Consider the following 55,748-nt stretch of genomic DNA (forward strand, 5'->3'; position numbering starts at 1 on the left):
ACCGGCAACGGCGCCTACGGCACCGTGCAATTCCGCGCCGGGCCCGCCATGTCGGCCGCCGACAGCTTCGAGATCACCTTCAAGGGCCGCGGCGGCCACGGCTCGGCGCCGCAGGCCACCATCGACCCCATCGCGATGGCGGCGCGCTTCGTCACCGACGTGCAGGCCGTCATCAGCCGCGAGAAGGACCCGCGCGAGTTCGGCGTCATCACCGTCGGCGCCTTCCAGGCCGGCACGGTGGGCAACATCATCCCGGACCAGGCCGTGCTGCGCGGCACCATCCGCTCCTACCTGCCCGAGGTGCGCGAGGTGCTGCTCGCCGGCCTGCGCCGCACGGCCCAGCACGTCGCTGCTGCGTCCGGCGCGCCGGAGCCCGAGATCACCATCACGCCGGGCGTCGGCGCGGTCATGAACGACGACGGCGTCATCCACCGCGTCGAGGCGGCCATCAAGGGCAGCCTGGGCGCCGACAAGGTGCTGGTGGCCAAGCCCGCCACCGCCAGCGAGGACTTCTCCGTCTACGCGCTGCTGGGCATCCCGTCGCTGTTCATGCACTTCGGCGTCTACCCGCCGGAGCGCGTCGAGGCGGCGGCCAGGCCCGGTGCCACGCCGCTGCCCTACAACCATTCGCCGCAGTTCGCGCCGGTGCCCGAGCCCAGCATCAAGACCGGCATCAAGATCACCAGCGCCACCGTGCTGGCCCTGCTGGGCAAGCCCTGACGCCCCCCGCGGCGCCATTGCTGACACGCACTGTCAGCCGCCGGGTTGCCGGCAGGCGGGCTGGCCGGGATGATGACCGGCCTCTCCAAACCGGGACACGCCATGCCCACAGCCGACGAACTGCGCCACGTGCTGATCCGCAACTTCCACGACGCCCCGCGCGAGCGCTTCGTGCGCGCGCCGTTGTACGACACCGAGACCGCCAGCCTCACCCGCGGCACCGCGGCGAAGAAGCTCGGTGCCAGCTTCGACATCGTCGCGCCGGGCCAGATGAGCTGCCCCTACCACCTGCACCATGCCGAGGAGGAGATGTTCGTCGTGCTGCAGGGTGAGGGCACGCTGCGCGTGGCCGGTGAGCGGGTGCCGATCAAGGCCGGCGACGTCATCACCATCCCGCCGGGGCCGGACTACCCGCACCACATCATCAACACCTCCGACGCGCCGCTGCACTACCTCAGCATCAGCACGATGGAGAAGCCCGAGGTCTGCGAGTACCCGGACTCGGGCAAGATCGGCGTGTTCAGCGAGGGTGTGCGGCTGCTGCAGCGGCGCGAGGCCGGGCTGGACTACTGGGAGGGGGAGCCTTGAGCACTCAAGGGCAGTCCCAGCCCAGCCGCACCAGGCCGCAGTGCCGGCAGACGAACTTGTAGAACGCGTTGTCGCCGGCCGGTTCGTAGTCGCGGATGGCGGCGCCCCACTGCTTCTCGGTCTTGCCGTAGTGCTGGCGCCAGTCGGCCTTGGTCGCGTCGCTGGCGTCCGCCACGTCGTCCTCCGACGCATCGCCATGGAATACGCAGGCGTCGTCGCAATGCACCAGCCACTCTTCCTGCTGCCAGGACGAGTAGCCCGGCGTGCGCAGGCTCACCTCGTCGATGACGTCCTGCGCGAGGCCGGCCTCGCGCAGCGGCTGTGCGTCCGAGAAGCTCGCGCCCAGCTTGCCCGCCGCCGAGCCGTCGGCAATGCACCAGGGGCACAGCTTCTCGTCCAGATCGCGAGTCGCGTAGACCGGCTGCACGTAGACGAAGTCGCGGGCCTGGCCGCAGCAGGCGCATTCGATGCGCCGCGGCTCGACGGCCCCGGTGGCCAGCGGGTCGGCGTGGTAGCGGAAATCGGGAAACAGGTTGTCCATCGGGGCTCCGGATCAGTAGTGCGGCGGCAGTTCGTCGCGCAGCGTGCGCGGCGCGCCGGGCTCGGCCGCCGTGCGGTCGCGCAGCTCGACGAGCTCGCGGATCAGCCGGTCGATCTGCGCCTGCTGGCGCACGACGACCTGGTTGAGCTGCTCGACGGTGTCCTCCGCGAAGCTGGCCTTGATCTCGAGGTCGGTGATGCGTTGTTCCAGGGTGTGCAGGTCGTCCATGCCCTGTATTGGGCCAGAACCCGGATCAAGGCAGCGCGTCCAGCGCCTCGGCCCATTTGGCGGCCACCTTGTCGTAGCCGCCACGCGTGGGGTGGATCTCGTTGGCCCAGTCGCCGGACGCGCCGCTGCTGCCGGCGTCCGCCAGCACCAGACCCGCAGCCTGGCTGTCGACGATCTGGATGGGGCCGGCATCGGGATGGCTGGCGGCCCGGTCGCCCGCCAGTGCCAGCAGCAGGTCGCCCAGCTTCGTCATCAGCAGCTCGCCGACGTCCAGCCAGACGGTATCCGGCACGCCGAAGGTCTGCAGCGCGGGCTGCAGCCAGGGGCCGAAGTTCAGGCCGGCCGACGCCGGGCGAGGGCGCAGCAGCGCGTAGTTGTGCATCAGCAGCGGCGTCTGCTTGTTGACGCCGCTGTCGCGCAGGTCCAGCAGGCCGGCGAAGACGGCGCGCAGGTAGGTCGTGAAGGTCTGCCAGCCGTCGTCGCTGAGGTAGCTGGCCGCATCGCTGGCCACGCCGCGCTCGGCGGGCGTCAGCAGCAGGCGCTGGTGGCGCGGCGCGGTGGGCGGCGCGCCGATGGCCTCGATGAGGTCGTTGCCGCCGCCCGAGACGAGGATGGCGCTCCAGGTCCAGGCGACGTTGCCGCACAGCAGGTTCACGAACTGCGGCGCGCGCACCGCGTCCGTCATGCGGCGCAGCACCGCGCCGGGCGCCGCGCAGTTCACCGCCACGGCCCCGCGCTCCAGCACCAGCTCGGCCAGCACGTTGGTGGTCAGGTAGGGCGGGATGGCGCCGATGGAGAACCACGAGTCGCCCTGCGCGAGGAAGCGCTGGCCATACAGGTCGAGCGGGAAGGGCGTGTCGCCCATTAGGTCGTAGGGGCTGATGAGCTTGACGGGGTGCGACATGGCGGCGGGTCTACGGGATGAGACCGGCAGTGGACTGCGGCCCCGGGCCGGCCGCAACCTCAAGACTGACTATCGCCGGTCGCCCGGCCTGTCGCCCTTGCCCGAGATCGACCCCATGCCCGACACCGAGCGCTGCACCGAGGGGTTGCCGTAGTAGTCCACCGAGCCGACGCCCGAGATGTGGGCGGTGAGGTCGTCCGTGACCCACAGCAGCACGCTGCCGATGCCGCTGACGCTGACGCGCGCCTTCTGCGCCTGCAGGCGATCGGCGACGACCTTGCCCTTGCCGGAGATCTGCAACGCCAGCTCGTCCACGCGCCCGCCCAGCTGGCCGTCGCCGGCACCGCTGATGCCGAAGGTGAGCTGGCGGGCCTGCAGCTGGTCCATGCGCACGTTGCCGGCCCCGCTGATGATCAGCTTGAGCTGGTCGGTGCGCAGCGGGCCGGGCACGCGCACGTCGCTGGCACCCGAGACGGACAGCTGGTGCAGCTGGCGCATCTCGACCTGCACGAACAGCTTGTCGCTGTGCCAGAACTTCCACCCACCGGCGGGGCGGATGACGAGCTGGTTGCCGCTGAGCTCGACCTCCACGTTCTTCTGCACGTCGGCGTCGCCCGCGATGAAGGCCTGGTCACGCTCGCCCTGCACGAGCACGACGCGCGCCACGCCGCCCAGCTCCAGGCGGTCGAAGGCACCGGGTGTGTAGAGCTTGCCGGGGCCGGCCGGCAATGCAGGCGGCGCGGGGAGGGCGGGCAGGGCCTGAGGTGCAGGCAACGCCGACGGGGCGGGCGCTGCGGGCGCGGCCGGGGCGGCGGTCTGGGACTGGGCTGAGCTCGCGAAGGTGAACATCGCCATGAGCAGCAAGCAGGTATTGCGGGCCGAGCGCCGGGCCGCTCCCAAGCCGGCCCGCCTGGGGCGATGTGCTTGCGGCTCGACGCCGCAAGCATCGCCGTCCCCTCGGGGGACCGACCGGACTCGTTCGCGTTCAGCGACACGAGGCTGGGCGAGGGGCACCAAGTTCATAACGATTGCTCCCTCAGCATCTTGGAGACCTCGCGGTTGGCGGTGATGCGCGTGCCGTCGCGCAGCTGCACGACGAGCTGGGAGTTCTCGTCCGGCGTCATGCTGTCGACGAAGTCCAGGTTGACGATGCAGCCGCGCTGCACGCGCAGGAAGCGCGTCGGGTCCAGCCGCGTCTCAAAGCTGGCGATGGGCAGGCGCACGAGGAAGCTGCGGCCCTTGCTGGTGATGGCGGTGTACTTGTTGTCGGAGCGCAGGCTCTCGATGTCGCCGACCTGCAGCGGGAAGATCTTGCCCTGGTCGCGCACCAGCAGCCGCGTCAGCGGCGCGTCGGCCGGCGTGCCCAGCGCCTGCGCCACCTCGGCGGTGCTGGGTGTGGCGTCGCGCAGCACGTGGGCCACGGCCTCGTCGAAGCGCTCGCGCGAGAAGGGTTTGAGCAGGTAGTCCACCGCGTGCAGCTCGAAGGCGGTCAGCGCGTGCTCGTCGTAGGCGGTCGTGAAGATGATGCGCGGCTGGTGGGCATCGTGCTGGAGCTCGCGCACGACCTGCAGGCCGGTCAGGCCGGGCATCTGGATGTCGGTCAGCACGAGGGCGGGCTTCAGCGCACGGATCTGCGCCAGCGCGTCCTCGCCATCCGCGCAGACGGCCACGAGCTGCAGGCCCGGCGTGGCCTTGACCCAGTCGGCCAGCGCCTCGGCGGCGAGGGGTTCGTCTTCGGCAATCAGGACGGTGGTCGTGCTCATGTCTGGGGAATAAACAAATCGACGCGGAACCCGGCGCCGGGGGCGGTGTGGATGCGCAGGCGGGCGCGGCCGTCGTAGTCGAGCGCGAAGCGCTTCCTCAGCGCGGCCAGGCCCACGCCGCGGCGCTGGCCGGGCTGGGGCTCCAGCGCCTCGGGCTCGCAGCCGGGGCCGTCGTCCTCGACGGCCAGGTCCAGCCCGTGGTTGAGCGCGTTGCGGCGCGCGCTGATGGTCACGCGGCCGCCGGCCTTGCGCGGTGCCACGGCATGCAGGATGGAGTTCTCGACCAGCGGCTGCAGCGTCAGCGGCGGCAGCTCGTCGGCCAGCACGCGCTCCTCCAGCTGCCAGTCCACGCGCAGCCGCGTGCCCAGCCGCAGCGCCTCCAGCGCGAGGTAGTCGCGCAGGAAATCGATCTCGTCGGACAACATGACGCGGTCCTCGGCACCGCGTTTGGTGTCGAGCACATAGCGCAGCATGGACGCGAACTTCAGCAGCGCGGCCTCGGCGCCGGCGGGGTCCTTGCGGGTCAGCGCGATCAGCGAATTCAGCGTGTTGAACAGGAAATGCGGGTTCAGCTTGCCGCTGATGGCGGACAGCTCGGCCTTGGCCAGCGCGCTCTCGGCCTGCGCCGCCGCCACCGCCGCCGAGCGCGCCGCGCGCGACTGCAGCACCGCCGTGAACGCCGTCGCGATGGTCGCGTAGACCACGAAGCCCCACACCGACCGCCACAGCAGGCCGGACACCAGCACGGCGCCGGCATGGTCCGCCCCGAACAGCCCCGCGTTGACGGCGAACTCGCCCGCCTGCCACAGCGCGGAGAACGCCACCGCCGCCAGGACATGCGCCATCGCCGTGGCCGAGGTTCCCGCGTCGCTGGCGTGCAGGCGGCGCGCCACCGGCCACACGACGGTGCCCAGCAGCATCGGCGCCCACAGCATCGTCGTCGCCTGGTAGACGGCCAGCCAGAACGGGTCCAGCCCGCGGTCGAACTCGCTGCCGGCCAGCACGAACAGGCACCAGGCCAGCGCGCAGCCGCCGGCGTACGCGCACCAGAGGCGGCGGTTGCTGTGGCGGGGGCTGATCGTGGTCATGGCTTCATCTTAGGGAGGCCCGGCGGCCCGCCGGCGGGCAGGGAGACGAAGTGCGGCCCTCGGGGTGCGGGATGCGGTCTCCGGGGTGTTGCTGACGGCCCCGGTCGGGGGTGGCCGGCATAATTCGTCCCCTTCCCCATCGAATTCGGACGAGCGTCATGGCCAGCGTCAACAAAGTCATCATCATCGGCAACGTCGGCAAAGACCCCGAGGTCCGCTACAACCCCAGCGGCGGCGCCTGGGTCACCCTCAGCCTGGCCACCACGCGCAACTGGAAGAATCGCGAGACCGGCGAGCGCCAGGAAGAGACCGAATGGCACCGCGTCGTCTTCAACGACCGCCTGGCCGAGATCGTCGGCGAGTACGTCAAGAAGGGCCGCCCGCTGTACGTCGAAGGCCGCCTGAAGACCCGCAAGTGGCAGGACAAGGAAGGTCGCGACACCTACACGACCGAGATCATTGCCCAGGAAATGCAGCTGCTGGGCGGCCGCGATGGCGGCGGTGACGAAGGCGGTGGCGGTGGTGGCTACGGCCGCAGTGCTGGCGGCGGTGGTGGCGGTGGCGGCTACAGCCGCGGTGGCGGTGACGGTGGTGGCGACGACTTCGGCGGCGGTGGCCGCCCGGCCGCCCGCCCGGCCGCGCCGCGCCCGGCGCCCCAGCGCGCCCCGGCTCCGGCGCCCAAGGCGTCGACGGGGTTCGACGACATGGATGACGATATTCCGTTCTAGAAAACACCTCTCTGTTGGTTGTCAACATCGGGCCCGCAGCCCAATAGCTGCGGGCCTTTTTCGTTTGCTTACATCGCCTGGCGTGCTTATTACCGAGGCCGGCTTTCGTCACCGCGGAAGGCGCAAGAATCAGAGCCGCTGCAGATTCGCATATTCGCCGGGTCCACTGGTCGCCGGCATCCACGCAAGCCGCGGCGGCTGGATAGCCTGGGGCCATAAACCGATCACTTCTCATAACTCCATGGCCAAGAATTCGCGCCACGACGAAAACCACCTCCGGCTGGCCAACCCGCCCTTCGATCTCCCCCGAGTCCAGCGACGCGGCCTGCTGGCGCTGGGTTCGTTGATGGCCCTCGATCTGGCAGGCTGCGGTGGTGGCGGCGGTGGTAGTGAAGGCAGCCCCCCCCCCAGCGCCGGCAGCACGCAAAACGGCGGCGTGGTCACCACGCTGGCCGGCTCGGGCCAAACTGGTAGCACCGACGGCGCAGGCGCTGCGGCCAAGTTCTATTTGCCATACGCCGTGGCTGCCGACGCCGGCGGCACGGTCTACGTGGCGGATTCGCAGAACAACCTGATCCGCAAGGTCACGCCGGCCGGGGTCGTCAGTACGCTGGCGGGCTCAGGCAGCGCCGGCAGCACCAACGGCACGGGCAATGCGGCGTCGTTCTCCAATCCATGCGGCGTGGCCGTGGCCCCGGACGGCACGGTCTATGTGGCAGATACAGCGAACCACATGATCCGCAAGATCACGCCGGCAGGGATCGTCACCACGCTGGCAGGATCGGGCAACCGCGGCAACGCCAATGGCGTGGGCTCCGCAGCTTCGTTCACGTTCCCCTATGCAGTCGCTGTGGACGCGAGCAACACGGTCTACGTGGGAGATACCAACAACTTCCTGATCCGCAAGATCACGTCGGACGGTGTCGTCACCACGCTGGCGGGATCGGGCATTGTGGGCTCCGCCAACGGCACGGGCACGGCAGCTTCGTTTGAGGTGGTACGAGGCATTGCCGTGGACGCCAGCGGCACGGTCTATGTCGCCGACTCAGGCAATTCGCTGATCCGCAAGATCACGCCGGCTGGGGTGGTCACGACACTGGCTGGCTCGGGCCAGGAAGGCTATGCCGACGGCACCGGCGCAGTAGCCTTGTTCAGCAACCCCGTCGGCATCTGCGTGCACTCCAGCGGCACGGTGTATGTCGCGGACCCCGCCATCAACGTGATTCGCAAGATCACGCCAGACGGTGCTGTCACCACGCTGGCGGGCAAGTTTGACCCGAGCAATCCGGGCGGCGGCAAAGCGAATGGCACAGGCACGACCGCGCTGTTCTGGGGGCCCAATGGCATTGCCGTGGACGGCAGCAACACGGTCTACGTAGCGGACACCTACAACGACCTGATCCGCAAGATTGTCTAGGGAGAGGTTGGCAGAACCTCTTGTCCGCGCACGGCCATCGGCACGTGCGGGAGCCGATCAAACCGAAAAGGCCCGCGGCAACCGCCGCGGGCCTTTTTCATTCACGGACGTGCACGAGGCTTGTCGACGGGGCCGACCTGCCGCGCCAGCGTTGTCCTGAATTCGTCCTGCGCCGCGCCCGACTCGAAGCAGCGCTTCGGGATCAGGCTGAACAGCAGGTCGGACTGGTACAGGACGAACACCTTGCCCGACTCCCGCCACCGGTACAGATTTCCCCAGGGCAGCAGGCCACTGCCGTTCTCGGTGCGGAACTGCAGGCCTGCCGTCTCGATCTCGACCGAGAACGGTTGATGAAGAGAGCGTTGCTGGGCGTAGAGGCGCCGCACCTTCCAGGGCAGGTACAGCCAATACCAGGCCGGGAAATAGGCGATCGCGAGCGGGCCGAACACCTCGGCCCAGGAAGCGTGCCCCCGCCACAGCGAACCCGCCATCGCCACGAGCGCCATCAGCGCCAGCAGGACGATCAACACGCCGAGCACGGCAAACGCCGGGCGTGGCTTGAGGCCGGCACGAATCGCTGACAGCTAGTCGTCTGAATCGATCTGGATCTGCATGTCCCCTCGCACCGTCGCACGCCCTGGTTTGCGCGCGATGGTAGGCGAGCGCTGCACGCGTCCATGCCCTCTAACCGCACCATCCCCAGGCCGCCAGCCCCAGCCCAGTGCCGTGTGTGCCGACCTTGCGCAGCCCCGCCGACGTGCGCCAACGCCCGTTGCGCTGTCACTCCCTATGAGCACCAGGCCTGTAACGTTGTGTGAAGAAGTTGGCACAAAACCCGCTTAGTCCTTCTCCGACAAGCCCCATCACAGCTTGCGAGAGGAGGAACCCATGCGTGCGAACTTTGCTTTTTCCACACTGACGGCCACCGCTCTGATCTGGGCGGCATCGGCATCGGCCGCGGTGCTCACGGCCACGCCCGCCACGCCGACGCTCAGTGGCGTGGCGGCAGCCGCTGCGCCCGCAGTCACGCCGCCCGTCACCACCACGGCGACGCTGGACAACAGCTACGGGTCGACGTCGACGACCCACATCGAGAAGGACGTCCAGGTCGCGCCCACCGCGACGAGTTCGGGCCTGGCCTACGTGTACGAGGTCACCACGGTGACGCAGACGCGTACCGACACCCTCGCGTCCCAGGACTACTACTCCTGGAACCAGGCGCTGACCGGCAACACCGCCGGCACGGAGTTCCTCACACTCTCCGTGACCCTGACTCCCTCGCAGTCGCTGGGCGCGATGCTGTCCCTCTACAGCACCGGCAGCTACGCGGCCGTCGCATCGCCCTTCGGCAGCAGCGTGCCGGCGCTGCCGTCGTACTACTTCCGCCTGGCAGGCGCCAGCGCCTGGACGCTGCTGGGCTCGACCAACACGACCAATGCCGCCACGGGCAGCTTCTATGGCGGCGAGTCGGCGCAGCTCGCGCTGACGGCGGGCGTGGCGACGAGCTTCGAGGTCGCCGTGCTGGCGGGCAGCAATGTCGACCTGTCCGACGTCGGCCTGAACCTGTGGAGCGACTACTACGACACGCACAAGGTGGCCGTCGACCTCGGCACCAGCACGACGAAGGCGCTGGTCGGCGCCGAGCTGCTGGCGCCCGTGCCCGAGCCGCAGACCTACGCGCTCATCCTCGCCGGCCTGCTGTTCGTGGGCCTGCGCCTGCGCAGCCGCCAATAGCCCGCGTCGGGCCAGGGTGTCGGCAGCGCCTGGCTAGGTCGACCTGACGACCAGTTCGGTCGGCATGATCTCGCTGGCGGCAGCGTTGCCGGCGATGAGGTCCAGCACCTTGCGCGCCAGCAGCACGCCGCCGTGGTGCCAGTCCTGGCGCACGCTGGTCAGCGGCGGCGCGAAGGTGTGCGCTGCTGGCGAGTCGTCGTAGCCGATGACCGAGACGGCCTCGGGCACCAGCAGGCCGGCGTCGGTGAAGGCACGCACGGCGCCCATGGCCAGCAGGTCACTGGCGGCGAACAGGCCGTCCGGCGCGGGGCCGCCGTCCGGCAGGTGCGCGAGGTGGGACTGCACGGCCGTGAAGCCCGCGCCGAAGGTGAAGGCGGCCGGCGTCAGCGACTGGGCCTTCAGCCCGGCCTTGCGCAGCGCCTTCAGGAAGCCCTGCTGCCGGTCGCGGATCTCGGCATGGCGCACGTCGCCCAGGAACAGCAGCCGGCGCCGGCCCAGCGCGATGAGCCGCTCGGCGGCGCAGGCGCCGCCATGGGCATTGTCGCCGCCGACGACCACGGCGTTGCCGCGCCCGTGCTCGGCGCCCCACACCACCATGGGCAGGCCCATCGCCGCGGCCGTCTTGACGGCCGAGCCGTTGGCGCCCTGGCCCAGCAGGATGACGCCGTCCGCGGACGCGGCCACGCCCTCGCCGGGGCTCTGCATGGCCGACAGCAGCACGCTGTAGCCGCGCGAGGTCAGCTCCTGCGTGATGCCGCCCAGCAGTTGCAGCGGGTAGGCGTCGGTCATCGGCCGGTCGTTGTCCGGCTGCATCTCCAGGATGACGGCGACCATGTGGCTGCGCCGCAGCCGCAGGTTGCGGGCGTGGTGGTTGAAGCGGTAGCCGGCTGCCTCGGCCAGCGTCTTGATGCGCTCGCGCGTGGCGGGCGTGACCGACGGGCTGTCGCGCAGCGCGCGTGAGACCGTGATGGCACTGACGCCCGCGAGCGCGGCGATCTGTTCCATCGTGACTGGCTTGGCGTCGCTCATCCCGTTCTCGTGCCCGTTCGTGCCGCTGCGCGTCGCGCAACCCGGCTTCTTCTCCTGACCCGGATTGTCGCCAAGCGGCGCGGGCCCGCCGGCGGCACGCACGTCATCGCAGACCCGCACCCGGCACTTCTGCAAACTAATGTCATCGATGTCATTTGCACACCACACGGGTAAATACTCAAATGACATCGATAACATTTGCCATCACAGTCCGCCCCATCGACAGTCTGGCGACGGCCGCGCCGGGCTCTCGGGATGCAAACAAACAACCGGAGACATTCGATGACCGACCCTCAAGCCGCCCAGGCTGCATCGCGCCGCGGCGACCGCCCCGTCCGCGCCTTCTTCCGCCCCCAGCTGATCGCGCTGGCCGCCGCCGCGCTGTGCGGTGCCGCCTTCGCCCAGGAGGCCGCCAAGCCCGCGCCCAAGCCGGCCGCGGAGTCGCCCGAAGTGAAGGAGCTCGAAGCCGTCGTCGTCACCGGCACGGCGCGCCGCGAAGGCGTGCGCAAGCTGGAAGCCGGCTTCTCGATCACGACCGCGACCGAAGAGCAGATCAAGCAGGCCGCGCCGACCAGCACGGCCGACATCCTGAAGACCGTGCCCGGCGTGTTCGTCGAGAGCACCGGCGGCCAGAGCAACGCCAACATCCGCGTGCGCGGCTTCCCGACGCCGGGCGACGGTCCCTACTCCACCTTCCAGCAGAACGGCGCGCCGCTGTACGCGCTGCCGGCGCTGAGCTTCCTGGAGCACTCGCAGCTCTTCCGCCTGGACGACACCATCGAGCGCATGGAAGTGCTGCGCGGCGGCCCCAGCCCCATCTTCGGCAGCGGCCAGCCCGGCGTGACGGTCAACTTCATCCAGAAGGACGGCCGCAGCCCCGAGGGCAGCCTGCGCGTGACCACCGGCACCGGCAATCTCAAGCGCGTGGACGGCGTCTACGCCGGCCCGCTGTCAGACAAGTGGACCGTGATGGTCGGCGGCTTCTGGCGCCAGAGCCAGGGCCTGCGCGACACGCAGTTCCCGGCCGACGACGGCGGCCAGCTCAGCCTGGTGCTCAACCGCAAGCTCGACGACGGCAACCTGCAGCTCTACGCCCGCGCGCTGAACGACCGCAACGCCTTCTACACGGCCATCCCGGTCGTCGGCAGCGCCGACGGCAAGAGCGTGTCCAGCTACCCCGGCTTCGACGCCAGCAAGGACTACTTCTACGGCAACGAGCTGCGCAACATCGTGCTGGAGACCGGCCGCGCGACGGGCCGCACGCTGGCCAATGGCAAGCCCGAGATCCTGCGCGACACCGTCACCAAGGACCTGGCCGAGGGCCGCGGCGCGACCGTGCAGACCTTCGGCGCCAACCTCGACACCAAGCTCGGCGACTGGACGCTGACCAACAAGCTCGGCCACACCGGCGGCGACGTGCCGACCTACGCGCTGTTCTCCGGCGCCAACCCGCAGACGCTGGGCAGCTACATCACCTCGCAGGTGACGGCCGCCAACGGCGACGCGGGCGTCGTTGCGGCGGCCGGCAAGGCGGCCACGACCGGCACGGCCACCTTCACGAACGGCGGCGGTGCCATCACCAACATGGCCACGCCAGTCATCGTCAACGGCATGTGGGTGGTGGACAAGACGCTGCGCTCGACGACCAACGAGACCCGCCTGTCCAAGGAGATCGCCCCGGGCAACAACCTGACCTTGGGCCTGTACCTGGCCGGCTACAGCTCGCACGACGTCTGGACACTGGGCCAGGCCCAGCTGATGACGGTGCAGTCGCACGCGCGCCTGATCGACGTGACGCTGGACAACGGCGTCAAGGCCTCGCGCAACGGCTACGTCACGCCGCCCTTCTCCTTCGACCTGGACGCCAGCTACAGCGGCGACACGCGCGCCTTCTTCGTCGCCGACGAGTGGCAGCTCACGAAGGAGCTGCGTGTCGACCTGGGCGCACGCCGCGAGACCCAGCACATCACCGGCACCATCGCCAACGTCAGCAACGGCGACCTGGATAACGACCCCACTACGCTCTACAACAACAACCTCGCCTACTACAACGGCACCCACACGCTGATCGACAGCAAGCTCAGCCGCAGCTCCTTCACCGGCGGCGCCAACTACGCCTTCAGCCGCGACCTGAGCGCCTTCGTGCGCGTGAACAAGGGCCACCGCATGCCCGACTTCGACGTGCTGCGCAGCCGCGGCGCCAACGAGACCAAGGACTCGGTCGAGGACATCACGCAGTACGAGATCGGCCTGAAGACCGCCACCAAGCTCTACAGCGCCTTCCTGACGGCCTACGCCAACCAGCTGACCAACTCGCAGACGCAGCAGTTCACCAACGCCGGCAACACCGTGCTGCGCCCGAACAGCGAGGCCAAGGGCGTGGAGTTCGAGCTGTCGCTTCGCCCGGGCGACTGGCTCAAGGGCTTCGAAATCGCCGCGACCGGCAACTTCCAGGACGCCAAGTACAAGGACTTCCAGCAGTACAGCGGCAACCGCGTCGAGCGCGCCCCGAAGTTCCAGGCCCGCCTGACCCCGAGCTGGCAGACCCAGACCGCCTACGGCCAACTGCGCACCTTCGCGACCTTCAGCCATGTCGGCGAGCGCTTCGCCGACCAGACCAACACGCTGAAGCTGCCGGCCTACCAGACCATCGACGCGGGCGCCGTGTTCGCGATGGACAACGGGCTGGAGATCCGCCTGACCGGCACCAACCTGACCAACAAGGTCGGGCTGACGGAAGGCAACTTCCGCGTGCCGGGCCAGGGCGTGGGTCAGGACGGCGTGTTCCTGGCTCGGCCGCTGTTCGGGCGGGCGTACGAGCTGAGCGTGGGCTTCCAGTTCTGACGCGCCAAGATGGCGACGCCTGAACTCAAAGCAGCCCTCGACATGACCACCACTTCCCTCTCCCTGTCGAGCGGCACGCTGCGCATCAGGCTCGCCATCATCCTCACCTACATGCTGTTCGGCGCGCTGCTGAACAGCGTCGGTGCGGTCAACCTGCTGGTCGTGCAGACGCTCGGCGTGCCCCGCGCCGAGGCCGCGCTGCTGGACGCGTGGAAGGACCTGCCCATCGCGGTCACGTCCTTCCTCGTCGCCTCGCTGCTGCCGCGCCTCGGCCTGAAGCGGTCCATGCTGCTGGCGCTGGCCGCCGTCGGCACGGCCTGCCTGGCCATGCCGGTGCTGTCGGCCTTCTGGGCCATCAAGCTGCTGTTCTGCACGCTGGGCGCGGGCTTCGCGCTGGTCAAGGTGTCGGCCTATTCCATGATCGGCCTGGTCACGCAGGACAAGGCCGGCCACGCGCGATTCACCAACCTGCTCGAAGGCCTGTTCATGGTCGGCGTGCTCGGCGGCTTCCTGCTGTTCAGCCAGGCGGCGCATGCCCAGGCGACGGGCTGGCTGCAGGTCTACCCGCTGCTCGCCGCCATCGCGGCCGGCGCCTTCGCGCTGCTGCTGTTCAGCCCGCTGGACGAAGGGCCCATCCGGTCGCCGGGCACGTCGCTGCGCGAGGACCTCGTCGCGATGGCGCCGCTGCTGAAGCTGGCGCTGGTCGTCGTCTTCCTGCTGTCGGCCTTCCTCTATGTGCTCATCGAGCAGGGCCTCTCGACCTGGCTGCCCAGCTTCAACAAGGAAGTGCTGCACCTGCCCACGGCCATGAGCGTGGGCCTCGCGGTCATCATGCCGGCGACGACCGCGCTCGGGCGGCTGACCAGCGCGGCGGTCATCGGCCGGCTGGGCTGGTTCGCCGTTGTCATCGCCTGCCTGGCCGGCATCGCGGCGCTGATCCTGGTCGCGCTGCCGATGGCCAGCCATGCCCACGCGCTGGGCGACGACATCGGCTGGCTCAACGCACCGCCCACCGCCTACCTGCTGCCACTGACCGGCCTGCTGCTGGCGCCCATCTACCCGGCCATCAACTCGGCCATGCTGAGCGCGCTGCCGCAGCGCCAGCACGCAGCGATGACCGGCCTCATCGTCGTCTTCTCGGCGCTCGGCGGCACGCTGGGCAGCTTCATCACGGGCCGCCTCTTCGTCGCGTTCGACGGCGCCACCGCCTTCGCCATGCTGCTCGTGCCCGTCACGGCGCTCGCCCTCTCCCTCGCCCGGCTGCGCCGGCAACTTGCGTCATGACCTCCTCGTTCCCGCGCCGCGACGCCCTCGCGCCCGCCGCGCCCAGCCGCGCCGCCGCACCCGCCTCGCAAGGCGTGGCCGCCACGCCCCATGAGCTCTACGGCGAGCTCTTCGTCGCCGTCCAGATGGCCCGCGTTCTCGGCGACGGCAAGAGCTTCGTCGACGCCCGCCCCAAGTCGCCGCCCGCGCTGATCCGCGCGCGCTTCGACGTGGAACGCCACGGTGCCGGCTTCTCGCTGGCGGACTTCGTGCGCACCCACTTCGTGCCGCCCGGCCATGCGAGCGCACCCATGCCGCAGGTGGACATCCGAGCGCACATCCGCCAGCTGTGGCCGCTGCTCGCCCGCGAGCAGCGCGCGGCCGTCGACGGCGAGAGCCTGCTGTCGCTGCCCCACCCCTACGTCGTGCCGGGCGGGCGCTTCCGCGAGCTGTACTACTGGGACAGCTACTTCACGATGCTGGGCCTCGTGGCCGATGGCCAGCGCGGCCTGGCCGAGGGCATGCTGGCCAACTTCGACCACCTGATCGCGGCCTACGGCTTCATCCCCAACAGCAGCCGCAGCTACATGCTGAGCCGCTCGCAGCCGCCGTTCTTCTTCAAGATGGTGGAGTTGCTGCAGGCCGCCGACCCGGCCGCCGGCTTTGCGGCCCACCTCGACGCGCTGAAGGCCGAGCACGCCTTCTGGATGGACGGCGAGGACGGTGTCGCGCCGGGTCACGCCCACCGCCGCGTGGTGCGCACGGCAGACGGCGCGCTGCTGAACCGCTACTGGGACGACCGCTGCACACCGCGCGAGGAAAGCTGGCGCGAGGACGTCGAGACCGCCGAGGCCAGCGGCCGGCCGCACGAGCAGGTCTGGCGCGACCTGCGGGCCGGCGCCGAGAGCGGCTGGGACTTCTCCGGCCGCTGGTGCGCCGACCCCACCGACATCGCCACCATCGAGACCACGGCGCTCGCGCCGGTGGACTTGAACGCGCTGCTCGCCGGGCTGGAGACCGCCATCGCGCTGGGCGCCGCCCGCACCGGCGACGCGGCGGCCGCGCAGGCCTACGAGGCGCGCGCGGCCACGCGACGCATGCTGCTGCAGACCCGCTTCTGGCAAACGGGCAATGGCGAGGGCTATTTCGCCGACCTGAACTGGCGCGATGCCGCCGACCCGCGACCGCTGACCGCCGCCGGCCTCGTTCCGCTGTACCTGGGCCTGGCCACGGCGGCCCAGGCCGACGCCATGGCCGAGCAGGTGCGCCGCCACCTGCTCGGCGCCAATGGCCTGCTGACAACGGCGCTCACCACCGGCCAGCAATGGGACGCCCCCAACGGCTGGGCGCCGCTGCAATGGATGGCCGCGCAGGGGCTGGCCTCGCAGGGCCATGCCGACCTGGCCCGCGACATCGCCGAGCGCTGGTGCGCCAGCGTGCACCGCGTCTTCCTGGCCACGGGGCGGCTGCTGGAAAAGTACGACGTCGCCCAGGACCGCCCGGGCGGCGGCGGCGAGTACGAGACGCAGGACGGCTTCGGCTGGACGAACGGCGTCTATGTGGCCTTCAAGGACGGGCTGCTGCGGCCAGCCACGCCCTGAGCGCCGGCTGGCTCGTCCCTGGAATCAGGGATGCCGCGCCCACGCCGTCACGCCGCGGCGCCAGCCGCGCTGCCGACAATCCCGCCATGAAGACCCTGCTGATCTACGACGACCTCGTGGCCCTCAACCGCGAGCAGCACCGGCAGCTGAAGCTGGCGCCGCCGGCCAAGCCGTTCGCGTTCGCGCGCGAGACCAACTCGGTGCCGCTGGCGTCCAGCGAGCTGTCGGCGGCGGCGCTGGACTTTCCCTGCGTCTTCGTCGAAGGCCCCGACGGCCACAGCGTCGTCGCGCTGGTGGGCCTGCGCGACCGCGAGAACCTGTTCGTGCAGCCTGACGGCAGCTGGGCGCGCGGCGCCTACCTGCCGGCGTTCTTCCGGCGCTACCCCTTCGTGCTGGCCGAGGCGGCGGGGGACGCCAACTTCACGGTCTGCCTGGACCGGGCCTGCCCGGGGCTCAACACCACGCACGGCGAGGCGCTGTTCGACGCCGAGGGCCAGGAAACGCCTTGGCTGGCAGAGATCGAGCGCTTCCTGCTCAGCTTCCGCCAGGAGATGGTGACCAGCCGTGACTTCGCCAACCAGTTGGCCGCGCTGGAGCTGCTGCAGGACGGCGTCATCGAGTACACGCTGGACGGCCAGACAACGGCGCTGCGCGGTTTCAAGACCATCAACGAAGAGCGGCTGCGCACGCTGGGCCCGGCCACGCGGCACGACCTGGCCATCAAGGGCTGGCTGGGCTGGGCCTACGCCCACCTGCTGTCCCTCCAGCAGGTGCAGCGCCTGGCCGCGCGGCTGGACGACCGGCGCGCGCTGGACACCGCCGAGCGCAACGCCGCCGCGTCAACGCACTGACAGGGCCGCCAGGCGCAGCTGGGCCTGCACCCGGGCCAGCAGCACTAGCGGGCGCAGCGGCAAGTTGAGGCAGTCGCGGGCGCCCAGCGCCAGGGCCTGTTCCTCGTCCGCCTCGCCGCCGCCGGCGACGAACAGCACGGGGATGGCACGCGTGGCGGCATCGTCCTGCAGCCGGCTCAGCAGGCCAAGGCCGGTCTGGTCGGCCACCGTCTCGCCCAGCAGGATGAGGCGCGGCGACCGCTCGCCGCGGGCCAGCCGCAGCAGCGCGGCGCCGGACTCGACCCGCCGCACCCGATAGTGCGCCTCGCGCAACAGGTCGGCTGCGCTGTCGGGCACGGCGCCGGCCAGCAGCACCAGCGGTGCCGCAGAGTTGTCGGGCAGGGGCAGGGAAGACATGCCGCCATCTTGGGCGAGCCCGTCACGGCTGGCGAGGGGGTCGCGAGGGGTTTCCGGCAAACCCGACAGCACCATACAAGAATCCCCTACACGCGACGGATGGCGCTGTTACACCTGATCCCGGACAGTGCACCCGCGGCCCAAAACAATCAGGAGGTGTGCCATGCGCGACAACGGCCCCGTGACCCAGCAGGAGTACGAGCTCAGCATCGACGCCCCGCTCGTATCGACCACCGACCTGCAAAGTCGCATCACCTACTGCAACCCGGCTTTCGTCGCCGCCAGCGGCTTCGAGCGCGATGAGTTGCTGGGCCAGCCGCACAACCTCATCCGCCACCCCGACATGCCTGCCGAGGCCTTCCGCGACATGTGGGCCACGCTGAAGGCCGGCGAGCCGTGGACGGCGCTGGTCAAGAACCGCCGCAAGGACGGCGGCTTCTACTGGGTGCGCGCCAACGTCACGCCGGTGCGCGATGCGACAGGCATCAGCGGCTACATGTCGGTGCGCACCAAGCCCGGCCGCGACGAGATCGCCGCTGCCGAGGCGCTGTACGCGCGAATGCGCGAGGAGTACCGCGCCGCCGGCGGCGGCAAGAACCCCAGCCTGCCCACACAGCTGCACAAGGGCGCGCTGCAGCGCCGCGGTCTGGCCGGCGTGGCGACCTGGTTCGCCCGCCGCGCCTCGCTGTGGGTGGAGGCTGGTGCGCTGCTGGCCGCCGGCGCGGCGGCGGGCGGCGTGGCGATGGCGGCCCAGGCCACGCTGGGTCTGAACCCCGTCGTGGCCGTGACGGTGGCCGCGCTCGTCACCACCGTGCCGCTTTTGGGCTGGCTGCGCAGCCGCCACAACGCCGGCCTCGTCGAGGCGGCGCTGGCCGCGGAGCGTCTGGCCTCCGGCGACCTGACGCAGGCGCTGTCCACGCGCCGCAGCGACGCGCAGGGCCGGCTGATGCGCGCGCTGGCGCAGCTGAACGTGAACCTGCAGGCCGTGGTGGGCGATGTGCGCCGCGAGGTGGACGGCGTCAACATCGCCTGCAGCGAGATCGCCGCCGGTGGCCGCGACCTGGGCGAGCGCACCGAGCAGCAGGCCGGCAACCTGCAGCAGGCCGCCGCTGCGCTGGAGGAGGTGGCGGCCACCGTGAAACACACGGCCGACGGCGCCTTCCAGGCCCGCGACCTGGCGCGCGACACCGCAGCCGCCGCACGCGCCACCGGCAGCACCAGCCTGGAAGCCAGCCACCGCATGGACGCCGTGCGCGAGGCGACCACGCGCATCAACGAGATCGTCGCCGTCATCGACAGCATCTCGTTCCAGACCAACATCCTGGCGCTGAACGCCGCGGTCGAGGCCGCCCGCGCCGGCGACGCGGGCCGCGGCTTCGCCGTCGTCGCGTCCGAGGTGCGCACGCTGGCCGGCCGCACGCGCGAGGCGGCGCAGGAGATCAAGCAGCTGGCCGAGGACTCCCGCAGCCGCGTCGAGGAGGGCGCACGCATCGTCGCCGACACCGGCCGCTCAGCCAAGCAAGCCGAGACCGCGGTGGACCAGATGAACGAGCTCATCGGCCGCATCAGCGTGGCCGTGCAGCAGCAGAGCGGCGGCATCGGCGAGGTCAACGGCAGCGTGGCCAGCATCGACGGCATCACGCAACAGAACTCGGCGCTGGTCGAACAGCTGTCGGCATCGGCCCTCTCGCTGGCGCAGCGCGCCGACCTGGTGACGCAGTCGGTGCGCGTGTTCCGGCTCGGCGGCGGCGCCCGCACCGCATGACCCCGGCCTCCCGGCTGACCTGGCGTTTCGCGCTGCTGCCCGCACTGGCGGCGGTGGCGCTGACGGCCATCATGCTGGGAGGCGGCCGGCGCCTGCTGCACGAGGAAATCACGCAGCGCGCGCTGGCCCGCAACCAGCAGCACGCCGACCTGCTGGCCCAGCAGCTGCAGCTGTCGCTGCGCGACGCCGTCGGCCAGGTGCGGCTGCTGGCCCGCTCGCCGCTGCTGCGACCCGGCGCATCGCTGCCACGCGTGCGCGCCGAGCTGGACGACCTCGTCGAGCGCTCGCCACGCTTCGTCTGGGTGGGCCTGGTCGCACCGGACGGGCGCGTGCTGGCCGGCAGCCACGGCTGGCTGGAGGGCCAGTCCATTGCGCAGCGGCCGGTGTTCCGCGATGGCCGCGACGGCATGCTGGGCGACGTGCACGAGGCCGTCGCGCTGACCCCGCTGCTGCCCCTGGCGCCGGGCAGCAGCCCCGAGCTGATCGACATCGGCGAGCCGGTGATCGACGACAACGGCAACGTGGTCGGTGTCGTCACCGCTCACCTGGGCCTGTCCTGGGTGCGCGAGCAGCTGGCGCTGAGCCTGGGCGCCGCCGAGACAGCCACAGCCGAAGGGCTGCAAGGCCTGGTGCTGACGACGCTGGGCGGGCGCAGCGTCGTGTCCGGTGCGGCCGTGCCGGCCGGCCTGCCGTCGGGCCTGGGCCCGCCTCGGACTTGGCGCGACGCCGACGGCCGACCCTGGCTGCTGGCGCAGTCCACGCTACGCGGCAGCGCCGGCGAGACACCACTGCTGCCCTGGCGCGCTGTCGTGCTGCAGAGCGAGGACAGCGCGCTGGCACCACTGCGTGGGCTGACGCTGTCCATGCTGGCCATCGGCATCGGTGCCGCGCTGCTGCTGGGCGGCGCCGGCTTCTGGGCCTCGCGGCGCCTGCTGACGCCATGGGACCCGCTGTTCGACGCCGTGCTGACCAGCCCGGCCGCCGACGGCGCCCAGGTGGCCGAGCGCGTGCAGGCCCTCGTCGCCCGCCGCGACCGGCCCACGCCCGCCGAGAGGCTGATGGGCTGGCTGGCACGCGACGCCGGGAACCTGCGTCGCGCACTGGACCACCTGCCCGTGGCCATCGCGCTGGCCGACCGCCAGTACCGCCTCGAATACCTGAACCCCGCCTTCACACGGCTGCTGGGCTGGACCGGCGAGACCACGCTCGGCCACCCCGTCGTCGAACCGTTGCTGGACACCGCCGGGCGCGAGGCCTGGGCGCGGCTGTTGCTGCAGCTGCAGGATGAGCCGGGCGAGTTCGTCGCGCGGCTGGACGCACTGACACCCGGCGGCGCGCGCGTGGCCGTGCAGATCCACCTGGTGCCCATGTACGACGCGCCAGGGCGCCCCGTCGGCGCGCTGGCCGTGCTGCACGACCTGCGCGGCGGCCGCAGCGACCGCCCGCACGGTGGCACGCCGGCACCGGCCGAGTCCACGCGCGACGAACTCGCCCGCCTCAGCCGCCACCTGCTCGACCAGGAGCGCCTGACCAGCCGCAAACTGGCCCACACGCTGCACGACGAGCTGGGCCAGACCATAGCCGCGCTGCGCCTGCACTGGGAGGCCTATCGCGGCGGCACCGGGCCGCGCGAGGATCTTGACGCGCGCATCGCCAGTCTCGTCGTGCTGGCCAACCGCCAGGTGCGCGGCGTGCTGGCCGAGCTGAGCCCACCGCTGCTGGGCGAGCTGGGCCTGGCCGCCGCACTGGACAACGAGGTGCGCCAGCACCGCAGCGGCCATGGCGACGACGGCATCGAGGCCCTCACCGAACTGCAGGTCAGCGACGCCGCCCAGCTGCAGCGCTGGCCAGCCGACGTCGAGTACGCCGCCTTCATGATCGCCCGCGAGGCCTTGTTGAACGCGTTGCGCCATGCCGGTGCGCGCGTCATCCGCCTCGGCCTGGACGGCGACGACGAATGGCTGGAGCTGACCATCGATGACGACGGCCGCGGCTTCTTGCCAGGCGATAGCCAAGTCGGCCTGGTCGGCATGCGCGAACGCGCGCTGGCCGTCGATGCCGAACTTCACATTGACGCCCAGCCGGGCCGTGGCACCATGGTTGCACTGACCTGGACGCCTGCTGGAGATGAGCCGCATTTATCTCATTGACGACCACGCCATCATGCGCGACGGCCTGCGCGTCGTGCTGGAGGCCGCCGGCCATGAAGTCGTTGGCGAGGCGGCCGGCCCCACGCCGGCGCTGGCCGACCTGGGTCGGCTGATGCCCGACGTCACGCTGCTGGACCTGCGCCTGGGCCAGCGCTCGGGCTTCGAGCTGCTGGACGAACTGCGCCGCCGCGACCTGAAGCTGCGCGTCATCGTGCTGACCATGTCCGACCAGCCCCGCCACGTCGCCGAGGCGCTGCGCCTGGGTGCCTGCGGCTACCTGCTCAAGGGTTCGGCCAGCTCCGAGGTGCTGCAGGCCGTGAAAACGGTGGCCGAAGGCGGCCGCTTCCTGAGCCCGCAGGCGGCCGAGTTCGCCGCCACGGCGCTGACCGAGGGCGACACGCGGCCGGGCGGCGAGACGCTGTCCCCCCGGGAGCGGCAGATCCTGCTGATGGTGGCCCAGGGCGCCACGAGCGGCGCCATCGGCGAGGCGCTGCACCTGAGCCCGAAGTCCGTGGACACCTACCGCAGCCGGCTGATGAAGAAGCTCGGCCTGAACGACATTGCCGCGCTGGTGAAGTGGGCGATCAGGGAGGGGCTGATCAGCCTGGATGAGGCGTGAGGGCTGATAGAGCCGACGGTCAGTTTCTGACCAATCGCTCGTAGGAAGGCATGTTGCTGGCGTTCTTCGTCGCCTCCCGGTAGGCGATCTCTAGCTTGTAGGCCACCTTGGTGTGCTTCAGAAGATCCATCTCAAGTGCGCCACCGTCGCTGGCGTCAGGGCTCGCTTCCAGCTCCGCAGCGAGAGTCGTGATCTGCCCCAAGCTGAGGGAGAGCTGTTGCCAGACGTGCGCGACGCAACTCACGCGACGCAGCTGTCATTCGCAACTCACCCTGTCGATTCGTCGCAAGCCATTCGCCCGCCCGCCGCTGCCACTGCACAGTGCGGCCCATCGCAGCAGCAACCGACCGGAGCCACTTCCATGAACGCAGCCTCTTTCCCCCTCTGGCCCTTCGCCATCCTCGCCGTCCTGCTGGCCCTGGGCTACCGCCAGTCGCGCAGCCGCATCGTGCAGCCCGCCACGCTGGTCAGGCTGGCAGCCGCGATGCTGGCGCTGTCGTTGTACGGCGTCATCGCGACGTTCGGGGCCGGTGTCGTGCCGATGCTGGCCTGGGCGGCAGGCTTCGCGGCGACGGCCCGGTTCGGTGCCCCGCTGCTCGCGCCGCGCGGCCTGGCGCGCGAGGGCGGCGCCGTGCGCATGCCCGGCAGCTGGGTGCCCATGAGCCTGATGATGGGCATCTTCGTGGCCAAGTTCGGCCTGGGCTTCGCCACCGGCGTGCACGCCGAGGTGCTGCACGAGGCCTGGTTCATCGCCGCGGCCTGCGCCGTGCTGGGCCTGCTCAGCGGCGCGTTCTCGGCCCGCGCCAAGGCCGTGCATCGCTTCGACAGCACCGTCGGCGCCGTCAGAGCGGCCGCCTGAGTCAGACAGCCTCAGAGACCGAGTCGTCGTCCTCGGTCTCTCGCACCGCCGGCCGCGCCAGCGGCCAGAGCGCCCGCAGCCGGGCGAGCGCGGCCTCCTCCTGTAACCCTTCAGCCAGCAAGCCCGCCAAGCGGGAGACGAACTCCCCCCGCGACATGCCCCGGTGCTCCATGGCGACATGCCCACGCGACGGGACGGCAATGTCGACGACCTCGATGCGCGCGCTGGCCCAGCGCTTCGTGACCGACAGGGCGAACGCGGGCGCGCTGCCCGCCGTGGCAGCCCGGGGCGAAGCGGTCCCTCGTCCAGCATGCAGCGGCGCGAACGCCGGCCCCACAGACAGGCTCCAGACCGCGCTGTGCTCGCGCTTGCGGAGGTGCGGCAGCAGCGCGCCGGTCAGGTGCTGCATGCCCAGGCGATGAGCCTCCAGCCTGCTGGGCGTCTCGTCGTCGCCCAACAGCGCCTGCATGCCGGGCAGGTACTTCACCGGGAAGGCGATAGCGATATCGACGAGCATGTTCAGCCCCGGGCAGACCGCGGCCACCTGCTCGGAGAAGGCGGCGACGCTCCACGGATCGGCCAGATCGATGTCGACGACGCGCAGGCCCTGCTGGAGCGAGGCGCCGGCCGGCAGGCCGAAAACGATGACCTCGTTGCCCAGCCGGCACAGCAGCTCGGCCAGCCCGCGCCCGATGCCGCCAGCACCGCCGGCGACCAGAATCGTGTTGCCCTGCATCCTCATGACGACCTCCTTCGCGAAGGCCCGCATTGAATCGGCTGGCCGGCAATCCGGGCAGCCAAATCCAGTCATGTGATTGCACGATCCACCCAGCCTGCGAAGCGCGCTGGCCGGCGCACCCGCCCGCTCCCGTGGCGATAGCCCAAAACCGCCAAGCTCTTGCACGATTCCGTCATTTCACGGGCCTGCCGCTTGAGCGAACGCGGCGCACCGGGTAGGGTCGCGCGATGGCATCACTCGACGAATTGCAGACCCTGATCAAGCGCCACGCCATCGTCGGCAGCAGCCGCAAGGAAGGCATGTTCGCGGTGGCGGCCGAGGCGCCCACCGAGATGCAGCACCACGTGATGGAGCCCACCTTCGTCGTCGTCGCGCAGGGCGCCAAACGCGCCATGCTGGGCGACGAGGTGTTCGAGTACCGCGGCGGCCAGTTCCTCGTCGTCGGTGTGGACCTGCCCATCGCCGGCGGTGTCATCGAGGCCAGCCCCGAACTGCCCTACCTCGCCGCCGGCATGACGCTGAAGACGGCCACCATCTCGTCGCTGCTGCTGGAGATGAACCCGGCGGACATGGCGGCGCCGGAACCCTCGGGCTTCGCCGTCAGCGACGCGCCGGAGGAGCTGCTCGACACCGTCGTGCGCATGCTGCGGCTGAAGGATTCGCCGCGCGACGCCGCCGTGCTGGGCCCGCTGGTGGAGCGCGAGCTGGTGTGGCGGCTGCTGCACGGCTCGCAGGGCGCGATGGTGCGGCAGATCGGCCTCGCAGACAGTCGGCTGTCGCAGATCGGCCGGGCCATCCGCTTCATCCGCGCCCACCATGCCGAGCCCATCTCCATCCCGATGCTGGCCGATATGGTGGCGATGAGCGAGTCGTCCTTCCACCGCCACTTCCGCGGCGCGACGACGATGAGCCCGCTGCAGTTCCAGAAGCTGATCCGGCTGCAGGAGGCGCGGGCACGCATCCTGTCCGACGCGGGCGACGTGGCCGCCATCGGCTACAGCGTCGGCTACGACAGCCCGTCGCAGTTCAGCCGCGAGTACAGCCGGCTGTTCGGCGCGCCGCCGGGGCGGGACAAGGCGAGGTTGGGGTTGCGGGCGACGGGGACGTGAGGCGGTGCGCGACTCGCGCCGGCGCTGTGACTGACTGGTAGCGCGGCCTCAAGCTGACAGCGGTCTTCCTTCTCTGTCGCAAGACGAGCAGCCTCCACCGCTCGACCATGACCGTAAGTGCCTGCTGGGTAGACTGCTTTCATGCTCCCAAGGCGAATCGAGAACTTCCTAAATGCCGGTGACGCCATAGTTGCAGAGACTTCAACGAGCGGCGCGGAATGGACTACCTTCGTTCAAATTCGTGGCTTGCCAAAGCCTGGAGTTCCTCGCGAGGCAAGACGCTATCTGAACTCGACTTGGTCGATGTGGGAGTACTGGGATTTTGAGTTTCGCCGCATCGTGCTGCGAACCGGTTGGCGAGACAACGAGGCGGACTATGACCTCTACACCGTTGACGATGCGCGCGTGGTCACCGTCGACGAGACAACGTTCAACACCGCACTGTCCAACTGGATAGCCGACGTCACTCAGCTACGGCACAACACGGAGTCGCCTTGCCCTTTGTAGCCGAGTCGCACCATTGGGCGCGTCCCCTGCGCAGCCCGGCCCGACGTGTACCCCAGTCCGCAACCGACATCGTCAACGGCAGCTCCACGGCGCGGCCGTTGACGAGCACGCCTTACTTCGAGAACCAACCAGCAACCCGCTGACGCAGCCGCTCGAAGAACCCGGCGCGCTCCACGTCGGCGAGTGCAACGATCGGAGCCTCGCCAACCTGCTTGCCGTTGGCCGTTGCGATGATCTTGCCGATCTGGGTGCCCTTGGCGATCGGGGCCGTCAGTTCGGGATTCAACGAGATCGAGGTCTGCACGGCGGCGGCCTGGCCCTTGGGCACCAGCAGCGTCCACGCCTGGGCCAGGCCCGCGGCCACTGTGGGTGCCACGCCGTAGGTCAGCTTGGCGTTCGTCAGCGCCGCGCCGGCCTGCGCGGGTGTGGCCTGCTCGAAGTTGCTGTAGCCCCAGTTGAACAGCACGCGGGTCTGGTCCGCCCGGGCCTGCATGCTGTCCGCGTTCATGATGACCGAGATCAGCCGCATGCCGTTGCGCTTGGCCGAGGCGGTCAGGCAGTAGCCAGCTTCCTCGGTGTGCCCGGTCTTGAGGCCGTCGACCGTGGGGTCGGTGTACAGCAGCGCGTTGCGGTTGCCCTGCTTGATGCCGTTGTAGGTGAACTCGCGCTCGGCGTAGATGGGGTAGTACTCGGCGCTGTTGCGGATGATGGCGGCCGCCAGCACGGCGAGGTCGCGGGCCGAGGCCTTGTTGTTGGGGTCGGGCAGCCCGGCCGCATTCGCGAACTGGGTCTTGCTCATGCCCAGCTTCTTGGCCTCGGCGTTCATCATCGCCACGAAGCCGGCTTCCGAGCCGCCCATGTGCTCGGCCAGGGCCTTGGAAGCGTCGTTGCCGCTGTCGACGACGACGCCGCGCAGCATGTCCATCACGGACGCCTGCGCGTTGAGGGGCACGAACATGCAGCTGTCGCCCTGCTTGCCGCCGCGGCACCAGGCGCTCAGGCTCATGGTCACCTGGTCGGTGGGCTTGAGCTTGCCGGCCTTGAGCGCCTGCTCCACCAGGTAGCTGGTCATCATCTTGGTCAGCGACGCGGGCGGCAGCGGCTCGTCAGCGTTGGACGAGGCCAGGATCTGCCCGGTGTCGAAGTCCATCAGCACCCAGGCCTTGTTGGCGAGCACCGGCACCGTGCGCCCGTTGGCGTCGGTGGTCACCTCGGGTTCGGCGGGCGCAGCGGCGGCCTTGTGCTTTTTGGCCGCGGCGTGCGGCTTGGCATGCGGCGCGGCGATGGCGGTCGCGGGCACCGCGACGAGGAGCGCGCCGGCCAGGGCGAAAGGAAGCAGCGGTGAGGGAGAGAAGCGGGAAATCATGGAGAGGTACTTGTTCAGGAAGGCAGTCGCCCGCCAGCATGTTAGAGCCGACGCTCAAAGAGGGCGTGAGCCCCTGCAACCGGTTGTTGGCATGCCGCTGACCGGTCACCGGTCGCGGCCCGTCGGCGTATCGCACCATTCGACGTCATGGCGCAGGAAGATGCGGGTGCAGGCCGCGGGCAGGGCCGGTGGCGGCGGCAGCGGGTCGCCAGCCGTCCACAGCCCCAGCCGCGCCAGCAGCGCCGGCATCTCGGCGTCGATGACCGGCAGCGGGTTGCCGTCGCCATAACCCGTGTGTCCCCGGTAGCCCAACGCCAGTTGGTAGGTGCCCTCCGCGCCGCGCCGGAACAGCTCCACCCGGTAGACGAACGGCGCCGTGGGCGTCGGCACGGCCACGACGACGGCGCCGCGCAGCGGCCCCTGCTCGATGAAGCGCGTCTCCTGGTTGTTGTTGCTGCCGGTCAGGTTGGAGAAGACCACGCGGAAGCGGTCCTGCGCCGCGTCGTGCTCGAACAGCACGGTCGAGATGCCGCAGCTGCCGTTGCCGCCATGCGCCGAGCAGGCCTTGATGCTGAGCAGCGGCCGGCCGGCGTGGTCATGCACGATGCGGCTGTCGAACAGCTCGTAGAGCAGTGGCCCCGCTGGCAGCGGCAAGCCCCGCTGGCGGTACGGCGCGAGAAACGGCGCATCGCCGCAGTCCGGCCGGTCGTCGTGGACGAAGCAGACCCGCACGGCGCCTTCGCGGTCACCGACGCCGCTGACGTCCAGGCCCTCCTCGTCCGGCTGCTTGGCGATGACCAGGGTCCACCGCGACGCGGTGTGGAACGGGGCCGTCAGGTCGAGGTGGGCCGCGATGCGGGCATGCATGCCGGCCGTGGCGGCGAGGTGGTCGAGCACGGCGCGGTCGATGTCCGCGTCGGACGCCAGCGCCGGGCCGGCAAGGCCGGCGGCCAGCCAGGCCAGCGCGGCGCGAAAGACAGTGGCGGTGGGCCTGACGGCAGCGTTCATGGGGAGTTTCGACGAGGCGGAAAGTCCGGGGCGTCCGGCGCGGCAGCCATGGTGACCGCAAAACCCGCCGCGACGACCGGAATCTCCGCTCACACGGCGGAAGCTTTCTTCACGCGCCGCCCAGCCGCTGCATCAGGCCCGACGGCTCGGCCGCCACCGCCCGGTCGTCCTGCACGTCCTTCAGCTCGACACCGCTCAGCTGGCGCGTTCGCGCCTCGCGCAGCAGCACATGCAGCTTGGCCGCGGCGGCGGCAGGTGCCAGCCCTTCGGGGCGGACGTTGGAGATGCAGTTGCGCTGCGCATCGAGCAGCCCCGGGTGCGGTGCCCAGCTGAAGTAGACGCCGAGGCTGTCCGGCGCGCTCAGGCCCGGCCGTTCGCCGATCAGCACGACGACGCAGCGGGCGTTCAGCAACGCGCCGATCTCGTCGCCGAGGGCCACGCGGGCCTGCGTCGCAACCACCGGTGGTGCCCAGCTCCAGCCGCCCTCAAGCAACAGCCGCTCGCGCAGCGCGGCGAACAGCGGCAAGGCCTGGCGTTGCAGCGCCAGCGCAGAGAGGCCGTCGGCGAGCACGAAGGCCAGGTCGACCACCGGTGACCGCAGCGCCGCCAGCCGCACGGCGCTGGCGTCGTCGATGCGGCGGCCAAGGTCGGGGCGCTGCAGGTAGGTGGGGCGGTCAGGCGCGCGGCTGTGGACGTGCACCGGTGCCTCGCCCAGAGCGCGCAGGCCGGCCAGCAACGCGTCCACGTCCAGCGGCGCGTGCACCGCGTCGCGCGCCTCGGCGTGGGCCTGCTGGAAGGCCAGGTGAGCGGCCGTCGGCACGCTGGCGCCGGCACGGCCCAGGCCGATGCGGGCGGCCGTGTAGCGGCGCAAGCTGGCCCAGGGCTGGTCGATGACAGGCGGCTTCACGAGGCCTCCAGCAGCGCGGCGAACCGCGCCGGCGGGCCGCCGTCTGCCAGCCGTGGCGCGTCGGCCGCGAACACGCCCATGCGCTGCAGCCAGGCCTCGAACTCGGGCGCCGGCCGCACGCCCAGCAGCCGGCGCATCGCCAGCGCGTCGTGGAAGCTGGTGCTCTGGTAGCCCAGCATGATGTCGTCAGAGCCGGGCACACCCATGATGTAGTTGCAGCCGGCCGCGCACAGCAGCGTCAGCAGGCTGTCGAGGTCGTCGACATCGGCCTCGGCATGGTTGGTGAAGCAGACGTCCACGCCCATCGGCAGGCCCAGCAGCTTGGCCGCGCAGTGGTCTTCCAGGCCCGCGCGCTGGATCTGCTTGCCGTCGAACAAATACTCCGGCCCGATGAAGCCGACGACGCTGTTGACCAGCAGCGGCTCGAAGCGCCGCGCGACGGCGTAGGCCCGGCATTCCAGCGTCTGCTGGTCGCAACCATGGTGGGCGCCGCTGGACAGTGCGCTGCCCTGGCCGGTCTCGAAGTACATGACCTGCCGCCCGCCGCGCTTCAGCGACAGCGCCGCCTGCTGCGCCTCCTCCAGCAGCGCCAGCGTGATGCCGAAACCGGTGTTGGCCGCCTCGGTGCCGGCGACGGACTGGAAGACCAGGTCCACCGGCGCACCACGGTGGACGGCCTCGAGGGTGGTCGTCACATGCGTCAACACGCAGCTCTGCGTCGGGATCTCGTGGCGCGTGATGACGGCGTCCAGCATCTGCAGCAGCCGCATGACCTGCGGCAGGTTGTCCGTCGCGGGATTGATGCCGATGACGGCATCGCCCGCGCCCATCAGCAGGCCGTCGAGCAGGCTGGCGGCAATGCCCGCCTCGTCGTCGGTCGGGTGGTTGGGCTGCAGCCGCGTGGCCAGCCGCCCGCGCTGGCCGACGGTGCTGCGAAACCGCGTGACGACCTCGCAGCGGCGTGCGATCAGCATCAGGTCCTGCAGGCGGCAGAGCTTGGTGACGGCCGCGGCCATCTCGGGCGTGAGGCCGGCAGCGATGTCGGCCGGCCGGACCGCGTCGGCCAGCAGCGCGTCGCGCAGGACGCCCACGGTCAGGTGCGAGATCGGCGCGAAGGCCGCGGTGTCATGCGTGTCGGCGATGAGCCGCGTGACCTCGTCGCGCTCGTAGGGCACGACCGCCTCGTTCAGGAACGCCTTCAACGGCAGGTCGGCCAGTGCCAGCTGCGCCGCGACGCGCTCGCGCGCGTTCGCGGCGGCCACGCCGGCCAGCTCATCCCCCGAGCGGCGCGGGCTGGCCTTGGCGAGCAGCGTGCGCAGGTCGGCGAACTGGTAGCGCTCGCCACCGAGGGTGTGGGTGAAGGCCATGCCGCGAGTGTGCGCAAAAGCGGCGGCAACTGCATGACAAGGCCGTGACGCACCGCGGACGTGCGGATTACCGGACTTCGGTCCATGGGATTGCCCGGTGCGGGTCGCGCTGCCGACCATCGCGCCTCCTCGCACTTCCACGGGTTCTCCCAGTTCGCATTGCATGACGGTTTTCCGAATGCCCGCCCTCACGAGGGGCCGGCTGGCCTGGACCTTGGGCCTGGCCATGTCCTCCGCCCAGGCGGCGCCCGCCACGCCCACCACCCGACTCGAGGCCCAACGCCTGGCCACCGACCGCACCGCCGTGCAGCAGCTCATCGGTGCCGTCAGCCTGGACGTGATGACCGAGGCCTCGGTCGACGCCTGTGCGGACATGGGCGCGCCGTCCGCTGACGCCGCCCACGCCGCGTGGATCGCCTGGCGTGAGCGCCACCAGATCGCGCCGCTGCGCGCCGTGCTTGCCGCCAGCAAGCGCCGCCAGGGCAGCGAAGCACCGGCGTGGAAACAGATCACCGAGCCCATGCGCCGCCGCGTGCTGGGCGAGGCCGACCCCGAGCCCGTCTGCGCGGGCCTCGCGCGCGACCTGCAGACGCCCGGAATGGACGTGACGGCGCTCTACCCGCAAGCCGGCGCGGTGGCCCGCGCGCTGGTGGCGCTGGAGATGGTGTCCAAACCCGACCTGCCGCCGCTGGTGCCCGGCCAGCCGCGCGGCCAGTTCGTGGCGCCCAGCCAGGTGTCGGCGCTGGCCAAGGCCTCGCGGCGCGAGGGTGAGGTGGTGTACGTGAAGGGCTGGGTGCAACGCTGGGGCAGCGAGCGCGACAAGTTCGAACTCGTGCACCGTGCCGAGGCCGGCCGGCGGCGGCGCGGGTCCATCCTGCTCGACTTCGATGCCGAGCCCTGGGCGGGGCGCGAGATCGTGCTGCGCGGCAAGACCTCGTCGCTCGGCGGCTCGACCCTGTCGCTCAACGACGCTGCGCTCGTGGCCGACGCATCCGCCCTCACGCCGTCGCCGCTGCCGCAGGCACCGCTGGAGCGCGAGGAGGTGCTGCTGCAACGCGTGACCACCGCGCCCGGCAAGGGACTGGCCGATAAGGACCTGGCCGCCATCGTCATCTACGGCTGGAGCAACTTCAACAACGGCACGACGTGGGAGGAGGACGTGCGCTTCCTGCTGCGCGACGGCAGCGTCTACCGCCGCACCGAGATGCCACCGGACCAGCTCAACGTCGCCGCCTCGCGCCAGCTGGAGCCGCAGCAATGGGGCCGCTGGCGCGCCGCCGGCAACGGCTACGAGATGCAGCCGCAGGACGACGACGGCCGCCCCGGCGCCTGGCAGGCCGAGAAGCACTACGCCGTCAGGCCCTGGCCCGCCGACACGAAGCTGGAAGGCAGCTTCAGCCGCGGCAGCTTCCACGGCAGCCTGGTGCTGGGCGGCATGTCGTTCAGGAACGGCATGCGCTTCATACGCGACGGCCGCTTCGAGCGCAGCAGCAGCAGCCTGGGCACCTCCGGCTCGATGGCCGCCACGCTCAACGGCACCATGATCAGCGGCTCGTCGCAGGCCGATGGCAGCGGCAGCAGCAGCACCGGCGGCGGCGTGGTGGGCGGGCCGCTCGGCACGGCGGGCGCGGTCAGCTCGCGCAAGGTCGACGACGGCGCCAGCCGCCGCGGGCGCTACCGCTTGAGCGGCTATGTGCTGACGCTGGACTTCGACGACGGCCACCAGGAGCGCCTGCTCAGCTTTCCCGTGCACGGCGATGCCGACACGGTCTACGTCGGCAGCGGCAGCCTCAGCCGCGACAAGTGATGTTTCGTTTCCCAGGAGTGTTCATGCCCCGATTCGCCTTGCGCGCCGCCGTCGCCGCGCTCGTCCTCGCCGCCGGCGCCGCCTCGGCCCAGGTCGCGCCGTCCCTGAGCCTGGCCGAGCAGATGCGCGGCATGCTCGGCACGCCGCCTGCCGGTGCGGCCACCGCCGGCGCCCCCGCGCCCATCCCGGCCTTCGGCGCCACGCCGGCCCCGCCGCTGACGGCAGGCGGCGCCCCGGTCATCGCCAGCGGCCCGGCCCAGGTGCACCAGTCCGCCGCTGAACTCGCGCAGCGCTTTCCGGCCGCCCATCGCACCGCGATGACCAAGGCCTTCGAGGAGTCCTTCGCCTTCTGGCAGAAGCTGGAGACGCAGCTGGGCCTCACGCCCAACGACGTCGGCGCGGCCACGGCCGCCTTCATCGCCGGCAACTACGCGGCCTTCATGCAGCAGCAGGTGCCGGACGCCGACTTCAAGGCGCTGGTCACGCAGATGCAGGGCCTGCTGGGCCGCAACGCCGCGTTCGCGCAGGGCAGCCCGGCGCTCAGGCGCCAGATGTACGAGCAGCTGGCGATGGTGGGCACCTTCATGGCCGTCTATCGCGAGCAACTCAAGCAGAAGCCCAGCCCCGGCGAGGAGGTGAACTTCCGCAACGCCGCCAAGGCCAACCTGGAAGCCGGCCTGGGCCTGGCCATCGAGCGCATCCAGATCGGGCCGCAGGGGCTGGTGGCGCGCTGAGCGGGCGCCCTACAGCGGTCCTACACCCAGGTCTGCGCCACGGCATCGCGCACCGCCGCCACGGCGGGCGCGGCCAGCGCCGCCGGGCTGCTGATCCAGCAGAACCACGTCGACGCCGACCAGCCCGGCCACACGCGCGCCTGACCGGCGGCCTCCAGCAGCGCGGCCTGGTCGCGCCGCATCATGCCGGCGCCCATGCCGGCGGCCACCATGCTGCGCACCGCCACCTCGGTGTCGGCCTGCAGGCCCACCGCCAACACCTGGCCGGCCTGGGCGAACAGGCGCTCCTGGTGGGCGCGCAGCCCGCAGTCCGGCGGCGTGGTCACCCAGGGCAGCGCCGCCAGGCTGGCGAGGTCGGCGGGCAGGCCGCCGTTCAGCAGCAGCCGCTGCGGCACGACCGGCACGATCTCGGCCGCCTGCAGGCGCTTCAGCTCCAGGCCTTCGATGGTCTCGTGCTCGTGCAGCACGCAGGCGCAGTCCAGCTCGCCGCGGCGCACGGCGGCAATCGCCCGCAGCGACACCAGCTGCTGCAGCTGCAACTGCACGCCCGGGTGGTGCTCGGCGAGGTGGACGAACACCTCGCCCAGCCGCAGTGCCACCGCATCGCTGACGGTGGCCATGCGCACCTGGCCCTGCACCTCGCCGCGGATCTGCGCGGCGGCAGCCTTCATGCCCTCGGCAGCAGTCAGCGTGCGGCGCGCCTCGGCCAGCAGCCGCTCGCCGGCGGGCGTGAGCGTCATGCCACGTGCGCTGCGCTCGAAGAGCTTCACGCCGAACTCGTCCTCCAGCGCCTTGAGCTGGGCGCTGACCGCGGGCGGGCTCGTGAACACACGCTCGGCGGCGCGCGTCAGGTTGCCCTCGGTGGCCACGGCGACAAAGGTCTTGAGCTGGTAGATCTCCATGGCCGGCATTCTGCGCACGGGCCGGAACAAGGGGGTGTGGATTTTCAGAACGGGGCGGTCGGCCGAAACGAATGGACCCCTGCGGGCGCAGCGCCGAGAGTGATGGCATCCGTTTCCGCCTGGAGTCCTCCATGACTGCCAACACCCGCACCGGCGCCATCACCGCCCTGCTGTTCGCCACCACCGCCTGGGGCAGCCTGTTCCTGATCGGCAAACCCGTCGTCGCCCAGCTCGACCCCGCCTGGTTCACGCTCCTGCGCTACGTGCTCGCCACGGCCCTGCTGGCCGTGCTCGTGCAGCTGATGGGCGACCAACCCTGGGCCAAGCTGCGCCGCCACGCGCTGCGCCACAGCCTCGTCGGCCTGGGCGGCTACGGGCTGTTCAGCATCCTCGTCTTCCACGGCCTGAGGCTGTCGCAGCCGTCGCACGGCTCCGTCATCATGGCCACCATGCCCTTCACGACGCTGGCCCTGCGCTGGGCGCTGGACGGGCAGCGCCCGCCGCTGCGGGCCGTCGCAGGCGCGGCACTCGCGCTCACGGGTGTCGCCACCGTGGCCAACCTCATCGGCCAGGCCGGCGAGGTCAACGCCCGCATGCTGCTGGGCGACGCCATCACGCTGGCCGGCACGCTGGGCTGGGTGCTCTACACCCGCGCCGCCGCGAAGCTGCCCGACCACAGCCCGCTGGAGTACACCGCGCTGACGGCCGTCGCCGCGCTGCCATGGCTGGCGCTGGGCACCGTCGTGGCGACGCTGGCCGGCGTCATCGACGCGCCTTCGCCCGACCTGCTGGCGGGCCTGAGCCCGAAGCTGGTCTACATCGCACTCGTGCCCACGGTCGCCGCGGCACTGGCCTTCAACGCCGGCGTGCGCAAGCTCGGTGCGCCGATGGGCACGCTGTTCCTGAACATGGTGCCGGTGTCGGTCATCGCCGTGCACGCGCTGATGGGCCACGCGCCGCAGGTCAACGAGATCGCCGGCGCGGCGCTGGTCGGCCTGGGCCTCGCGTTGACGGTATGGACGCCGAAGCCCGCGCCGGTTCGCGCCGCGGTGCAGCCCAGCACGGCGCCGCTGGGCGCCGCGCCCTGCGCACGCTGAGCCATCACCGGCCTGTCACGCCGGCTGGCTAGGCTGGCCGGCTGTCATGCCGCTGCCTGTCGTCGACCTTCCGCCCTGGGCCTGGGCCCTGTTCGCCGGGCTTGCCCTGCTCGCCACGGTCATCGCCTTGCAGGGCAAGCTGCTGTTCGGCCGCACCTGGCGCATCCGCCGCACCGACCCCGGCCCCGCCGCCGCACGGCGGACCACCGAGGCCGTCTGGTTGGCCCGCCCGGGAGGCGTGCGGCTGCAGGGCTGGTTGACAGTGCCGGTGAGCACGGCGCCGCGCCGGCTGCTGCTGTGGTTCGGCGGGCGCAACGAGCACGTCGCCTGGACGCCGGACCTTGCCGGCTGGCTGCCCGACGACTGCGCGCTGCTGGCCTTCAACTACCGCAGCCTCGGCGGCAGCGGCGGCTGGCCGTCCGAGGCTGCCTGCGTGGCCGACGCCGAGGCCTGCGCCGCCTGGGGCCTGGCGCGGCTGGGCCTGCCGACCGGCGCCCTGCACCTGGCCGGCCGCAGCCTCGGCACCGGCGTGGCCATGCAGCTGGCGGCGCGGCTGGCCGCGAGGGGCCAGGCGCCGGCCGGCGTCGCCCTGATCACGCCGTTCAAGAGCCTGCGCGCCGTGCTGGCCCGCAGCCCCGTGCTCGCGCCGCTGACGCCGCTGCTGCGCTCGCCGCTGGACTCCGTCGCCACCGCGCAGGCGCTGAACTGCGAGGTGCTGGTGCTGCTGGCCGAACGCGACCGCCAGGTGCCGCACGCGCATTCGCACACGCTCGTCCGGGCCCTGCAGACGGCCGGCTGCAACGTGACCGTGCAGCGACTCGCCGGCACCAACCACCGCAGCCTGGCGCGCACGCCGGCGGCGATGCAGAGGCTGGGCGGCTGGTTGCTGGAAGAATCCGCCGCACGATGAAGAAGACGCTGCAAACCCTCGCCGTGGCCGCCACCGTCGCGGCCACGCCCGCCGCCCACGCCGGCGACGGCCAGTTCCAGCTGCTGGTGCTGGCCATGCCCACCAAGTACCACTACGAGTACATCCCGGTGGCGCGCGAGAGCTTCGAGAAGCTCGCCAAGCTGCATGCCTTCGAGCTGACCTGGACGGCGCAGCCCAGTGCCTTCGAGGGCGACCTCAGCAAGTACGCGGCTGTCGTCCTGCTGAACAGCTCGGGCGAGGAGTTCAACGAGGCGCAGCGGAATGGCCTGGAGCGCTACATGAAGGCCGGCGGCAACGCCGTCGTCGTGCACCGCGCCATCATCGTGGCCAAGCCCGGCCAATGGCCCTGGTACGAGCAGCTCGTCGGCCGCAACTTCGTCATCCACCCGATGCTGCAGACGGCCGTCGTCACCAAGGCCGACGCGGGCCACCCCGCCACCTTCGGCCTGCCGGACCGCTGGATCTGGTCCGACGAGTGGTACGAGTTCAGCAACCCGCACGGCGTGCAGATCCACCCGGTGCTGAAGGTCGACGAGCGCACTTATGACCCCACGAAGATCTGGCCCGGCCAGGTCGCCACCGGCATGGGCGCCGACCACCCGGTGAGCTGGTGGCACGCCTACGAGAAGGGCCGCGTGTTCGTCACCGCACTGGGGCACAACGTCGAGATGTACCGCGACCGGCAGTACCTCGACCACCTGTGGGGCGGCATCTGGTGGGCGGCAACGGGGCGCGGCCAGCAGCCCAGGTGATCGGCGGGCGACACGGCCCGTCAACCTGCTGAGCGGTTGCAACCGCGAAGCGCCATGACGACGCCGCACCGGCACACTGTGCCGCCATGAACCGCACGCGCCGCCTGATGACCCTGCTGCCCCTCGCCGGCCTGCTGCCGGCCCTCGCCTCCGCCGCCCTCGCACCCGCCGTGCTGCCGCTCTGGCCCGAGGGCGTGCCCGCCGCCCGGCGCCCCGACGCACCGGCCGCACGCGGCGACCTCGGCCCCGAGCGGGTGGAGCCCGATGGCCGCATTGCCAACGTGTCGCAGCCGACGCTGACCGTCGTGCCGCCCGCCGTCGACCGCCCCAACGGCACGGCCGTCATCGTCTGCCCGGGTGGCGGCTACAGCTACCTGTCCAACGCGCGGGAAGGCCAGCAGTACGCCGCCTGGCTGAGCACGCTGGGCATCACCACCTTCATCCTGAAGAGCCGGCTGCAGGAATGGGGCCACCCCGCGCCGCTGCAGGACGTGCTGCGCGCCATCCGCCTCGTGCGCTCGCGCGCCGCCGAGTTCGGCGTGAAGCCTGACCGCATCGGCGTCCTCGGCAGCTCCGCCGGCGGCCACCTCGCGGCCAGTGCCAGCACGCTGTGGGACCACCCCGACGGCCGCACCGGCGCCGCGCTGGACGCGGTGAGCGCGCGGCCCGACTTCGCCGTCCTCGTCTACCCCGTCATCACGATGACCGACCCCGCCGCCCACGCCGGCTCGCGCAAGGCACTGCTGGGCACCTCGCCCGGCCCGGCGCTGCTGGCGCAGATGTCCGTGGAGCAGCAGGTCACCGCCGCCACGCCGCCCACGCTGCTGCTGCACACCCAGGGCGACAAGACGGTGCCGGTGCAGAACAGCCTGATGTACTTCGACGCCCTCACGCGCGCCGGCGTGCCGGCCGAGCTCTACGTGTTCGAGCAGGGCGGCCACGGCATCGGCATGCGCGACGGCCTGGGCAACGCCTCCGCCTGGCCGCACCGTGCCGAAGACTGGCTGCGCCAGCGCGGCCTGCTGACCCCGGCCGCCGCGCGATGAAGCGCCGCGAGCTGCTCGCCAGCGCCACCCTCGCCGGTGCGCTGCCCGCCTGGGCACAGCCCGCGGGCACGATGACGCTGCCCGAGATGGACCTGCACGACCCGTTCATCGTGACCGACACGGCCAGCAAGACCTACTGGCTGTTCACGAAGAACCACCCGTCGTTCAGCGGAGAGAAGGCCATCGGCGTGATGGCCTACCGCAGCGGTGACCTGAAGCACTGGAGCAAGCCCGAGCTGGTGTTCCAGCTGCCCGCCGGCTTCTGGGCCAATGACGGCTGCTGGGCGCCCGAGATGCACCGCTGGCGCGGCCGGTGGTACCTGTTCGTCACCGTGCACAACGAGAGCCTGCCGCTGGCCGAGCCCAGCCCGGTGCCCGGCCAGCGCACCTACCGCCGCAGCACCGTGCTGGCCGTGGCCGACCAGCTGGACGGCCCGTTCAAGCTGGTCCGCCACGGCGAACCGGTCGTGGACAAGGCGCTGATGACGCTGGACGGCACGCTCTACGTCGACCCGGCCGGCAAGCCATGGATGGTCTATTCGCAGGAATGGCTGCAACTCCGCGTCGGCGCCTTCGCCGCCGTGCAGCTGGACGACGAGCTGCGCGCCGTCGGCCCGCCCCGCCTGCTGTTCCGCGGCGACGCCTCACCCGCCGCCAAGCCGCAGCAAGGCCAGGGCGTCATCGTCACCGACGGCCCGCAGCTCTACCGCACGGCCGACGGCAGCCTGCACATGCTGTGGTCCAGCTGGGGCGACGACGGCTACTTCCAGACCATCTCGCACTCGCCCTCCGGCAACCTGTTCGGCCCGTGGGAGCACGGCCCCGTGTGGCTCGCCAAGGGTTCAGGCCACGGCATGCTGTTCCGCACGCTGGACGCCCGCTGGATGCTGGTGGTACATCGGCCGTTCAAGAATGCGCGGGGGAAGTTGTATGAGGTGAGGGAGCAGGCCGACGGGTTTGAGCTGGTACGCCAGCGAGTCGATCTCGATCTGGATGCAGCGCCCCTCCTCCGAGGGACGAGCTGAGCAAGATAAACAGCTCGGGCAGAGGAGTTCAACGAGGCCCAGCGCGCCAAGTCGTCAGGGGCCGACGCTGACCACCCGGTAATCTGGTGGCATTCATATGAGAAGGGCTGGCTGCCCACTAGCAACGTCGGCAATCATTCAACTCAGCACTCGAAGCCCCCGTAGCGCCAGGCGCAACTCTTCTTCAAGTGTCTGAAAGCTAGGCATTCGACGAAGTTTTTCTAACGAGACTGATTCACCGAGGGCGCTCAGCATCGGAGATACCCCGCGTCGCAAGCGTTTGGCCGATGGGCCTGTCAGGCGAAATGATTCGAGAAGCACGGCCTTCGGATCTGCCACCCCCTCAACAGCTCGCGGACTCAGAGGAAGCCTGAGGTCTCGGTCGTTCAACGTAGTTCCGAAGACCTTGCGTAAGGCCTCTCCGTCACAGATCGCCCACGCTTCTGTCTCCCGAACGGGTATCACTCCCACTCCACAACCATCTGCACCAAATTCTCGTGACAAAGCATCCAACGCGGGCCGCGCAAGACGCTCTCGCGCCGCATCCGCGTCCCCCGCACCATCGGTGTGAACAAACAGCACTTGCCATGCACCATGATGCCGACGCGCCGCGCCAATAATGCGAGCTTCTCGCGATTGACCATGAGCATCTTCTGGATGATCCAGTGCAACAACTTCGCCAATATCCACTGGCTGGGTAGCGCTGGCCAAACAGAGGTCGTCACACAGACGAAGTAGAAGAGGCCTTAGAAAGTGATAGTCCGTCGGCCCTTCTGCATAGAGGGCCAAGCCGAGATAAAACAAGTTCAACCCTCCTCGGTGACGGTTTCGAGAACCCTGACCACTTCAAGGTCCGAAACGTGTCCCTGCGGCGGAAACTCTTCAGCAAATAGCTTGCCCTGAAACTGGGCCTTGACCGGCCGCAGTCGAGTACGCCGGCGGGAATGGGTAGCCCCCTTTTCGACAATAGACGATGTATCTGCAAACAGGACCAAGCCGTCTATCACCTGATGGCTCTTATCAACCAGTGCAGATAAGACCACGGGCGAATGGCTATTCAATAGCAGTTGACACAGCGGGGCGGTTGCTGGTTGCTCATGGCCCACCAATTCCACGTCTTCCTTTGGAGTGGTGACCATGTCCTTCAGGCGTTGAACTAAAGGACGAATGCGCCCTGGATGCACGCCGTTCTCTGGTTCCTCGAAGCAAACCAGCCCGCGATGCCGCGGGTCGTGCAACAACGTCAACAGCGCCAGCACTCGCAGCGTACCGTCAGAAATCACCCGCGACGTGAATGGCAGGCCATCACGCATCGTCAACTCAATTCGATACTCCCGGCTCGCCTCATGAAGCGACGCATCTAGACGAGTCACGCCTGGGATCAAGTCGTTCAGTTCCGCCGCTATGTCGCTAAGCACACCTTGTGGCCGTTGAGGCGTGGCCGTTTCGGCCTTGAGTTGGGCAAGAACCGCGGCTAGGTTAGCTCCGTCAGCATCAAGCGTGTCAGACGCAGTTGCCGGCACAGGTCTACGCAATAGCGCAGGATCAAGCTGAAGCAAGCGCCAGTGCTTCATTTCCTCACGAAGTGCGAACAAGTGAGGAAATTCGGCATTCGTCACGCTGTACAGAACCGATGCTTCAGCGGCACTAGCGGGCCGAACGCGACCAGCTTTTCCATCTTGATGAATACTGAACGAGCGTCCCTCAGCCAAGTCTTCGGTGGTGAGCCATGGATTCTTGCGGGCATACCGCAAATGAACCCCTTTAAAACTCTTGGACGGCTCCAGCCTGTCCGCCCATCGATCATCCTTTTTCATGATCGGAGTCGCAGCCTCGTGAGCCACTTGGATGCGCTCCATGCCGCGCACTTCCCGACGCTCCAACGTCACCTCGTAACGCATGCGGGTATGCGACAAGGTGACTTCACTCCCCCAAGGATCTCGAACCATCGGGTCGACCAGCACTTCAGCAGCCAGCCGAATTTGCTTTACGCGCTCTCCTTTACTAGTTTGACGAAACAACTCTAGCGGCTCACCACGCATGCCTTTAAAGGCCTCGGCCACATCCTGCGTGGCAAGTCGAGACAGAAGCTGAATAGCGTCGAAAAAATTGCTTTTGCCTGCTGCGTTATTGCCGAGCACTACCGTGAAAGGTAAGAGGTCGATCGTCAGGTTTTCAAAGGACTTGAATCCATCAATTTCGAGACGGGTCAGCATGTTTTGTTCCTGCTCCTTCTGCTAGCGAGCAGCCGCTTCACTAGAGACTGCATTGTGTGCTCACCATGAAAAAAGCGAGCTGATCGCCGACCAACTCGCTTCGAATAGAACAGCAATAGATCGAACGAAAAAATCAAACGTCGATGTTGCCCGCCCTCAGCGCGTTCGTTTCGATGAAATCACGACGGGGCTCAACTTCATCCCCCATCAGCATCGTGAAGACCTTGTCCGCCTCGATGGCATCGTCGATCTGCACGCGCAGCAGGCGGCGGACGGTGGGGTCCATCGTCGTTTCCCACAGCTGCTCGGGGTTCATCTCGCCCAGGCCCTTGTAGCGCTGGCGGCCGACGCTGCCTTCGGCTTGCGTCATCAGCCAGGCCATGGCGGCGCGGAAGTCGTCGACCTTGCTTTCCTTGGCCTTCTCGCCTTCGCCCTTGCGCACGACGGCGCCCGGCTTGATGAGGCCCTGGAAGCTCAGGCCGGCGTCGGCCAGCACTTCGTAGTCGGCACCGTGCACGAAGTCGGCGGAGATGACGCTGGCGCGCACGTTGCCGTGGTGGGTGCGGGCGATCTTCAGGAAGAACTTGTCGGTGCGCGGGTCGGTCTCGACGGTGACCTCGGCGTTGTGCAGCGCGGCCTTCAGGGCGGCGGCGCTGGCTTCGGCGTCTTCACGCGCATCGACCTTCAGCGCCAGGCCATTGGCCAGCACGTGCAGGGCCTCGCCGTCCATCCAGTTGGACAGGCGCTCGATGACGCTCTGCGCGGTGACGTACTTGCGGGCCAGCGCGTCGAGCGCGTCGCCGCTGAGCGTGGTGCCGGCGCCGGTGTCGAGGTGCGCATCCTGCAGCGCGACCTTGAGCAGGAAGGCGTCGAACTCGTGGCCGTCCTTGAGGTACTGCTCGTGCTTGCCGACCTTGACCTTGTAGAGCGGCGGCTGCGCAATGTAGATGTGGCCGCGCTCGACGAGCTCGGGCATCTGGCGGTAGAAGAAGGTCAGCAGCAGCGTGCGGATGTGGGCGCCGTCCACGTCCGCGTCGGTCATGATGATGATGCGGTGGTAGCGGAGCTTGTCGGGGTTGAAGTCGTCGCTGCCGGCGCCGCGGCCGATGCCGGTGCCCAGGGCGGTGATCAGCGTGATGATTTCGTTGCTGGTCAGCAGCTTTTCATAACGCGCCTTCTCGACGTTCAGGATCTTGCCGCGCAGCGGCAGGATGGCCTGGAACTTGCGGTCGCGGCCCTGCTTGGCGGAGCCGCCGGCGGAGTCGCCCTCCACGATGTAGATCTCGCAGAGCGACGGGTCTTTTTCCTGGCAGTCGGCCAGCTTGCCGGGCAGGCCCAGGCCGTCGAGCACGCCCTTGCGGCGCGTCATTTCGCGGGCCTTGCGGGCGGCTTCGCGGGCGCGGGCGGCGTCGAGGATCTTGCCGCAGATGGTCTTGGCGTCGAGCGGGTTCTCGAGCAGGTAGTCGGTCAGCAGGCGGCTGACGATGTCTTCCACCGGCGCGCGCACTTCCGAGCTGACCAGCTTGTCCTTGGTCTGCGAGCTGAACTTGGGCTCGGGCACCTTCACGCTGACGACGCAGGCCAGGCCTTCGCGCATGTCGTCACCGGCGACTTCGACCTTGGCCTTCTTGGCCAGCTCGTTGTCGTCGATGTACTTGTTGATGACGCGGGTCATCGCGGCGCGCAGGCCGGTCAGGTGGGTGCCGCCGTCACGCTGCGGGATGTTGTTGGTGAAGCAGAGGACGTTCTCGTTGAAGCCGTCGTTCCACTGCATGGCCACTTCGACGCCGACGTTGGTGCCCTGGTCGCTGAGCTTGTCGCCCACTGCGTGGAAGATGTTGGGGTGCAGCGTCGTCTTGCCCTTGTTGATGAACTCGACGAAGCCCTTCACGCCGCCGGCGTAGGCGAAGTTGTCTTCCTTGTTGGTGCGCTCGTCGACGAGGCGGATCTTGACGCCGTTGTTCAGGAAGGACAGCTCGCGCAGGCGCTTGGCGAGGATGTCGTAGTGGTAGTCGTTGTTCTGCTGGAAGATTTCCGTGTCCGGCAGGAAGTGGACTTCGGTGCCACGCTTGTCGGTCTCGCCGATGACCTTCATCGGGCGGGTCTCGACGCCGTCGACCATGACGCTTTCGCCGTTCTGCGGGATGCCCTTGGCGAACTCCAGCAAGTGCACCTTGCCGTTCTGGCGCACCGTCAGGCGCAGGAACTTGGACAGGCCGTTCACGCAGGACACGCCCACGCCGTGCAGGCCGCCCGACACCTTGTACGAGTTCTGGTTGAACTTGCCGCCGGCGTGCAGCTCGGTCAGCGCGATCTCGGCGGCGGAGCGCTTGGGCTCGTGCTTGTCGTCCATCTTGACGCCGGTGGGGATGCCGCGGCCGTTGTCGATGACGGAGATGGAGTTGTCGGTGTGGATGGTGACGACGATGTCGTCGCAGTGGCCGGCGAGGGCCTCGTCGATGGAGTTGTCGACGACTTCGAAGACGAGGTGGTGCAGGCCGGTGCCGTCCGAGGTGTCACCGATGTACATGCCCGGGCGCTTGCGCACCGCCTCCAGGCCTTCCAGGATCTGGATGGAGCTGGCGTCGTAGGCGGCCGGCGCGGGAGCCGGTGCCGGGGTGTTTTCGGGGGTGGCGTTGTCGCTCATCGGGGACTTTCAGGAACTTCTTGAAACGGCAAGGCGGGCCGCGTGGGCCCGCCTGCTAGGCATGCGGTAGTCTGGGTGGCGTCAGATCCGCATCGGCATGACGACGTACTTGAAGCCGGTGGTGTCGGGGATGGTCAGCAGCGCGCTCGACGCGCTGTCGTTGAGGTCGATGCAGACCATGTCCTGGCTCATGTTGGACAGCGCGTCCATCAGATAGGTCACGTTGAAGCCGGTCTCGATCTTGTCGCCGCCGTAGTCGATCTCGATCTCTTCCTTGGCCTCTTCCTGCTCGGCGTTGCTGGACGCGATGCTCAGCAGGCCCGGCTCGAAGGTCAGGCGCACGGCCTTGAACTTCTCGCTGGTCAGGATGGCGGCGCGCTGCAGGCTGCTCAGCAGCGGCGCGCGGCCCAGCGTCAGGCGGAACTTGTGGTTCTTGGGGATGACGCGGTTGTAGTCAGGGAACTTGCCCTCGACCAGCTTGGTCACGAACTCCATGCCGCTGAAGCTGAACTTGGCCTGGTTGCCGGCGAAGCGCATCTCGATGGCGTCGTCATCCTTGCCGTCCTTCAGCAGGCGCTGCAGTTCCAGCACGGTCTTGCGCGGCAGGATGACTTCCTGCTTGGGGATGTCGACCTCCAGCTCGGCCTGGGCGAGCGCGAGGCGGTGGCCGTCCGTCGCGACGAGCGTCAGGTTCTTGCCTTCGGCGACAAACAGGATGCCGTTCAGGTAGTAGCGGATGTCGTGCACCGCCATCGCGAAGTGCACCTGGTTGATCAGGCCCTTGAGCGCCTTCTGCGGCACGCTGAAGGCGGGGCCGAAGTCGGCAGCTTCCTGCACGAGCGGGAAGTCGTCGGCCGGCAGCGTCTGCAGCGTGAAGCGGCTCTTGCCGCCCTGCAGCGTCATCTTGTTCTGGTTGCTCGTCAGGCTGACGGTCTGGTCGGCCGGCAGGGCGCGCAGGATGTCGATCAGCTTGCGCGCGCCGACGGTGGTGTTGAGGTTGCCGGCGTCGCCGTCGAACTGCACCGTGGTGCGCACCTGGATCTCGAGGTCGCTGGTCGTGAGCTCCACCTGGTTGCCGGTCTTGCGGATCAGCACGTTGGCCAGGATGGGCAGCGTGTGGCGCCGCTCGACGATGCCGGACACCGCTTGCAGCGCGCCGAGCACCTGGTCCTGGGGAGCTTTCAAAACGATCATGAGGGCCTCTTGGGGGGAATTTCAGTCGGGATCACACCCGAAAAACGCGCGCGCGCGTGAAGCTGCGATTGTCGCCCGGAAAGGGTGCAACCCCGATCCACGGGGGCGGGGTTGAAGCTACGGGACAACCCTGAAGCCCCTCGTCCAGTGAGTACCTTGGCCGGGACCGCGCAGTGGCCAGTGGCCACAGCGCTTCGGCAGGCACAGCGCTCGGCCCAAACTCCGAGTCATCCCTTCAGCGTCTGTTCGAGGACGTGCAGCTGCTGGTTCAGCTCGGTGTTCTTCTGGCGCTCGCCGCCGATCTTGCGCACCGCGTGCAGCACGGTCGTGTGGTCGCGGCCGCCGAAGAGTTCGCCGATCTCGGGCAGGCTCTTCTGCGTCAGCTCCTTGGCCAGGTACATCGCGATCTGGCGCGGCCGGGCGATGCTGGCCGGGCGCTTCTTGGAGTACATGTCGGCGACCTTGATCTTGTAGAAGTCGGCCACCGTCTTCTGGATGTTCTCCACACCGATCTGGCGGTTCTGGATGGACAGCAGGTCCTTCAGCGCCTCGCGGGCCAGCGTGATGCTGATTTCCTTGTGCGAGAACTTGGCGTAGGCCAGCACCTTGCGCAGCGCGCCTTCCAGCTCGCGCACGTTGGCGCGCACGTTCTTGGCGATGAAGAAGGCCACGTCCTCGGGCATCGGCGTGCCTTCGGCGTCGGCCTTCTTGATCAGGATGGCGACGCGCATCTCCAGCTCGGGCGGCTCGATGGCCACCGTCAGGCCGGCATCGAAGCGGCTGGTCAGGCGCTCGTCGATGTCCACCAGGCCCTTCGGATACGTGTCCGAGGTCATGATGATGTGCGCCTTCTTGGCCAGCAGCGCCTCGAAGGCGTTGAAGAACTCTTCCTGCGTGCGGTCCTTGCCGGCGAAGAACTGCACGTCGTCGATGAGCAGCAGGTCCAGCGAGTGGTACTTGGCCTTGAGCTCGTCGAAGGTCTTGCGCTGGTAGTTCTTGACCACGTCGGAGATGAACTGCTCGGCGTGCAGGTACAGCACGCGGGCGTCGGGACGGTCCTTCAGCAGCGCGTTGCCGACGGCGTGGATCAGGTGGGTCTTGCCCAGGCCCACGCCGCCGTAGATGAACAGCGGGTTGTAGGTGATGCCGGGCGCGCCGGCGACGTGCAGCGCCGCCGTGCGGGCCATCTGGTTGGCGCGGCCGGGCACCAGCGTGTCGAACGTCAACTGCGGATTGATGCGGTGCTTGGCTGACGCAGGCGCCTGCGAAGGCAGCACGATGGTCGACGCGTTGACGACCGGCCGCAGCGCCGCGCCGGGCTCGGCAGGCAGGGCCGACGAGAGCGGCTGCGGCGCCGGCGCGGCGCTCGCGAGCGTGGACGGCGGCACGGCGATGGGCGCGCTGGCGGGGTCGCGCACGGCCAGGGCCAGCTCCAGCCGCGTCGGGCGGCCGGCCAGCTCGGTCAGGATGGCTTCGATGCGGGCGGCGTACTGGCGACGAATCCAGTCGCGCTTGAAATGGTTGGGGACCTTCAGCGTGGCGACCAGCGCGCTCGCGGCGTCGCCGCCTTCGCCGGCCACCGTGGCGGGCGGCAGCGGGCGTATCCAGGTGTTGAACTGCTGCTCGGGCAGCTCGGCGGCCAGGCGCTCACAGCCACGTCGCCACAGCTCCGCCGCCCAATCCGCCGATTCCATACCCACCGCGCTCGTTGCCAAAGCTTGCACCCCGTCCACCCTATGTTCTTCTTGGCTCATTGTGGAAAACTTCTTTTCGAGCGGCTGGATTGTACGGACCCAAGACCACCGGAGGGCGGGTTATCCACAGAATTTCGAAGGGGGTCAATCCCTGGCAAACCCGGCTTGAGAGTGGCGACTTATTGACCGGCACCGCGGCTTCTGCTGTAATCGCGGGTTTTCGCGTACTGGCGAGTCTTCGTCGTGCGCATCTTCCCGCCGGGCGCCAACCGCTGTGCCCAGCCTGAACAAACCCTCAAGAGAGGTATCTCATGAAGCGTACTTACCAAGCCTCCAAGACCCGCCGCGCCCGTACCCACGGCTTCCTTGTGCGCATGAAGACGCGTGGCGGCCGTGCCGTCATCGCCGCTCGCCGCGCCAAGGGCCGCAAGCGCCTGGCCGTCTAAGCCGCGCGACGGCGCCGGAGTGCGTCGTCAGCCCCCGGGCACCCGATGATCGGCAAGCTGCAACGCCCGGTGGACTTTGAGCGTGTGCTCGGCCGTCAGAGCCGGGCACGCAGCGCGCATTTCGCGCTGCATCACCTCGCGGCTGAACCGGCGCCCAGCGCCTGGCATGCCGCGAAGTTGCACACAGCCCAAGCCGAGTTATCAACAGGCGACCCACAGCCTGCCCACAGCACTGTGGAACATGCCCCGCCTCGCGCGCCTTCAGCTCCGGTTGAAGGCTGCTGGGTGGGCATCGTCGTGCCCAAACGGCATGCGAAGCGCTCGGTGACGCGCCAGCTCTTGAAGCGCCAGATTCGCGCCGCATTTGCCGAGCGCCCCGGCATGCCGCCGGGTTTGTGGGTCGTCCGCTTGCGTTCTCCCTTCGACCGCCAGAAGTTCCCCAGCGCCGCGTCCGACGCCTTGCGCGCCGCCGCGCGTGCCGAGCTGGCTAAGCTGCTGGACAAGGCGATGAAGCCGAAGCCGGAAGCCGCCGGATGAAGCCCAGCTGGCCTGCCCGCGTGCTGATGGCCGCCGTGCGCGGCTATCGCCTGCTGCTCAGCCCCTGGCTGGGCAACGCCTGCCGGTTCGAGCCGACCTGCTCACGCTACTCGCTGGGCGCGCTCGAGAAGCACGGCGCCCTCGCTGGCAGCTACCTGACCGTGCACCGCATCCTGCGCTGCGCGCCGTGGTGCGACGGCGGGCACGACCCCGTGCCTGACAATGCGCCGCGCCTGTTTTCCCGTCTGATCTCCCCGGCGCCCCGCGCGCCGTCCTCTCCTGTCGAGTCCCTTCATGACTGATATTCGCCGCACCGTGCTGTGGGTGGTGTTCACGATGTCCCTCGTCCTGCTCTGGGACGGCTGGCAGAAGTACAACGGGCATCCGTCGATGTTCGCCCCCCAGCCCAGGGCCGTCGCCACGGCCCCGGGCGGCACCACGCCCGCCGGCGTGCCGGCCGCCACGGCCACCGGTGCCCAGGCGCCGGCCACGGCTGGAGCGCCGGCGGCAGCACCGTCCGAGAAGATCACGATCCGCACCGACGTGCTGACCGTCACCGTGGACACGCTGGGCGGCGACATCGTCCGCGCCGAGCTGCCCAAGTACCTCACGTCGTACGACCCGACGGTCACGGACCAGCTGCTGCAGATGGTGCATCTGCAGAAGAAGCCCGAGTTCACGCCGGAACCGGTGGTGCTGTTCAACGAAGGCCAGCACTACCGCGCCCAGACCGGCCTGGTCAGCGCCCAGGGTCCGCTGCCCGCCCACACCACGCCGATGACGGCCGTGGCCGGTGATCGCGAGCTCAAGGCCGGCCAGGACGAGGTCAAGCTGCGCCTGGAGTCGGCCGAGGTCGGCGGCGTCAAGCTGGTCAAGACCTACACGTTCAAGCGCGGCGTCTACACGGTGGGCGTCACGCACGAGGTCGTCAACGCCGGCGGCACGCCGGTCACGCCGCAGGTCTACCTGCAACTGGTGCGTGACGGCAGCATCGTCCACGGCGGCGCGGGCTTCACGCCCAGCTTCACGGGCCCGGCCGTCTACAACGACAAGGCCAAGTTCCAGACGATCAAGTTCGACGACATCGACAAGGGCAAGGTCGACATCGAGAAGCAAGCCGCCGACGGCTGGGTCTCGATGGTCCAGCACTACTTCGCCAGCGCCTGGCTGGTCACCGAAGCTGGCAACCGCGAGTTCTTCGTGCGCAAGCAGCCTGACCAGACCTACGCCACCGGCATGGTCTTCACACTGCCGACGCTGGCGCCCGGCGCCAGCACGACGCAGAGCGCAACGCTGTTCGCCGGCCCGCAGGAGGAAAAAAAGCTCGCCGCCCTGGCCCCGGGCCTGGAACGCGTGAAGGACTACGGCAAGCTGACCATCCTCGCCGAACCGATGTTCTGGCTGCTGGACAAGCTGCACGGCTTCATCGGCAACTGGGGCTGGACCATCGTCTGCCTGGTGCTGCTGCTGAAGGTCGCGCTGTACTGGCTGAACGCCAGCGCCTACAAGTCCATGGCCCGCATGAAGGCCGTCGCGCCGCGTGTCAACGCGCTGAAGGAGCGCTACAAGGACAAGCCGCAGGAGATGCAGCAGGAGATGATGAAGATCTACCGCGAGGAGAAGATCAACCCCATCGGCGGCTGCCTGCCCATCTTTGCCCAGATGCCCATCTTCATGGCGCTCTACTGGGTGCTGCTGTCCACCGTCGAGATGCGCCAGGCGCCGTGGATCTTCTGGATCACCGACCTGTCGGTGCGCGACCCCTACTTCATCCTGCCGCTGCTGATGATGGCGTCCAGCCTGTTCCAGGTCTGGCTGAACCCGCCGGCGCAGGACCCGATGCAGCAGAAGATGATGTGGATCATGCCGGTAGCCTTCGGCATCATGTTCTTCGTGTTCCCGTCCGGCCTGGTGCTGTACTGGCTGACGAACAACATCCTGTCGATCGCCCAGCAGTGGGTCATCAACAAGCGACTGGGCGTGAACTGATTCACACCCCCTGGATGAGCCCCCGCGCGCGGGGGCTTTTTTACGCCCGTCGAAAGCAGTTCAATCGCATCGCGGGGCAGAGAACACCGGCCCGGACGGGCCTCACGAGAGCGCCCGAACCCGGCCTCCCCCGCGCCAGAACATCAGCCGCAGCGCCTCCCGGGTGCTGCGGCTTTTTTCATGCCGTCAATGGCCCGTGGCCTTCCATGCCGCCAGCTGGTCAGGGCCGATGACGAAGTAGGACTTGTACTCGCCGCCCTGGCGCGAGCCCATCTCGATGGCCTCGATCTCCACGGCCAGATCGGCCGTGGCGCCGTCGCGGCGGATGATGGCGGTCTCGGGTTGATGGAAGCCGGTCACGCGGCCCCAGACGCGCATCATGTCCTTGCCCTTCTCGCGCAGCGCCTCGATCTCGCGGGCGCGCTCCAGAGGCAGCTTGACGGTGAACTGCAGGTCGCGGCAGCCGGGGCACAGCGCCTCGAAGTCGGGTAGGTAGTTCAGGTCACTGCGGTGCTTGCCGTCGCTGTAGCCCACGCCCAGGCGGCGCGCGCCGGGCCGCACGAAGACGTAGTACTCGCCCGTCGCGATGTCCGGGCCGCTCAGCGAGACGTACTCAGCCTGGTAGGCCATCACCATCCGCAGCGAGGCCGGGTCGGCGGGCAGTTCCTGGCGGGTCTTGTCCGCGAGGTCCTGCTTCTTGAACTCGTTGGTCTCGTCGGCGCTCTCGGGGTGGGCGATTCTGGCGATCAAGGCCCAGTCCGGCTTGGGCACGGAGGCGGCCTGTGTCTTCCAGCGCGCCAGGTAGGCGAGGAAGGCGCTGTCGGGCTGCTTCTCGTACTCGCCCTTGACCCACTCGGTCGCCTCCTGGCGCTGGTAGTTGGCGAAGCGCGCCGGCAGGGCTGCGGTGCCATCCAGCACGAGGGCGCTGACGGAGCCGAACTTGCCGGCGTCCTTGTAGCGGGGCTGCTGCGGCTGAGCGGCGGCCGGCGCCGCAGCGGGCAGCTCGGCCTTCTTGCCGCAGGCGGCCAGGCCGGCGAGGGACAGCGCGGCCATCAGCGCCAGGGTCAGGGGAGCGGGACGGATCGACATGCGGGCATCTCCGATGCAGTGGGGGATGCCCTGCTTCACGAGATTTCGCGCGCCCAGGCGCCAGGCCGTCAGTTCCCCCACCAGGTCCAGATCACGCCGTAGGTGGTCGATACCATCGCCCGGCCGGCCGGCGCCCCCCACAACGGGCTGCGCAGCAGGTAACGCTTGCCGGTCAGGCGCTCGGTGACCTGCATCTGGCAGACCGCGCTGAACTGGTTGGTGTGGACAGCACCGGGTGCGATGGCGTACGTGACCGTGCTGGAGAAGTAGCCCTGGGCGTGCGTGAGCAGCACGCCATCGCGGACCCCGCCGATCAGCGGGTCCTGCAGGTCGGCCGCGCAGGTCAGCGTGCTCGGGCCCTCGAAGCGGATGAGCCAGTCGTCGCTGGACCACACGTCCACAAGGCTGCCGTCGGCGCGGCGCACCTGAGGCTGCAGCGTGTGCACGCAGGCCTGCACGGTCTCCAGCAGCTGGGCCTGCGGGTCGTAGAAGGGCTGCATCCAGCACGGCGTGCTGACGTTGAAGACGCTCTTCACGTCCGGCGCCACCGCATCGACCGCCAGCACCAGCTGGTAGCCGCTCAGCAGCTCCGCGCCGGTGGGAAGCGGCAGCAACTCGAGGCCGTCCACCGGCGTGGGGGTTGGGGTCGGCGTGGGTGCGGGGTCCGTGGGCGTCGGCGTCTGGCAGGCGGACAGGTCACCGCCGCTGCCCAGCGGCCAGGGCGAGGTGGCCGCGGTGGCCTGCGCGTCGCCGCTGGTGCCAAGCTTGAGCTTGGCCGTGGCCTCCAGGCCCAGCTCGGATTTCCAGCTCACGCAGTTGCTCACACCGTCGCTGACCATCTGGCCGCTCACGCCCAGGGTGGCGCGCAGGCTGGCGCTCAGCGGTGCGACGGTCTCCAGAACTTTGAGCTGCAGGTCCGGCCCGACCTTGAGCTGCAGGCTCAGGCTGGTGGTGGCCTTGGCGGCCGCCGGCGTGCCGGTGGGCGCCTGGCTGGCCGCGCTGCTGTCGATGCCATTGCTGGACTGCAGCTGGCCGGTCGCCGGGTCGTAGTGCAGCGCCACGTGGGCGCGCGTGTCGCCGTCGATGACCCGCATTTCCAGCTTGGCGTCGCCGCTGGCCTGGGTCTGCAGCATCACGGGCACCTCCACCTGGGCCAGGCCCAGCGTCTGCGGGATCACGTAGCGGAAGCGGGTCAGCTCCAGGCCCTTGCTGGTGCTGCCGTCGGCGGCCGTGGTCAACAGCTGCAGCAACAGCGTCTGCGTGAAGGTGAGGTCGCCCGTCAGGTCGAAGGTCTTGAACCCGCTGGCGGCCGAGAAGTCCAGGTCCAGGTTCAGCTTCATCGCCAGCTGGCCCTTGTAGCTGACACCCACCGGCCCCAGCGACCCCAGTTCCGCCGAGAAGCTGGTGCTGGCCATGCCGCTGGCCGCCGGACTCGCCAGCGGCCGTACCCGGCCGGCCGCTGCCGGCGTGGCGCTGACGTCCTGCACGCTGGCCTTGATGCGCAAGCTGGCGAACACCTCGCCCAGCTCCGGCGCGCGTGTGCCCAGCCGGGTACCGGTGGCGTCCACGGTGATGACCATGTAGGCGCGCCCGGCCACGATCAGCACCTGCCCCACCTGGGCGCCCGGCGCCGCGCTGAACTGCAGCGTGCCGGCCGCATCGGTCTGCAACAGCTGCGGGCTGCCGCTGGCCGTGCTGAGCTCGCGCACGCCGGGCTGGTAGGCCGCCTGCACGGTGGTGTCGCCGCTGGCCGATGGCGGCGTCGGCACGGTCAGCGGGCCGGGCGGCACGGGTTCGGGCGTGGCGGGCGCGGTGCTGCCGTTGCCGCCGCCGCCGCAGGCGGTGAGCAGGGCCAGCAGACCGGCCGCCGCGGCGCGACGGGCTTGGGCGAGGCGGGTGCGCGTCATGGCGAGCGCGGGATCAGGAGCTCACCAGCATGGACACGAAGCCCTTGCTGCCGAGCGACGCGTTGCCGCCGGTGGGCGTGCCCTGGATGACGATCACATAGCGCGGCGTACCGCCGGTGCGGGCCAGGCTGTAGGCGTGCATGGCGTAAGTGCCAGCTGCCAGGCCCGCCGTGCTGGGCACCGCCACGTCGCCCACCGTGCCCAGGCCCGTGCCGCCGCTGGACAGCGCCGCGCTGATGTTGGCGGCCGAGATTGTGAAGGCCGTGGCGCCGATCGGCGACACGGTCACCGAGCCGTCGGCGTTCACAACCGCGCTGTCGTTGGCCTGCGGCGTGACCTTGGCGATGTCGCCCGTGGGGCTGCTGCCGGTGAACTGGCAGTCCTCGGCGGCGTACAGCCGCGTGCCGGCGGGAATGTCCGTGGCCTTGGCCAGCGCGGTTGCCGTAGGCGCCACCATGACCATCATGCTCTTGGCATAGCCGCCGATGGAGGCGCCGGTCACGTCCTGACGCACCACCGAGCATTGCTGGATCAGCCGGCCGTCGGCGCCGGGCGCGAGCCAGCTCAGGTCAGCCGCCAGCACGATGGCGCTCTTCAGGCTGACGCTGTCGGTGCCCAGCGTGATCGTCGTCTCGCCGCCGCCTAAAGCGCCGCGAAAGCTCGTCGACCCCGTAGCCAGCACGCCCTGTGTGGCCGACACCGAGGTCACCGTGTTACCACCGATGTTCAGGCCGGTGGCGTAGAGCGCGTAGACGTCGTAGCGGGTGTAGGGGAAGCTGGTGGTGCTGCCCGAGCTGCCGGACGAGCCCGAGGACCCGGAAGAGCTGCCGCTGCTGCCCGTGGATGTGCCGCTGCCAGCATCACTGCCGCCGCCACCGCAGGCGGTCAGCACGACGGCCATCAGCAGGCTCAGGCCCAGGGTCGAAAACTTCTTCATTGCCGGTTCTCCTTGATTGCAAGAGATAGCCCCGACAGTCACGCCAGGGCCTTCTCCTGCATTCACGAGAACCGGCGCCGAAAAGCGCCACGGCCTTCGCCGGCCTGGATCAACCGCCGCGCAACAGCGCCATCGGCGTCGCCAGCAACTTCTCGCCGCCGGCAGCCTGCAATTGCTGCATCAATCGCCGCGCGAGTGCCTGGCAGGCCTCGTCCAGGGCGTGCGCCTCGCGCAGATGCGAGAAGGCCTGCGCGCGAAACATGACGATGCTTGGGTCATCCTGGCCCAGCACCTGCTTCCAGCGAGCCGCCGCTTCTTCGGCGCGCCCCTGTGAGGCCAACCATTCGCCTTCGCGCAACCACAGCACCGCACGGCGAGCTGGCACCTTCGCGAAGAACTGGTCCGCCACCGCCTGGCCCTGGTCCAGCAACGCGCGCGCGCGGCCCAGGTCCCCGGCGTGAACGGCTTGCGCCGCGCAGGCCTGCTGGATGCGAATCCGCAGCGCCGGCTGCGGCGCCTGGACATCCAGGCCCCAGGGCCGGCAGCCCTCACGCAGCGCCTCCCAGTCGCCGGACTGCTGCGCCACATCCAGCGCCGTCGCCTCCACCGTCAGCCCGAAAACGGTCATGGCGCGGTTTGCCGGCAGCGACGCAATGCGGCGCGCCTCCGCCACGTGCGCTTGCGCCTGATCGGGCGCGCCAGCCGCCATCTCCAGCAACGCCAGGTTGGCCTCCCCACGGGCCAGGATCACCACATCAGGCCCCATGGTCTTGCGCAGCACCTGCAGCCCGTGACGAATCAGCGAACCGGCTTCGGCCGGGCGCAGCGTCAACAGCGCCAGCTGGCCCACCTGATCCTCCGACGCCGCCGTCTTCCAGTCTTCGGCGCCGCGCTGCGTTCGATTGGCCTTCACGCCGCGAATGCCTGCCTGGTAGGCAGATTCCATGTCCCCCTGGCCCAGGTAGGCCACGATCAACTGTTCGTAGACCGTACCCAGAAGGTTGGGACCTGGCAACGGTGCGAGCAGCTCAGAAGCAGCCTGCAGATGGGCGATGTCTGCCGACACCGGCGCATGCAACCGGGCGCCGAAACCGCCAACGGCGAGATGGGCCAGCGCCAGCCGCTGCGGGTCCAGCTCACCCAGCGCCTGGTAGATGGCCAGGGCCTCGGTGGCCGCCTGGAAACCCTCCTGGTAGCGGCCGGCGCTTTCCCACAAGTCACGCTGGCCCAGCAACGCATCGGCATAGGCGCGGCTGCGCGTGCCATGCAGGTCCCGGGCCTGGTGGAGCCGCTCTTCGGCCAATTGGCGAGACAAATCGGGCAGGCCCAACTGCTGAGTCAGGGTGCCCAGGTCGACCAGCAGTTGTTCGCGCGCGAGCGGCTCGTCCCGAAGCGACCCCAGCACCTGCTGCGCGCCTTCCTCAATCAGTCGGCGCGCCGGTACATCGCGATTGCGCGTGTCGGGCTGAGCCTCGCGCAGCGGGTTGAAGAGCCCGGTCAGGAACTCATACATCGCTCCGGCTCGTCGTGCCTCCTGTCGAGCCTCGCGAGCCGCCTGCAACGCCCACCCCGTCGTTCCCACCAACGCCAGCACCGCCAACGTCGACGCGCCCACGGCCCAGCGGTGCCGCGCAATGACACGGCCAGCGCGGTAGCGCCAGGATGGCGGCCGGGCCTCCACGGCCTCGCCAGCCAGGTGGCGGCGTAGGTCGGCGGCGAGTGCGTCCATCGTCGCGTAGCGGCGTGCCGGCTCCTTGGCCAGCGCCTTGGCCACGATGGCGTCCAGGTCGCCACGCAGGGCCTTGCGCGTCGCGGCGTCGCGCGCGGCGGTGGAGACCGCCGGTGGCTCGGCCTCCAGCACCGCGCGCTCCAGCGCATGCCGCGAGGCCGGCGCCGCGGCCGCATAGGGGCTCGCACCGCCGAGCAGCCGGTAGGCCAGCACGCCGAAGGCGTAGACGTCGCTGGCGATGCCCGGCTCCTCGCCACGCACCTGTTCGGGCGACGCGTACTCGGGCGTCATCGGGCGCTGGCCCAGCTGCGTCAGCGCGACATCTCCCTCGGCCGCCACCAGGCTGCGCGCGATGCCAAAGTCCAGCAGCCGCACCTGGCCATCGTCCTGCACCATGACGTTGGCGGGCTTGATGTCCCGGTGCAGCACCAGGCGGCTGTGCGCGTACTGCAGCGCATCGGCAACCTGCAGCAGCAGGGCCACGCGCTCGCGCACACTGGCGTGGCGGGCCTCGCACCAGGCCAGGATGTCGCGGCCCTGCACGCACTCCATCGCCAGCCAGGGCAGGCCGTCGGCGTCCACGCCGGCGTCGTACAGCCGTGCGATGCCGGCGTGCTGCAGCCGGGCCAGCAGGTCGCGCTCGCGCTTGAGGCGCTCCAGCCAGCCTGGCGCGGGGCTGTGCGGCAGCTTGAGCGCCACCTCACGCTGGAAGTCGCCGCTGTGCGGGCGCGCCCGCCACACGCTGGCCATGCCGCCTCGGCCCAGCTCCTCGATCAGCGCCCAGGGACCGACATGCTGGCCGGCCCGCCAAGACGGTGTGCCGGCACCGCGTCCTTCGGTGCCACCGGCCAGGCTGGCGGCGCGGCTCAGGAAGCCGGCATCGGCCGCCGCCGCCTCGGCCTGCAGCAGCCGGTCCAGCGTGGCGCGCCAGCGCTGCTGCTCGGGGGGCAAGGTGTCGAGGAAGTGCTGGCGCTGATC

General features: G+C 69.7%; 51 protein-coding genes (2 of these 51 running past the window's edge). 26 read left to right on the forward strand and 25 right to left on the reverse strand.

The window, feature by feature from the left end:
- Together ACG04R_RS08525 and ACG04R_RS08530 are read left to right on the forward strand one after the other, a co-directional pair.
- Positions 1-720 carry the 3' portion of an amidohydrolase gene (locus ACG04R_RS08525; protein WP_394408110.1) on the forward strand. The gene continues 600 nt to the left of window position 1, outside the view, so only the last 720 of its 1,320 coding nucleotides appear in the window; its start codon lies beyond the left edge, outside the window; its stop codon occupies positions 718-720.
- 102 nt (positions 721-822) lie between these two features.
- Positions 823-1,308, forward strand: coding sequence for a cupin domain-containing protein (locus ACG04R_RS08530; protein WP_394408113.1), 486 nt, complete (start codon positions 823-825; stop codon positions 1,306-1,308).
- Positions 1,309-1,312: 4 nt separating this feature from the next.
- On the opposite strand, the gene ACG04R_RS08535 is transcribed toward ACG04R_RS08530, so the two are convergent.
- The 6 genes from ACG04R_RS08535 to ACG04R_RS08560 all read right to left on the reverse strand — a co-directional run bounded on the left by ACG04R_RS08535 (position 1,313) and on the right by ACG04R_RS08560 (position 5,832).
- Entirely contained in the window at positions 1,313-1,849 is a 537-nt protein-coding gene (locus tag ACG04R_RS08535; protein ID WP_394408116.1) for a CbrC family protein, read from the reverse strand.
- Positions 1,850-1,861: 12 nt separating this feature from the next.
- Complete coding sequence (locus tag ACG04R_RS08540; RefSeq protein ID WP_394408119.1) at positions 1,862-2,077, reverse strand: SlyX family protein; 216 nt, start codon at positions 2,075-2,077, stop codon at positions 1,862-1,864.
- A 25-nt stretch (positions 2,078-2,102) separates the two neighbouring features.
- Complete coding sequence (locus ACG04R_RS08545) at positions 2,103-2,981, reverse strand: hypothetical protein (RefSeq protein ID WP_394408122.1); 879 nt, start codon at positions 2,979-2,981, stop codon at positions 2,103-2,105.
- Between the two features lie 69 nt (positions 2,982-3,050).
- The gene (locus ACG04R_RS08550) at positions 3,051-3,836 is read right to left on the reverse strand and encodes a head GIN domain-containing protein (RefSeq protein WP_394408125.1); all 786 of its coding nucleotides are present in this window, start codon (positions 3,834-3,836) and stop codon (positions 3,051-3,053) included.
- Positions 3,837-4,000: 164 nt separating this feature from the next.
- Complete coding sequence (locus ACG04R_RS08555) at positions 4,001-4,744, reverse strand: LytR/AlgR family response regulator transcription factor (RefSeq protein WP_394408128.1); 744 nt, start codon at positions 4,742-4,744, stop codon at positions 4,001-4,003.
- Positions 4,741-5,832 (reverse strand): sensor histidine kinase, encoded by a 1,092-nt coding sequence (locus tag ACG04R_RS08560; RefSeq protein WP_394408131.1) that lies wholly within the window; start codon positions 5,830-5,832, stop codon positions 4,741-4,743. The genes ACG04R_RS08555 and ACG04R_RS08560 overlap by 4 nt, the downstream gene beginning before the upstream one ends.
- 158 nt (positions 5,833-5,990) lie before the next feature.
- On the opposite strand from ACG04R_RS08560, the gene ssb reads away from it, so the two are divergent.
- Positions 5,991-6,560, forward strand: a complete 570-nt coding sequence (gene ssb / locus ACG04R_RS08565) for a single-stranded DNA-binding protein (protein WP_394408134.1) — start codon at positions 5,991-5,993, stop codon at positions 6,558-6,560.
- A 241-nt stretch (positions 6,561-6,801) separates the two neighbouring features.
- On the forward strand, positions 6,802-7,977 hold the full coding sequence (locus ACG04R_RS08570) for an NHL repeat-containing protein (RefSeq protein WP_394408137.1): 1,176 nt from the start codon (positions 6,802-6,804) through the stop codon (positions 7,975-7,977).
- 101 nt (positions 7,978-8,078) lie between these two features.
- Here ACG04R_RS08570 and ACG04R_RS08575 read toward each other — a convergent pair whose 3' ends face one another.
- Entirely contained in the window at positions 8,079-8,504 is a 426-nt protein-coding gene (locus ACG04R_RS08575; protein WP_394408140.1) for a YcxB family protein, read from the reverse strand.
- Positions 8,505-8,865: 361 nt separating this feature from the next.
- Between ACG04R_RS08575 and ACG04R_RS08580 the strand changes: the two genes are divergently transcribed.
- Positions 8,866-9,711, forward strand: a complete 846-nt coding sequence (locus ACG04R_RS08580) for a PEP-CTERM sorting domain-containing protein (protein ID WP_394408143.1) — start codon at positions 8,866-8,868, stop codon at positions 9,709-9,711.
- A gap of 33 nt (positions 9,712-9,744) precedes the next feature.
- On the opposite strand, the gene ACG04R_RS08585 is transcribed toward ACG04R_RS08580, so the two are convergent.
- On the reverse strand, positions 9,745-10,740 hold the full coding sequence (locus tag ACG04R_RS08585) for a substrate-binding domain-containing protein (RefSeq protein ID WP_394408146.1): 996 nt from the start codon (positions 10,738-10,740) through the stop codon (positions 9,745-9,747).
- A gap of 282 nt (positions 10,741-11,022) precedes the next feature.
- Here ACG04R_RS08585 and ACG04R_RS08590 point away from each other — a divergent pair, with 282 nt between their 5' ends.
- The 4 genes from ACG04R_RS08590 (at position 11,023) to ACG04R_RS08605 (ending at position 17,299) form a co-directional block, all read left to right on the forward strand.
- On the forward strand, positions 11,023-13,584 hold the full coding sequence (locus ACG04R_RS08590; RefSeq protein WP_394408149.1) for a TonB-dependent receptor: 2,562 nt from the start codon (positions 11,023-11,025) through the stop codon (positions 13,582-13,584).
- Positions 13,585-13,626: 42 nt separating this feature from the next.
- Positions 13,627-14,868 (forward strand): MFS transporter, encoded by a 1,242-nt coding sequence (locus ACG04R_RS08595; protein ID WP_394408152.1) that lies wholly within the window; start codon positions 13,627-13,629, stop codon positions 14,866-14,868.
- Positions 14,865-16,448 (forward strand): alpha,alpha-trehalase TreF, encoded by a 1,584-nt coding sequence (gene treF, locus ACG04R_RS08600; protein ID WP_394408155.1) that lies wholly within the window; start codon positions 14,865-14,867, stop codon positions 16,446-16,448. Before ACG04R_RS08595 ends, treF begins: the two co-directional genes overlap by 4 nt.
- 86 nt (positions 16,449-16,534) lie before the next feature.
- A complete protein-coding gene (locus ACG04R_RS08605; RefSeq protein WP_394408158.1) occupies positions 16,535-17,299 on the forward strand; it encodes a SapC family protein in 765 nt (254 codons plus the stop codon).
- On the opposite strand, the gene ACG04R_RS08610 is transcribed toward ACG04R_RS08605, so the two are convergent.
- Positions 17,288-17,695 (reverse strand): response regulator, encoded by a 408-nt coding sequence (locus ACG04R_RS08610; RefSeq protein ID WP_394408161.1) that lies wholly within the window; start codon positions 17,693-17,695, stop codon positions 17,288-17,290. The genes ACG04R_RS08605 and ACG04R_RS08610 overlap by 12 nt on opposite strands.
- A 163-nt stretch (positions 17,696-17,858) precedes the next feature.
- Between ACG04R_RS08610 and ACG04R_RS08615 the strand changes: the two genes are divergently transcribed.
- Genes ACG04R_RS08615 through ACG04R_RS08625 form a run of 3 tightly spaced genes read left to right on the forward strand, consistent with a single transcriptional unit; the run spans position 17,859 to position 22,229 of the window.
- Positions 17,859-19,460: a methyl-accepting chemotaxis protein gene (locus ACG04R_RS08615; protein ID WP_394408164.1), complete on the forward strand. Its 1,602-nt coding sequence runs from the start codon at positions 17,859-17,861 to the stop codon at positions 19,458-19,460.
- The gene (locus tag ACG04R_RS08620) at positions 19,457-21,610 is read left to right on the forward strand and encodes a PAS domain-containing protein (RefSeq protein WP_394408167.1); all 2,154 of its coding nucleotides are present in this window, start codon (positions 19,457-19,459) and stop codon (positions 21,608-21,610) included. The genes ACG04R_RS08615 and ACG04R_RS08620 overlap by 4 nt, the downstream gene beginning before the upstream one ends.
- The gene (locus ACG04R_RS08625; protein ID WP_394408170.1) at positions 21,588-22,229 is read left to right on the forward strand and encodes a response regulator; all 642 of its coding nucleotides are present in this window, start codon (positions 21,588-21,590) and stop codon (positions 22,227-22,229) included. Before ACG04R_RS08620 ends, ACG04R_RS08625 begins: the two co-directional genes overlap by 23 nt.
- 19 nt (positions 22,230-22,248) lie before the next feature.
- Here the strand turns inward: ACG04R_RS08625 and ACG04R_RS08630 are convergent, their stop codons facing one another.
- Positions 22,249-22,431 carry a hypothetical protein gene (locus ACG04R_RS08630; RefSeq protein WP_394408173.1) on the reverse strand — a complete coding sequence of 61 codons (183 nt, stop codon included), beginning with the start codon at positions 22,429-22,431 and terminating at the stop codon, positions 22,249-22,251.
- Between the two features lie 159 nt (positions 22,432-22,590).
- Between ACG04R_RS08630 and ACG04R_RS08635 the strand changes: the two genes are divergently transcribed.
- Entirely contained in the window at positions 22,591-23,088 is a 498-nt protein-coding gene (locus ACG04R_RS08635; RefSeq protein WP_394408176.1) for a hypothetical protein, read from the forward strand.
- Position 23,089: 1 nt separating this feature from the next.
- On the opposite strand, the gene ACG04R_RS08640 is transcribed toward ACG04R_RS08635, so the two are convergent.
- Positions 23,090-23,830, reverse strand: coding sequence for an SDR family NAD(P)-dependent oxidoreductase (locus ACG04R_RS08640; protein ID WP_394408179.1), 741 nt, complete (start codon positions 23,828-23,830; stop codon positions 23,090-23,092).
- Between the two features lie 224 nt (positions 23,831-24,054).
- Between ACG04R_RS08640 and ACG04R_RS08645 the strand changes: the two genes are divergently transcribed.
- A complete protein-coding gene (locus ACG04R_RS08645) occupies positions 24,055-24,936 on the forward strand; it encodes an AraC family transcriptional regulator (RefSeq protein ID WP_394408182.1) in 882 nt (293 codons plus the stop codon).
- Positions 24,937-25,077: 141 nt separating this feature from the next.
- Positions 25,078-25,443: a hypothetical protein gene (locus tag ACG04R_RS08650; RefSeq protein WP_394408185.1), complete on the forward strand. Its 366-nt coding sequence runs from the start codon at positions 25,078-25,080 to the stop codon at positions 25,441-25,443.
- Between the two features lie 112 nt (positions 25,444-25,555).
- Here ACG04R_RS08650 and ACG04R_RS08655 read toward each other — a convergent pair whose 3' ends face one another.
- The 4 genes from ACG04R_RS08655 to ACG04R_RS08670 all read right to left on the reverse strand — a co-directional run bounded on the left by ACG04R_RS08655 (position 25,556) and on the right by ACG04R_RS08670 (position 30,091).
- Complete coding sequence (locus ACG04R_RS08655; RefSeq protein ID WP_394408187.1) at positions 25,556-26,809, reverse strand: D-alanyl-D-alanine carboxypeptidase family protein; 1,254 nt, start codon at positions 26,807-26,809, stop codon at positions 25,556-25,558.
- A gap of 105 nt (positions 26,810-26,914) precedes the next feature.
- Positions 26,915-27,817 carry a hypothetical protein gene (locus ACG04R_RS08660; protein WP_394408190.1) on the reverse strand — a complete coding sequence of 301 codons (903 nt, stop codon included), beginning with the start codon at positions 27,815-27,817 and terminating at the stop codon, positions 26,915-26,917.
- A 109-nt stretch (positions 27,818-27,926) separates the two neighbouring features.
- Positions 27,927-28,724, reverse strand: a complete 798-nt coding sequence (gene eutC, locus ACG04R_RS08665; protein ID WP_394408192.1) for an ethanolamine ammonia-lyase subunit EutC — start codon at positions 28,722-28,724, stop codon at positions 27,927-27,929.
- On the reverse strand, positions 28,721-30,091 hold the full coding sequence (locus ACG04R_RS08670; RefSeq protein WP_394408195.1) for an ethanolamine ammonia-lyase subunit EutB: 1,371 nt from the start codon (positions 30,089-30,091) through the stop codon (positions 28,721-28,723). Before ACG04R_RS08670 ends, eutC begins: the two co-directional genes overlap by 4 nt.
- A gap of 178 nt (positions 30,092-30,269) precedes the next feature.
- On the opposite strand from ACG04R_RS08670, the gene ACG04R_RS08675 reads away from it, so the two are divergent.
- Positions 30,270-31,898 (forward strand): hypothetical protein, encoded by a 1,629-nt coding sequence (locus ACG04R_RS08675; RefSeq protein ID WP_394408198.1) that lies wholly within the window; start codon positions 30,270-30,272, stop codon positions 31,896-31,898.
- Positions 31,899-31,921: 23 nt separating this feature from the next.
- Positions 31,922-32,632, forward strand: coding sequence for a DUF6683 family protein (locus tag ACG04R_RS08680; protein ID WP_394408201.1), 711 nt, complete (start codon positions 31,922-31,924; stop codon positions 32,630-32,632).
- 20 nt (positions 32,633-32,652) lie between these two features.
- Here the strand turns inward: ACG04R_RS08680 and ACG04R_RS08685 are convergent, their stop codons facing one another.
- On the reverse strand, positions 32,653-33,534 hold the full coding sequence (locus ACG04R_RS08685; RefSeq protein WP_394408205.1) for a LysR family transcriptional regulator: 882 nt from the start codon (positions 33,532-33,534) through the stop codon (positions 32,653-32,655).
- Positions 33,535-33,665: 131 nt separating this feature from the next.
- Here ACG04R_RS08685 and ACG04R_RS08690 point away from each other — a divergent pair, with 131 nt between their 5' ends.
- The 5 genes from ACG04R_RS08690 to ACG04R_RS08710 all read left to right on the forward strand — a co-directional run bounded on the left by ACG04R_RS08690 (position 33,666) and on the right by ACG04R_RS08710 (position 38,385).
- On the forward strand, positions 33,666-34,631 hold the full coding sequence (locus tag ACG04R_RS08690; protein WP_394408208.1) for a DMT family transporter: 966 nt from the start codon (positions 33,666-33,668) through the stop codon (positions 34,629-34,631).
- A 46-nt stretch (positions 34,632-34,677) separates the two neighbouring features.
- Positions 34,678-35,541 carry an alpha/beta hydrolase family protein gene (locus ACG04R_RS08695; RefSeq protein WP_394408211.1) on the forward strand — a complete coding sequence of 288 codons (864 nt, stop codon included), beginning with the start codon at positions 34,678-34,680 and terminating at the stop codon, positions 35,539-35,541.
- Positions 35,538-36,314: a ThuA domain-containing protein gene (locus tag ACG04R_RS08700; protein WP_394408214.1), complete on the forward strand. Its 777-nt coding sequence runs from the start codon at positions 35,538-35,540 to the stop codon at positions 36,312-36,314. The genes ACG04R_RS08695 and ACG04R_RS08700 overlap by 4 nt, the downstream gene beginning before the upstream one ends.
- Before the next feature lie 86 nt (positions 36,315-36,400).
- Positions 36,401-37,360 carry an alpha/beta hydrolase gene (locus ACG04R_RS08705; RefSeq protein ID WP_394408217.1) on the forward strand — a complete coding sequence of 320 codons (960 nt, stop codon included), beginning with the start codon at positions 36,401-36,403 and terminating at the stop codon, positions 37,358-37,360.
- Positions 37,357-38,385, forward strand: a complete 1,029-nt coding sequence (locus ACG04R_RS08710) for a glycoside hydrolase family 43 protein (protein WP_394408220.1) — start codon at positions 37,357-37,359, stop codon at positions 38,383-38,385. The genes ACG04R_RS08705 and ACG04R_RS08710 overlap by 4 nt, the downstream gene beginning before the upstream one ends.
- A 461-nt stretch (positions 38,386-38,846) precedes the next feature.
- Here ACG04R_RS08710 and ACG04R_RS08715 read toward each other — a convergent pair whose 3' ends face one another.
- From ACG04R_RS08715 to dnaA, 5 genes are all read right to left on the reverse strand, one after another.
- Positions 38,847-39,056, reverse strand: a complete 210-nt coding sequence (locus ACG04R_RS08715; RefSeq protein WP_394408223.1) for a hypothetical protein — start codon at positions 39,054-39,056, stop codon at positions 38,847-38,849.
- A 135-nt stretch (positions 39,057-39,191) separates the two neighbouring features.
- A complete protein-coding gene (locus tag ACG04R_RS08720; RefSeq protein ID WP_394408226.1) occupies positions 39,192-40,601 on the reverse strand; it encodes an AAA family ATPase in 1,410 nt (469 codons plus the stop codon).
- A gap of 133 nt (positions 40,602-40,734) precedes the next feature.
- On the reverse strand, positions 40,735-43,248 hold the full coding sequence (gene gyrB, locus ACG04R_RS08725; protein ID WP_394408229.1) for a DNA topoisomerase (ATP-hydrolyzing) subunit B: 2,514 nt from the start codon (positions 43,246-43,248) through the stop codon (positions 40,735-40,737).
- Positions 43,249-43,329: 81 nt separating this feature from the next.
- Positions 43,330-44,442: a DNA polymerase III subunit beta gene (gene dnaN, locus ACG04R_RS08730; protein ID WP_394408232.1), complete on the reverse strand. Its 1,113-nt coding sequence runs from the start codon at positions 44,440-44,442 to the stop codon at positions 43,330-43,332.
- A gap of 227 nt (positions 44,443-44,669) precedes the next feature.
- Complete coding sequence (dnaA, locus tag ACG04R_RS08735; RefSeq protein ID WP_394408235.1) at positions 44,670-46,136, reverse strand: chromosomal replication initiator protein DnaA; 1,467 nt, start codon at positions 46,134-46,136, stop codon at positions 44,670-44,672.
- Between the two features lie 311 nt (positions 46,137-46,447).
- On the opposite strand from dnaA, the gene rpmH reads away from it, so the two are divergent.
- The 4 genes from rpmH to yidC are packed head-to-tail and all read left to right on the forward strand — an operon-like array spanning position 46,448 to position 49,108.
- A complete protein-coding gene (gene rpmH, locus ACG04R_RS08740) occupies positions 46,448-46,582 on the forward strand; it encodes a 50S ribosomal protein L34 (protein ID WP_054021782.1) in 135 nt (44 codons plus the stop codon).
- Positions 46,583-46,627: 45 nt separating this feature from the next.
- Positions 46,628-47,119, forward strand: coding sequence for a ribonuclease P protein component (locus tag ACG04R_RS08745; RefSeq protein ID WP_394408238.1), 492 nt, complete (start codon positions 46,628-46,630; stop codon positions 47,117-47,119).
- Positions 47,116-47,421, forward strand: coding sequence for a membrane protein insertion efficiency factor YidD (gene yidD, locus ACG04R_RS08750; RefSeq protein ID WP_394408241.1), 306 nt, complete (start codon positions 47,116-47,118; stop codon positions 47,419-47,421). The genes ACG04R_RS08745 and yidD overlap by 4 nt, the downstream gene beginning before the upstream one ends.
- A complete protein-coding gene (gene yidC, locus ACG04R_RS08755) occupies positions 47,414-49,108 on the forward strand; it encodes a membrane protein insertase YidC (protein ID WP_394408244.1) in 1,695 nt (564 codons plus the stop codon). Before yidD ends, yidC begins: the two co-directional genes overlap by 8 nt.
- Before the next feature lie 186 nt (positions 49,109-49,294).
- Here the strand turns inward: yidC and ACG04R_RS08760 are convergent, their stop codons facing one another.
- The 4 genes from ACG04R_RS08760 to ACG04R_RS08775 form a co-directional block, all read right to left on the reverse strand.
- On the reverse strand, positions 49,295-50,197 hold the full coding sequence (locus tag ACG04R_RS08760) for a hypothetical protein (RefSeq protein ID WP_394408247.1): 903 nt from the start codon (positions 50,195-50,197) through the stop codon (positions 49,295-49,297).
- 68 nt (positions 50,198-50,265) lie between these two features.
- Positions 50,266-52,104, reverse strand: a complete 1,839-nt coding sequence (locus tag ACG04R_RS08765) for a hypothetical protein (RefSeq protein ID WP_394408250.1) — start codon at positions 52,102-52,104, stop codon at positions 50,266-50,268.
- Between the two features lie 13 nt (positions 52,105-52,117).
- Positions 52,118-53,041 carry a hypothetical protein gene (locus ACG04R_RS08770; RefSeq protein WP_394408253.1) on the reverse strand — a complete coding sequence of 308 codons (924 nt, stop codon included), beginning with the start codon at positions 53,039-53,041 and terminating at the stop codon, positions 52,118-52,120.
- Positions 53,042-53,150: 109 nt separating this feature from the next.
- Positions 53,151-55,748 carry the 3' portion of a serine/threonine-protein kinase gene (locus ACG04R_RS08775; RefSeq protein ID WP_394408256.1) on the reverse strand. The gene runs 72 nt beyond the window's last position, so 2,598 of the gene's 2,670 nt are visible here — the last part of the coding sequence; the start codon falls outside the window, past its right edge — the gene reads right to left on this strand; the stop codon is at positions 53,151-53,153.

The organism is Pelomonas candidula, assembly GCF_043555985.1.
GTDB classification, from domain to species: domain Bacteria; phylum Pseudomonadota; class Gammaproteobacteria; order Burkholderiales; family Burkholderiaceae_C; genus Pelomonas; species Pelomonas candidula.

Bases quoted from the DNA above. Each gene is read 5' to 3' on its own strand.
- treF (WP_394408155.1), top strand. From the start codon at position 14,865: ATGACCTCCTCGTTCCCGCGCCGCGACGCCCTCGCGCCCGCCGCGCCC.
- ACG04R_RS08585 (WP_394408146.1), bottom strand. From the start codon at position 10,740: ATGAGCGACGCCAAGCCAGTCACGATGGAACAGATCGCCGCGCTCGCG.
- ACG04R_RS08610 (WP_394408161.1), bottom strand. From the start codon at position 17,695: ATGTCTTCCCTGCCCCTGCCCGACAACTCTGCGGCACCGCTGGTGCTG.
- ACG04R_RS08655 (WP_394408187.1), bottom strand. From the start codon at position 26,809: ATGATTTCCCGCTTCTCTCCCTCACCGCTGCTTCCTTTCGCCCTGGCC.
- ssb (WP_394408134.1), top strand. From the start codon at position 5,991: ATGGCCAGCGTCAACAAAGTCATCATCATCGGCAACGTCGGCAAAGAC.
- ACG04R_RS08615 (WP_394408164.1), top strand. From the start codon at position 17,859: ATGCGCGACAACGGCCCCGTGACCCAGCAGGAGTACGAGCTCAGCATC.
- ACG04R_RS08710 (WP_394408220.1), top strand. From the start codon at position 37,357: ATGAAGCGCCGCGAGCTGCTCGCCAGCGCCACCCTCGCCGGTGCGCTG.
- ACG04R_RS08550 (WP_394408125.1), bottom strand. From the start codon at position 3,836: ATGGCGATGTTCACCTTCGCGAGCTCAGCCCAGTCCCAGACCGCCGCC.
- ACG04R_RS08675 (WP_394408198.1), top strand. From the start codon at position 30,270: ATGCCCGCCCTCACGAGGGGCCGGCTGGCCTGGACCTTGGGCCTGGCC.
- ACG04R_RS08690 (WP_394408208.1), top strand. From the start codon at position 33,666: ATGACTGCCAACACCCGCACCGGCGCCATCACCGCCCTGCTGTTCGCC.
- ACG04R_RS08545 (WP_394408122.1), bottom strand. From the start codon at position 2,981: ATGTCGCACCCCGTCAAGCTCATCAGCCCCTACGACCTAATGGGCGAC.
- ACG04R_RS08570 (WP_394408137.1), top strand. From the start codon at position 6,802: ATGGCCAAGAATTCGCGCCACGACGAAAACCACCTCCGGCTGGCCAAC.
- ACG04R_RS08590 (WP_394408149.1), top strand. From the start codon at position 11,023: ATGACCGACCCTCAAGCCGCCCAGGCTGCATCGCGCCGCGGCGACCGC.
- ACG04R_RS08620 (WP_394408167.1), top strand. From the start codon at position 19,457: ATGACCCCGGCCTCCCGGCTGACCTGGCGTTTCGCGCTGCTGCCCGCA.
- yidC (WP_394408244.1), top strand. From the start codon at position 47,414: ATGACTGATATTCGCCGCACCGTGCTGTGGGTGGTGTTCACGATGTCC.
- ACG04R_RS08540 (WP_394408119.1), bottom strand. From the start codon at position 2,077: ATGGACGACCTGCACACCCTGGAACAACGCATCACCGACCTCGAGATC.
- ACG04R_RS08760 (WP_394408247.1), bottom strand. From the start codon at position 50,197: ATGTCGATCCGTCCCGCTCCCCTGACCCTGGCGCTGATGGCCGCGCTG.
- ACG04R_RS08670 (WP_394408195.1), bottom strand. From the start codon at position 30,091: ATGGCCTTCACCCACACCCTCGGTGGCGAGCGCTACCAGTTCGCCGAC.
- ACG04R_RS08700 (WP_394408214.1), top strand. From the start codon at position 35,538: ATGAAGAAGACGCTGCAAACCCTCGCCGTGGCCGCCACCGTCGCGGCC.
- ACG04R_RS08645 (WP_394408182.1), top strand. From the start codon at position 24,055: ATGGCATCACTCGACGAATTGCAGACCCTGATCAAGCGCCACGCCATC.
- ACG04R_RS08595 (WP_394408152.1), top strand. From the start codon at position 13,627: ATGACCACCACTTCCCTCTCCCTGTCGAGCGGCACGCTGCGCATCAGG.
- ACG04R_RS08650 (WP_394408185.1), top strand. From the start codon at position 25,078: ATGCTCCCAAGGCGAATCGAGAACTTCCTAAATGCCGGTGACGCCATA.
- ACG04R_RS08560 (WP_394408131.1), bottom strand. From the start codon at position 5,832: ATGACCACGATCAGCCCCCGCCACAGCAACCGCCGCCTCTGGTGCGCG.
- ACG04R_RS08535 (WP_394408116.1), bottom strand. From the start codon at position 1,849: ATGGACAACCTGTTTCCCGATTTCCGCTACCACGCCGACCCGCTGGCC.
- ACG04R_RS08580 (WP_394408143.1), top strand. From the start codon at position 8,866: ATGCGTGCGAACTTTGCTTTTTCCACACTGACGGCCACCGCTCTGATC.
- ACG04R_RS08695 (WP_394408211.1), top strand. From the start codon at position 34,678: ATGCCGCTGCCTGTCGTCGACCTTCCGCCCTGGGCCTGGGCCCTGTTC.
- ACG04R_RS08635 (WP_394408176.1), top strand. From the start codon at position 22,591: ATGAACGCAGCCTCTTTCCCCCTCTGGCCCTTCGCCATCCTCGCCGTC.
- yidD (WP_394408241.1), top strand. From the start codon at position 47,116: ATGAAGCCCAGCTGGCCTGCCCGCGTGCTGATGGCCGCCGTGCGCGGC.
- ACG04R_RS08530 (WP_394408113.1), top strand. From the start codon at position 823: ATGCCCACAGCCGACGAACTGCGCCACGTGCTGATCCGCAACTTCCAC.
- ACG04R_RS08705 (WP_394408217.1), top strand. From the start codon at position 36,401: ATGAACCGCACGCGCCGCCTGATGACCCTGCTGCCCCTCGCCGGCCTG.
- ACG04R_RS08555 (WP_394408128.1), bottom strand. From the start codon at position 4,744: ATGAGCACGACCACCGTCCTGATTGCCGAAGACGAACCCCTCGCCGCC.
- ACG04R_RS08685 (WP_394408205.1), bottom strand. From the start codon at position 33,534: ATGGAGATCTACCAGCTCAAGACCTTTGTCGCCGTGGCCACCGAGGGC.
- ACG04R_RS08680 (WP_394408201.1), top strand. From the start codon at position 31,922: ATGCCCCGATTCGCCTTGCGCGCCGCCGTCGCCGCGCTCGTCCTCGCC.
- ACG04R_RS08625 (WP_394408170.1), top strand. From the start codon at position 21,588: ATGAGCCGCATTTATCTCATTGACGACCACGCCATCATGCGCGACGGC.
- ACG04R_RS08720 (WP_394408226.1), bottom strand. From the start codon at position 40,601: ATGCTGACCCGTCTCGAAATTGATGGATTCAAGTCCTTTGAAAACCTG.
- dnaN (WP_394408232.1), bottom strand. From the start codon at position 44,442: ATGATCGTTTTGAAAGCTCCCCAGGACCAGGTGCTCGGCGCGCTGCAA.
- rpmH (WP_054021782.1), top strand. From the start codon at position 46,448: ATGAAGCGTACTTACCAAGCCTCCAAGACCCGCCGCGCCCGTACCCAC.
- ACG04R_RS08765 (WP_394408250.1), bottom strand. From the start codon at position 52,104: ATGACGCGCACCCGCCTCGCCCAAGCCCGTCGCGCCGCGGCGGCCGGT.
- ACG04R_RS08770 (WP_394408253.1), bottom strand. From the start codon at position 53,041: ATGAAGAAGTTTTCGACCCTGGGCCTGAGCCTGCTGATGGCCGTCGTG.
- gyrB (WP_394408229.1), bottom strand. From the start codon at position 43,248: ATGAGCGACAACGCCACCCCCGAAAACACCCCGGCACCGGCTCCCGCG.
- dnaA (WP_394408235.1), bottom strand. From the start codon at position 46,136: ATGGAATCGGCGGATTGGGCGGCGGAGCTGTGGCGACGTGGCTGTGAG.
- ACG04R_RS08605 (WP_394408158.1), top strand. From the start codon at position 16,535: ATGAAGACCCTGCTGATCTACGACGACCTCGTGGCCCTCAACCGCGAG.
- ACG04R_RS08745 (WP_394408238.1), top strand. From the start codon at position 46,628: ATGATCGGCAAGCTGCAACGCCCGGTGGACTTTGAGCGTGTGCTCGGC.
- ACG04R_RS08640 (WP_394408179.1), bottom strand. From the start codon at position 23,830: ATGAGGATGCAGGGCAACACGATTCTGGTCGCCGGCGGTGCTGGCGGC.
- ACG04R_RS08660 (WP_394408190.1), bottom strand. From the start codon at position 27,817: ATGAACGCTGCCGTCAGGCCCACCGCCACTGTCTTTCGCGCCGCGCTG.